Annotated in this window: 54 protein-coding genes (2 of these 54 only partly in view); 37 read left to right on the top strand and 17 right to left on the bottom strand. The window is 68.9% G+C overall.

Going from position 1 to position 55,500, the window contains the following annotated elements:
- Positions 1–107: the start of a glycosyltransferase family 2 protein gene (locus tag PGB34_RS15575; RefSeq protein ID WP_271429020.1), read on the bottom strand. Its footprint begins 661 nt before the window's first position; the window shows 107 of its 768 coding nt (coding positions 1–107); the start codon lies at positions 105–107; its stop codon lies beyond the left edge, outside the window.
- 65 nt (positions 108–172) lie between these two features.
- Here PGB34_RS15575 and PGB34_RS15580 point away from each other — a divergent pair, with 65 nt between their 5' ends.
- The 3 genes from PGB34_RS15580 to slmA all read left to right on the top strand — a co-directional run bounded on the left by PGB34_RS15580 (position 173) and on the right by slmA (position 3,181).
- Positions 173–1,270 carry an MraY family glycosyltransferase gene (locus PGB34_RS15580; protein WP_271429021.1) on the top strand — a complete coding sequence of 366 codons (1,098 nt, stop codon included), beginning with the start codon at positions 173–175 and terminating at the stop codon, positions 1,268–1,270.
- A 160-nt stretch (positions 1,271–1,430) separates the two neighbouring features.
- Positions 1,431–2,324: an acetylglutamate kinase gene (gene argB / locus PGB34_RS15585; protein WP_271429022.1), complete on the top strand. Its 894-nt coding sequence runs from the start codon at positions 1,431–1,433 to the stop codon at positions 2,322–2,324.
- A gap of 215 nt (positions 2,325–2,539) precedes the next feature.
- A complete protein-coding gene (gene slmA / locus PGB34_RS15590; RefSeq protein WP_271429023.1) occupies positions 2,540–3,181 on the top strand; it encodes a nucleoid occlusion factor SlmA in 642 nt (213 codons plus the stop codon).
- A 66-nt stretch (positions 3,182–3,247) separates the two neighbouring features.
- On the opposite strand, the gene katG is transcribed toward slmA, so the two are convergent.
- On the bottom strand, positions 3,248–5,428 hold the full coding sequence (gene katG, locus PGB34_RS15595; RefSeq protein WP_271429024.1) for a catalase/peroxidase HPI: 2,181 nt from the start codon (positions 5,426–5,428) through the stop codon (positions 3,248–3,250).
- A 152-nt stretch (positions 5,429–5,580) separates the two neighbouring features.
- Between katG and PGB34_RS15600 the strand changes: the two genes are divergently transcribed.
- The 3 genes from PGB34_RS15600 (at position 5,581) to PGB34_RS15610 (ending at position 8,533) form a co-directional block, all read left to right on the top strand.
- Positions 5,581–6,480, top strand: coding sequence for an NUDIX hydrolase (locus PGB34_RS15600; protein ID WP_271429025.1), 900 nt, complete (start codon positions 5,581–5,583; stop codon positions 6,478–6,480).
- Positions 6,481–6,587: 107 nt separating this feature from the next.
- The gene (gene nadC, locus PGB34_RS15605) at positions 6,588–7,439 is read left to right on the top strand and encodes a carboxylating nicotinate-nucleotide diphosphorylase (protein WP_271429026.1); all 852 of its coding nucleotides are present in this window, start codon (positions 6,588–6,590) and stop codon (positions 7,437–7,439) included.
- A gap of 92 nt (positions 7,440–7,531) precedes the next feature.
- Complete coding sequence (locus tag PGB34_RS15610) at positions 7,532–8,533, top strand: tripartite tricarboxylate transporter substrate binding protein (protein ID WP_271429027.1); 1,002 nt, start codon at positions 7,532–7,534, stop codon at positions 8,531–8,533.
- A 4-nt stretch (positions 8,534–8,537) separates the two neighbouring features.
- On the opposite strand, the gene PGB34_RS15615 is transcribed toward PGB34_RS15610, so the two are convergent.
- The 6 genes from PGB34_RS15615 to PGB34_RS15640 form a co-directional block, all read right to left on the bottom strand.
- On the bottom strand, positions 8,538–9,596 hold the full coding sequence (locus tag PGB34_RS15615; RefSeq protein ID WP_271429028.1) for a malate/lactate/ureidoglycolate dehydrogenase: 1,059 nt from the start codon (positions 9,594–9,596) through the stop codon (positions 8,538–8,540).
- The gene (locus PGB34_RS15620; RefSeq protein WP_271429029.1) at positions 9,593–11,119 is read right to left on the bottom strand and encodes a UxaA family hydrolase; all 1,527 of its coding nucleotides are present in this window, start codon (positions 11,117–11,119) and stop codon (positions 9,593–9,595) included. The genes PGB34_RS15615 and PGB34_RS15620 overlap by 4 nt, the downstream gene beginning before the upstream one ends.
- A 26-nt stretch (positions 11,120–11,145) precedes the next feature.
- Positions 11,146–12,540, bottom strand: a complete 1,395-nt coding sequence (locus tag PGB34_RS15625) for a TRAP transporter large permease (RefSeq protein ID WP_271429030.1) — start codon at positions 12,538–12,540, stop codon at positions 11,146–11,148.
- 12 nt (positions 12,541–12,552) lie between these two features.
- The gene (locus tag PGB34_RS15630; protein ID WP_271429031.1) at positions 12,553–13,110 is read right to left on the bottom strand and encodes a TRAP transporter small permease; all 558 of its coding nucleotides are present in this window, start codon (positions 13,108–13,110) and stop codon (positions 12,553–12,555) included.
- A gap of 70 nt (positions 13,111–13,180) precedes the next feature.
- A complete protein-coding gene (locus PGB34_RS15635; RefSeq protein ID WP_271429032.1) occupies positions 13,181–14,191 on the bottom strand; it encodes a sialic acid TRAP transporter substrate-binding protein SiaP in 1,011 nt (336 codons plus the stop codon).
- Between the two features lie 56 nt (positions 14,192–14,247).
- On the bottom strand, positions 14,248–14,973 hold the full coding sequence (locus PGB34_RS15640) for a FadR/GntR family transcriptional regulator (protein WP_271429033.1): 726 nt from the start codon (positions 14,971–14,973) through the stop codon (positions 14,248–14,250).
- A gap of 142 nt (positions 14,974–15,115) precedes the next feature.
- Here PGB34_RS15640 and PGB34_RS15645 point away from each other — a divergent pair, with 142 nt between their 5' ends.
- The 3 genes from PGB34_RS15645 (at position 15,116) to PGB34_RS15655 (ending at position 17,550) form a co-directional block, all read left to right on the top strand.
- The gene (locus PGB34_RS15645) at positions 15,116–15,871 is read left to right on the top strand and encodes an SDR family oxidoreductase (protein ID WP_271429034.1); all 756 of its coding nucleotides are present in this window, start codon (positions 15,116–15,118) and stop codon (positions 15,869–15,871) included.
- Positions 15,868–16,617: an SDR family NAD(P)-dependent oxidoreductase gene (locus tag PGB34_RS15650; protein WP_271429035.1), complete on the top strand. Its 750-nt coding sequence runs from the start codon at positions 15,868–15,870 to the stop codon at positions 16,615–16,617. The genes PGB34_RS15645 and PGB34_RS15650 overlap by 4 nt, the downstream gene beginning before the upstream one ends.
- An 84-nt stretch (positions 16,618–16,701) precedes the next feature.
- Complete coding sequence (locus PGB34_RS15655) at positions 16,702–17,550, top strand: fumarylacetoacetate hydrolase family protein (protein WP_271429036.1); 849 nt, start codon at positions 16,702–16,704, stop codon at positions 17,548–17,550.
- 66 nt (positions 17,551–17,616) lie between these two features.
- Here the strand turns inward: PGB34_RS15655 and PGB34_RS15660 are convergent, their stop codons facing one another.
- Positions 17,617–18,510, bottom strand: coding sequence for a LysR family transcriptional regulator (locus PGB34_RS15660; protein WP_271429037.1), 894 nt, complete (start codon positions 18,508–18,510; stop codon positions 17,617–17,619).
- Between the two features lie 106 nt (positions 18,511–18,616).
- On the opposite strand from PGB34_RS15660, the gene PGB34_RS15665 reads away from it, so the two are divergent.
- The 4 genes from PGB34_RS15665 (at position 18,617) to PGB34_RS15680 (ending at position 23,340) form a co-directional block, all read left to right on the top strand.
- Positions 18,617–19,852: an NAD(P)/FAD-dependent oxidoreductase gene (locus PGB34_RS15665; RefSeq protein WP_271429038.1), complete on the top strand. Its 1,236-nt coding sequence runs from the start codon at positions 18,617–18,619 to the stop codon at positions 19,850–19,852.
- A 17-nt stretch (positions 19,853–19,869) separates the two neighbouring features.
- Positions 19,870–21,885 (top strand): hydantoinase B/oxoprolinase family protein, encoded by a 2,016-nt coding sequence (locus tag PGB34_RS15670; RefSeq protein ID WP_271429039.1) that lies wholly within the window; start codon positions 19,870–19,872, stop codon positions 21,883–21,885.
- Between the two features lie 65 nt (positions 21,886–21,950).
- Positions 21,951–22,946 carry a Bug family tripartite tricarboxylate transporter substrate binding protein gene (locus tag PGB34_RS15675; RefSeq protein WP_271429040.1) on the top strand — a complete coding sequence of 332 codons (996 nt, stop codon included), beginning with the start codon at positions 21,951–21,953 and terminating at the stop codon, positions 22,944–22,946.
- Positions 22,930–23,340 carry a RidA family protein gene (locus PGB34_RS15680; RefSeq protein WP_271429041.1) on the top strand — a complete coding sequence of 137 codons (411 nt, stop codon included), beginning with the start codon at positions 22,930–22,932 and terminating at the stop codon, positions 23,338–23,340. Before PGB34_RS15675 ends, PGB34_RS15680 begins: the two co-directional genes overlap by 17 nt.
- 16 nt (positions 23,341–23,356) lie before the next feature.
- Here the strand turns inward: PGB34_RS15680 and PGB34_RS15685 are convergent, their stop codons facing one another.
- Positions 23,357–24,088, bottom strand: coding sequence for a GntR family transcriptional regulator (locus tag PGB34_RS15685; RefSeq protein ID WP_271429042.1), 732 nt, complete (start codon positions 24,086–24,088; stop codon positions 23,357–23,359).
- 278 nt (positions 24,089–24,366) lie between these two features.
- Between PGB34_RS15685 and PGB34_RS15690 the strand changes: the two genes are divergently transcribed.
- The 21 genes from PGB34_RS15690 (at position 24,367) to PGB34_RS15790 (ending at position 46,181) form a co-directional block, all read left to right on the top strand.
- Positions 24,367–25,692 carry an aromatic ring-hydroxylating dioxygenase subunit alpha gene (locus tag PGB34_RS15690; protein WP_271429043.1) on the top strand — a complete coding sequence of 442 codons (1,326 nt, stop codon included), beginning with the start codon at positions 24,367–24,369 and terminating at the stop codon, positions 25,690–25,692.
- Positions 25,693–25,703: 11 nt separating this feature from the next.
- Complete coding sequence (locus tag PGB34_RS15695) at positions 25,704–27,149, top strand: glutamine synthetase family protein (protein ID WP_271429044.1); 1,446 nt, start codon at positions 25,704–25,706, stop codon at positions 27,147–27,149.
- A 2-nt stretch (positions 27,150–27,151) separates the two neighbouring features.
- A complete protein-coding gene (locus PGB34_RS15700) occupies positions 27,152–27,475 on the top strand; it encodes a 2Fe-2S iron-sulfur cluster-binding protein (protein ID WP_271429045.1) in 324 nt (107 codons plus the stop codon).
- On the top strand, positions 27,475–28,746 hold the full coding sequence (locus PGB34_RS15705) for an NAD(P)/FAD-dependent oxidoreductase (RefSeq protein WP_271429046.1): 1,272 nt from the start codon (positions 27,475–27,477) through the stop codon (positions 28,744–28,746). Before PGB34_RS15700 ends, PGB34_RS15705 begins: the two co-directional genes overlap by 1 nt.
- A 22-nt stretch (positions 28,747–28,768) precedes the next feature.
- Entirely contained in the window at positions 28,769–29,962 is a 1,194-nt protein-coding gene (locus PGB34_RS15710; protein ID WP_271429047.1) for an ABC transporter substrate-binding protein, read from the top strand.
- Between the two features lie 136 nt (positions 29,963–30,098).
- Positions 30,099–30,959, top strand: coding sequence for a branched-chain amino acid ABC transporter permease (locus PGB34_RS15715; protein ID WP_271429048.1), 861 nt, complete (start codon positions 30,099–30,101; stop codon positions 30,957–30,959).
- The gene (locus PGB34_RS15720) at positions 30,959–31,924 is read left to right on the top strand and encodes a branched-chain amino acid ABC transporter permease (RefSeq protein ID WP_271429049.1); all 966 of its coding nucleotides are present in this window, start codon (positions 30,959–30,961) and stop codon (positions 31,922–31,924) included. Before PGB34_RS15715 ends, PGB34_RS15720 begins: the two co-directional genes overlap by 1 nt.
- Complete coding sequence (locus tag PGB34_RS15725) at positions 31,921–32,694, top strand: ABC transporter ATP-binding protein (RefSeq protein ID WP_271429050.1); 774 nt, start codon at positions 31,921–31,923, stop codon at positions 32,692–32,694. The genes PGB34_RS15720 and PGB34_RS15725 overlap by 4 nt, the downstream gene beginning before the upstream one ends.
- Positions 32,687–33,397: an ABC transporter ATP-binding protein gene (locus tag PGB34_RS15730; RefSeq protein ID WP_271429051.1), complete on the top strand. Its 711-nt coding sequence runs from the start codon at positions 32,687–32,689 to the stop codon at positions 33,395–33,397. The genes PGB34_RS15725 and PGB34_RS15730 overlap by 8 nt, the downstream gene beginning before the upstream one ends.
- A gap of 71 nt (positions 33,398–33,468) precedes the next feature.
- Positions 33,469–35,172: an amidohydrolase gene (locus tag PGB34_RS15735; protein ID WP_271429052.1), complete on the top strand. Its 1,704-nt coding sequence runs from the start codon at positions 33,469–33,471 to the stop codon at positions 35,170–35,172.
- 74 nt (positions 35,173–35,246) lie between these two features.
- Positions 35,247–35,612, top strand: coding sequence for a 5-carboxymethyl-2-hydroxymuconate Delta-isomerase (locus PGB34_RS15740; RefSeq protein ID WP_271429053.1), 366 nt, complete (start codon positions 35,247–35,249; stop codon positions 35,610–35,612).
- A gap of 133 nt (positions 35,613–35,745) precedes the next feature.
- Complete coding sequence (locus PGB34_RS15745; RefSeq protein WP_271429054.1) at positions 35,746–36,438, top strand: TetR/AcrR family transcriptional regulator; 693 nt, start codon at positions 35,746–35,748, stop codon at positions 36,436–36,438.
- A gap of 82 nt (positions 36,439–36,520) precedes the next feature.
- Entirely contained in the window at positions 36,521–38,317 is a 1,797-nt protein-coding gene (locus PGB34_RS15750) for an acyl-CoA dehydrogenase C-terminal domain-containing protein (protein ID WP_271429055.1), read from the top strand.
- Positions 38,318–38,358: 41 nt separating this feature from the next.
- Positions 38,359–38,793, top strand: a complete 435-nt coding sequence (locus PGB34_RS15755) for a DUF2147 domain-containing protein (protein WP_271429056.1) — start codon at positions 38,359–38,361, stop codon at positions 38,791–38,793.
- Between the two features lie 131 nt (positions 38,794–38,924).
- Positions 38,925–41,324 carry a 3-hydroxyacyl-CoA dehydrogenase/enoyl-CoA hydratase family protein gene (locus PGB34_RS15760; protein ID WP_271429057.1) on the top strand — a complete coding sequence of 800 codons (2,400 nt, stop codon included), beginning with the start codon at positions 38,925–38,927 and terminating at the stop codon, positions 41,322–41,324.
- Positions 41,325–41,344: 20 nt separating this feature from the next.
- Complete coding sequence (locus tag PGB34_RS15765; RefSeq protein WP_271429058.1) at positions 41,345–42,544, top strand: acetyl-CoA C-acyltransferase; 1,200 nt, start codon at positions 41,345–41,347, stop codon at positions 42,542–42,544.
- Positions 42,545–42,589: 45 nt separating this feature from the next.
- Complete coding sequence (locus PGB34_RS15770) at positions 42,590–43,426, top strand: acyl-CoA thioesterase (RefSeq protein WP_271429059.1); 837 nt, start codon at positions 42,590–42,592, stop codon at positions 43,424–43,426.
- An 11-nt stretch (positions 43,427–43,437) separates the two neighbouring features.
- Positions 43,438–44,193: an SDR family oxidoreductase gene (locus tag PGB34_RS15775; RefSeq protein WP_271429060.1), complete on the top strand. Its 756-nt coding sequence runs from the start codon at positions 43,438–43,440 to the stop codon at positions 44,191–44,193.
- 75 nt (positions 44,194–44,268) lie between these two features.
- Positions 44,269–44,880: a 2-hydroxychromene-2-carboxylate isomerase gene (locus PGB34_RS15780; protein ID WP_271429061.1), complete on the top strand. Its 612-nt coding sequence runs from the start codon at positions 44,269–44,271 to the stop codon at positions 44,878–44,880.
- 8 nt (positions 44,881–44,888) lie between these two features.
- Positions 44,889–45,656, top strand: coding sequence for an enoyl-CoA hydratase (locus PGB34_RS15785; RefSeq protein WP_271429062.1), 768 nt, complete (start codon positions 44,889–44,891; stop codon positions 45,654–45,656).
- On the top strand, positions 45,657–46,181 hold the full coding sequence (locus PGB34_RS15790; protein ID WP_271429063.1) for a thioesterase family protein: 525 nt from the start codon (positions 45,657–45,659) through the stop codon (positions 46,179–46,181).
- A gap of 25 nt (positions 46,182–46,206) precedes the next feature.
- Here the strand turns inward: PGB34_RS15790 and PGB34_RS15795 are convergent, their stop codons facing one another.
- The 6 genes from PGB34_RS15795 to PGB34_RS15820 all read right to left on the bottom strand — a co-directional run bounded on the left by PGB34_RS15795 (position 46,207) and on the right by PGB34_RS15820 (position 51,672).
- Positions 46,207–46,968, bottom strand: a complete 762-nt coding sequence (locus PGB34_RS15795) for an ABC transporter ATP-binding protein (protein ID WP_271429064.1) — start codon at positions 46,966–46,968, stop codon at positions 46,207–46,209.
- 34 nt (positions 46,969–47,002) lie between these two features.
- Complete coding sequence (locus PGB34_RS15800; protein ID WP_271429065.1) at positions 47,003–48,073, bottom strand: dihydrodipicolinate synthase family protein; 1,071 nt, start codon at positions 48,071–48,073, stop codon at positions 47,003–47,005.
- A gap of 35 nt (positions 48,074–48,108) precedes the next feature.
- On the bottom strand, positions 48,109–48,963 hold the full coding sequence (locus tag PGB34_RS15805; RefSeq protein WP_271429066.1) for a GNAT family N-acetyltransferase: 855 nt from the start codon (positions 48,961–48,963) through the stop codon (positions 48,109–48,111).
- On the bottom strand, positions 48,950–50,017 hold the full coding sequence (locus PGB34_RS15810; protein ID WP_271429067.1) for an NAD-dependent epimerase/dehydratase family protein: 1,068 nt from the start codon (positions 50,015–50,017) through the stop codon (positions 48,950–48,952). Before PGB34_RS15810 ends, PGB34_RS15805 begins: the two co-directional genes overlap by 14 nt.
- A complete protein-coding gene (locus PGB34_RS15815) occupies positions 50,014–50,892 on the bottom strand; it encodes an ABC transporter permease (protein ID WP_271429068.1) in 879 nt (292 codons plus the stop codon). The genes PGB34_RS15810 and PGB34_RS15815 overlap by 4 nt, the downstream gene beginning before the upstream one ends.
- Positions 50,893–51,000: 108 nt before the next feature.
- Positions 51,001–51,672 (bottom strand): TetR/AcrR family transcriptional regulator, encoded by a 672-nt coding sequence (locus PGB34_RS15820; protein WP_271429069.1) that lies wholly within the window; start codon positions 51,670–51,672, stop codon positions 51,001–51,003.
- Between the two features lie 107 nt (positions 51,673–51,779).
- On the opposite strand from PGB34_RS15820, the gene PGB34_RS15825 reads away from it, so the two are divergent.
- Positions 51,780–52,787 carry an ABC transporter substrate-binding protein gene (locus tag PGB34_RS15825; RefSeq protein ID WP_271429070.1) on the top strand — a complete coding sequence of 336 codons (1,008 nt, stop codon included), beginning with the start codon at positions 51,780–51,782 and terminating at the stop codon, positions 52,785–52,787.
- Between the two features lie 43 nt (positions 52,788–52,830).
- Here the strand turns inward: PGB34_RS15825 and PGB34_RS15830 are convergent, their stop codons facing one another.
- Complete coding sequence (locus PGB34_RS15830) at positions 52,831–53,250, bottom strand: acyl-CoA thioesterase (RefSeq protein WP_271429071.1); 420 nt, start codon at positions 53,248–53,250, stop codon at positions 52,831–52,833.
- Positions 53,251–53,311: 61 nt separating this feature from the next.
- On the opposite strand from PGB34_RS15830, the gene PGB34_RS15835 reads away from it, so the two are divergent.
- On the top strand, positions 53,312–55,186 hold the full coding sequence (locus tag PGB34_RS15835; RefSeq protein WP_271429072.1) for an ABCB family ABC transporter ATP-binding protein/permease: 1,875 nt from the start codon (positions 53,312–53,314) through the stop codon (positions 55,184–55,186).
- Between the two features lie 47 nt (positions 55,187–55,233).
- Positions 55,234–55,500, top strand: partial view of a 2-hydroxyacid dehydrogenase gene (locus tag PGB34_RS15840; RefSeq protein WP_271429073.1) — the beginning only. 672 nt of this gene lie beyond the right edge of the window; the window shows 267 of its 939 coding nt (coding positions 1–267); the start codon lies at positions 55,234–55,236; its stop codon lies beyond the right edge, outside the window.

The following is a 55,500-nucleotide window of genomic DNA, read 5'->3' on the forward strand; positions in this document are numbered from 1 at the left end:
GCGCAGTGCAGCGCCAGTTGCTCCAGCAGCGGCAGGATCAGCGCCAACTGCCCATGGCTCACGATGGAGACGGTGATAAGCGGGCGGGGTGCGGATGGAGCAGGCATGGTCTAATTTCGGTCGGGAATTCTAGGTGGCTGCCACGCACCGGCCCTGGCGCCCCGCCCTCCTCATGATCGCCCTCATCGTCATCAGCTTCCTTGCCTCGGCCATCGCCGTGCTGTACTTCATGCGGCGCGCGCGCCGGCATGCGCGCCGCTACGGCCTGGACATGCCGCAGCGCTTCCACGCCGGCCATGTGCCCCGCCTGGGCGGCGCCGGCATCCTGCTGGGGACGGGCATCGGCTGGCTTGCCGCCGGCATCACGGGCAACGACCCTTTCAACGTGCAGTGGCCGGTCACCAGCGCGCTCTTGCTGCTGGCCTGCATCCTGCCGGCCGTGCTCGGCGGCGTGTCCGAAGACGTGACGCAGAAGGTGCCCGTGCGCGTGCGCCTGGGCCTGACCACGGCCTCGGCGGTGCTGCTGTGCTGGCTGCTGGAGCTGGGCGTGGACCGGCTGGGCTACTACCCGGTGGACCGCTGGCTGCAGGCCACGCCGCTGGTGGCGGCCTTCATCGCCGTGCTGGCCCTCAGCGGCCTGCCCCATGCCTTCAACCTCATCGACGGCTACAACGGCCTGGCCGGCACGGTGGCTGTGCAGGTCTGCCTGGCCATCACCCATGTGGCGCTGCAACTGGGCGACCGCCAGCTCGCGGCCATGGTGGTCTGCCTGATGGGCGCCACCGTGGGCTTCCTGCTGTGGAACTACCCGCGCGGCAAGATCTTCGCGGGCGACGGCGGCGCCTACATCTGGGGCATGGTCATCGCGGTGGCCTGCGTGCAACTGGTGCAGCGGCACCCGCTGGTCTCGCCCTGGTTCCCGATGCTGCTGCTCATCTACCCGGTGTGCGAAACGCTGTTCTCCATCTACCGCAAGGCCGCCCGCGGACAGTCGCCCGGCACGGCCGATGCGCTGCACCTGCACCAGCTCATCTTCCGGCGCATCGTGCGCCCGGCCGTGGAAGACAGCGAGGCGCGGCAACTGCTGTCTCGCAACAACCGCACCTCGCCCTACCTGTGGATGTTCGCGGCCCTGTCCATCGTGCCGGCCGTGCTGTTCTGGAACCGCACGCTGATCCTGGCGCTGTTCTGCCTGCTCTTCGTGGTGACCTATGTGAGTGCGTACCTGATGATCGTGCGCTTCAAGGTGCCGCGCTGGGTCAGGGACTGAAATCAACCCCCAGGCCGAAGGACCGGAATCAACCCCCAGGCCGCTTCGCGGCTCCCCCTTCTGGTTCCCGAAGGGGGCGCACCCGGTGGCCGGGCGAAGCCCGTTCCACGGGTGCCCTGAAACAATCCAACCCGCTCATCCCCTCAACCACGAGCCTCGCATGACCGACCCCGTCCTGAACATCCCTCCGCGCGACAAGGCCGAGATCCTGGCCCAGGCGCTGCCCTACATCCGCAAGTTCCATGGCAAGACCATGGTCATCAAGTACGGCGGCAATGCGATGACCGACCCGGCCCTGCAGCAGGACTTCGCCGAAGACGTGGTGCTGCTCAAGCTGGTGGGCATCAACCCCGTGGTGGTGCATGGCGGGGGCCCGCAGATCGAGACCGCGCTCAAGCGCCTGGGCAAGACCGGCACCTTCATCCAGGGCATGCGCGTGACCGACGCCGAAACCATGGAAGTGGTGGAGTGGGTGCTGGCCGGCGAGGTGCAGCAGGACATCGTGGGCCTGATCAACCAGGCCGGCGGCAAGGCCGTGGGGCTGACGGGCCGCGACGGCGGGCTGATCCGCGCGCGCAAGCTGCGCATGATGGATCAGGCCGATCCGAGCAAGGAGCACGACGTCGGCCAGGTCGGCGACATCGACAGCATCGACCCCTCGGTGGTCAAGGCGCTGCAGGACGACCAGTTCATCCCCGTGGTCAGCCCCATCGGCTTCGGCGAGCAGAACGAGAGCTACAACATCAACGCCGACGTGGTGGCGGCCAAGCTGGCGACCGTGCTGCAGGCCGAGAAGCTGCTGATGCTGACCAACATCCCGGGCGTGCTCGACAAGGACAAGAACCTGCTGACCGAGCTGACGATGAAGGAGATCGACGCCCTGATCGCCGACGGCACCATCTCGGGCGGCATGATCCCCAAGATCGCCGGCGCCATCGACGCGGCCAAGAGCGGCGTCAACGCGGTCCACATCATCGATGGCCGCGTGCCGCACGCCATGCTGCTGGAAATCCTCAGCGACCAGGCCTACGGCACCATGATCCGGGCGCGCTGAGCCCCCTTGGGCGCGCGCGGGCCGGCGCTTCCGGCCCGCAGGCGGCCAGGGCAGCGAGCAGGGGAATGCGCCGCCATACCAAATTTCGTGAAATAGTTCACGAAATTCTGCATACCAGGGCGCTGAATTCAGGGGGTGTCGCGAATTTTGCAACGTTGGCGCCCACTCACCGTGCAGCCCGTGACAGAATCATTTTTTTACAAATGGTTAGCTCGATGTCTGCAGACGAGTCTGTCTCTACGACCCACGCAGCGCCGGAGACGGCGCCGCCCCCCGTGCGCAAGCGCCCCAAGCCCGGCGAACGTCGGGTGCAGATCCTGCAGGCGCTGGCCGCCATGCTGGAGCAGCCCGGCGCCGAGCGCGTGACCACGGCCGCACTGGCCGCGCGCCTGAGCGTCAGCGAGGCCGCGCTGTACCGCCACTTCGCCAGCAAGGCCCAGATGTTCGAGGGCCTGATCGACTTCATCGAGCAGAGCGTGTTCACCCTGGTCAACCAGATCACCGAACGCGAGCTGCAGGCCCATGAGAAGGCCGCCCAGGTGCTGCGCGTGCTGATCCAGTTCGCCGAAAAAAACCCCGGCATGACGCGCGTGATGGTGGGCGATGCGCTGGTGTACGAGAACGAGCGGCTGCAGCAGCGCATGAACCTGTTCTTCGACAAGCTCGAGGCCGCGCTCAAGCAGGTGCTGCGCGACGGGGCCGTGGCGCAGGGCAGCGAGGCCCCCACCGCAGACGCCCAGGCCCGCGCCGCGGCGCTGACGGCGCTGGCCATGGGCCAGCTGCAGCGCTTTGCCCGCTCGGGCTTCAGGCGCGCGCCCTCGGAGCACCTGGACGCGAGCCTGGCCCTGCTGCTCTGAAGCTGTTCAACCAACAAAAAAAGCCGCGCCACCTTCCAAGGGTGGCGCGGCTTTCTTTTTGGAGGCTCAAGCCAGGTCGAAGCGGTCCAGCTCCATCACCTTGGTCCAGGCGCGGCCGAAGTCCTCGATGAACCTGGGCTGCGCGTCGGCGCTGGCATAGACCTCGGCCAGTGCGCGCAGCACGGCGTTCGAGCCGAACACCAGGTCGGCGCGCGTGGCGCTGTACTTCAGCGCGCCGCCGTTGCGCTCGCGCCCCTCGTACACGCCGCTCTGGTCGGCCGCGGGCTTCCACACCGTGCCCATGTCCAGCAGGTTGACGAAGAAGTCGGTGCTCAGGCTGCCCGGCTTGTCCGTCAGCACGCCCAGCGGGCTGCCTCCGGTGTTGATGCCGATCACGCGCAGGCCGCCGACCAGCACCGTCAGCTCGGGCGCTGTCAGGGTCAGCAACTGGGCGCGGTCGATCAGCGCCACTTCGGCCGGGGTGCTGGCGTCGGTCGCGGCATGGTTGCGGAAGCCGTCGGCCGTGGGTTCCATCACTTCGAAGGAAGCCACGTCGGTCTGGGCCTGCGTGGCATCGGTGCGGCCGGGGTTGAAGGGCAGCTCCAGCCGGTGGCCGGCCGCCTGCGCGGCCTGCTCCACGCCCGCATTGCCCGCCAGCACGATCAGGTCGGCCAGCGAGATCTTCTTGCCGCCCTTGGCTTGTGCATTGAAGCGCGCCTGGATGGCCTTGAGCTGCGTCAGCACCCTGGCCAGCTGCGCCGGATCGTTGACGGCCCAGTCCTTCTGAGGTGCCAGGCGCACGCGCGCGCCGTTGGCGCCGCCGCGCTTGTCGCCGCCGCGGAAGGTGGAGGCCGAAGCCCAGGCGGTCGCCACCAGCTCGGCCGGCGTGAGGCCCGAGGCCAGCACCTGCGCCTTGAGCGCCGCCTGGTCATGCGGGTCGACCAGCGCGTGGTCCACCGCGGGCACCGGGTCCTGCCAGATCAGTTCTTCCTTCGGCACTTCGGGGCCCAGGTAGCGGGCGCGCGGGCCCATGTCGCGGTGGGTCAGCTTGAACCAGGCGCGCGCAAAGGCTTCGTTGAAGGCCTGCGGGTCATTGAGGAAGCGGCGCGAGATCTTCTCGAACTCGGGGTCGAAGCGCAGCGTCAGGTCGGTCACCAGCATGGTGGGCTTGCGCTTCCTGCCCGGCTCGAAGGGGTCTGGAATGATCTCGGGCGCATCCTTGGCTTCGAACTGGATCGCGCCGGCCGGGCTGCGCGTCTGCACCCATTCGTACTTGAACAGGTTCTCGAAGAAGTGGTTGCTCCACTGCGTGGGGGTCTGGCTCCAGACCACTTCCAGGCCCGAGGTGATGGCATGCGCGCCCACGCCGCTTTCGTGCGTGCTGTTCCAGCCCAGGCCCATGTCCTCGATCAGGCCGCCTTCGGGGTCCTGGCCCACATGCGTGGTGGCGCCTGCGCCGTGGGTCTTGCCCAGCGTGTGGCCGCCTGCGATGAGGGCCACGATCTCCTCGTCGTCCATGGCCATGTTGCCGAAGGTGGCGCGGATGGCGGGCGCGGCCGAGGCCGGGTCGCCGCTGGCGTTGGGGCCTTCGGGGTTGACGTAGATCAGGCCCATCTCGGTGGCCGACAGCGGGCTCTTGGCCAGCGATGCCGGTTCGCGGTGCGTCAGCCAGGCCGTCTCGCCGCCCCAGTTCACGTCGTGGTCGGGTTCCCACACGTCCTCGCGTCCGGCGCCGAAACCGAAGGTGCGAAAGCCGCTGTTCTCCAGCGCCACGTTGCCGGCCAGGATCATCAGGTCGGCCCACGAGATCTTCTGGCCGTACTTCTTCTTCACGGGCCACAACAGGCGCCGCGCCTTGTCCAGGCTCACGTTGTCGGGCCAGCTGTTGAGCGGCGCAAAGCGCTGCTGCCCGCGGCCGCCGCCGCCGCGCCCGTCGGCCATGCGGTAGGTGCCCGCGCTGTGCCAGGCCATGCGGATGAACAGGCCCGCGTAGCTGCCCCAGTCGGCGGGCCACCAGTCCTGCGAATCGCTGAGCACGGCCTTGAGGTCGGCCTTGAGCGCCGCGTAGTCCAGCTTCTTGAACTCGGCCCGGTAGTCGAACTTCTCGCCCAGCGGGTTGCTGCGCTCCGAATGCTGGTTCAGCAGATCCACGCGCAACTGCTGGGGCCACCAGTCACGGTTGCTGCGGCCGGCGCCGGCCGTGCGGTGGAAGGGGCATTGGGCTGCGGCCTGCGTGTCTTGGCTCATGGGGCATTTCTCCTTGGGCGCCTGTTGTCGGGGCCTTCGATTCTTGACGCAAAGGGTGACGCGGCGCATTGCCATTTCCGATGCCGGCCATAGCCAGGACCGGCCGTGATTCCTGACGGCACAATGCGGCTCATTTTTTCGACGGCTCATCCGTGTCGCCCGCGCCTTCATCGTCCATCACCGCCGAACTCGTGGCCGTGCTCGTCGCCGTCACGGGCGGGCAGGCGCGCGTGCTCACCACGCAGGAGGGCCGGGCCCTGCCCAGCGGGCCGCTGGAGCAGGCGCACCGCTCGCTGCAATCGGGCATGCGGGCCTGGATCGAGCGCAGCACGCAGCAGCCCATCGGCTACATCGAGCAGCTCTACACCTTCGCCGACCGCGACCGTGCGAGCGCCCAGGGCCGCGTGGTCTCGGTCAGCTACCTGGGCCTGACGCGCGAAGCCGCGGCGCTGGGCAGCGGCTGGCGCGACTGGTACCACTACTTCCCCTGGGAAGACCGCCGCGCAGGCGCCGCCGAAGCCGTGCTGGCGCCGCTGCTGCCGGCCCTGCTGGCCTGGCGCGACGCCGCGCCCGATGCGCCCCAGGCCCAGCGCCGCCGCATGCGCGTGGACACGGCCTTCGGCCTGCAGGGCGCGCCCTGGAACGAGGACTTCGTGCTGCAGCGCTACGAGCTGCTGTACGAAGCGGGCCTGGTGGCCGAAGCCGGCGGGCGCCACGGCGGCACCGGCGCGCCCATGGCGCTGGACCATCGCCGCATCCTGGCCACCGGCATCGCGCGGCTGCGCGCCAAGATCAAGTACCGGCCCGTGGTGTTCGAGCTCATGCCGCCGTCCTTCACCCTGCTGCAACTGCAGCAGACCGTGGAGGCGCTGGCCGGCCACGCGCTGCACAAGCAGAACTTCCGCCGCCTGGTCGAGCAGCAGGCGCTGGTGGAAGAGACCGGCGCGCAGACCCAGGGCGGCTCGGGCCGTCCGGCCATGCTGTTCCGCTTCCGCGACGACGTGCTGCTGGAGCGCGCGATCTCGGGCAGCAAGCTGCCGCTCTCGCGCTGACCGCACTGCCGACCCGGGTACCGGCCTCAGGCTGAACTTATGCTCGATTCAAGTATAAAAACTAGCCTTCTTGTAATACTCAAAATGAGCAATACGGAGGTGAACCCATGACCACGACCGTGCCACCGCTGCCCTTGTTGATGCTGGAGGCGCCGGTGCGCGCCGCGCTGCTGGAAGACCTGGGCCGGGCCGGCGACCTGACCAGCTTTGCCGTGGTGCCCGAGGCGGCGCGCAGCCGGCTCACGCTGGTGGCGCGCCAGGCCGGCGTGCTGGCCGGGCTGGACCTGGCCCGCCTGGCCTTCACTTTTTGCGATGCGGCCATCGACTTCCAGCCGCTGCTGGCCGACGGTGCGCGGCTGCAGCCGGGCAGCGCCATCGCGCACATCGAAGGCTCGGCCCGCGCGATCCTGATGGCCGAGCGCACGGCGCTGAACTTCCTCGGGCATCTCTCTGGCGTGGCCAGCGCCACCGCCTGCATTGCCGATGCGATTGCCCACACCCGCGCGCGCGTGACCTGCACGCGCAAGACCCTGCCGGGCCTGCGCGCGCTGCAGAAGTACGCGGTGCGCGTGGGCGGCGGCAGCAACCACCGCTTCGGGCTGGACGATGCGGTGCTGATCAAGGACAACCACATCGCCATCGCCGGCAGCCTGCGCACCGCCGTCGAACGCGCGCGCGCCGCCATGGGCCACATGGTGCAGATGGAGGTGGAGGTGGACACGCTGGCGCAGCTGCGCGAGGCGCTTGCGCTGCAGGTGCCCATCGTGCTGCTGGACAACATGGACCTGCCCACCTTGCGCGAGGCCGTGCGCCTGAACGAGGGCCGCGCGGTGCTCGAAGCCTCGGGCCGCGTGAGCGCCGAAACCGCGCCAGCCATTGCCGAGACCGGCGTGGACCAGATCGCCGTGGGCTGGATCACGCACAGCGCGGCCGTGCTCGACATCGGCCTGGATGCTTGAGATGAAACGACCCCCACGCTTCCCCGCTTCGCGAGGTCCGCTGCCCCCCGAGGGGTTGCCTCAGTGCCTTCGGGCGGCCGGGCGCCACTGAGATGAAGCAGTTGCGCAGCACAGCGGCACGCGCGCTGGTCGTCGGCGCCTGCGTTCTTGCCAGCATCACGCCGGTCCAGGCCACCGAGCCAGCACCGTTCCCCAACCGCCCCATCACCCTCGTCGTGACCTTCGCGCCGGGCGGCGGCACCGACCTGCTCGCGCGCAAGCTCGCGCCCGTGCTGCACCAGGCCCTGGGCCAGAGCGTGGTGGTGGAAAACCGGCCCGGCGCCAGCGGCAACATCGGCGCCAGCCATGTGGCCCGGGCGCAGGCCGACGGGCACACGCTGCTGATGGTCAACAGCTCCTTTGCGATCAACCCCGGCGTCTTCGGCCCGCTGGACTTCTCGCCCTCGCGCGACTTCACGCCCGTGTTCAACGTGGGCTTCGTGCCCTCCGTGCTGGTGGTGCCGCCGGGATCACCGCTGCGCCACATGGGCGATCTGCTGCAGGCCGCCAAGGCACCCGCGGCGCCCATGCTGTTCGCCTCCTGCGGCGCCGGCACGCCGCAGCACCTGGCCGGCGAGATGCTGCAGATGGCCGCGCCGCTGCGCATGGCGCAGGTGCCCTACAAGGGCTGCGGGCCGGCGCTGGCCGATGTGATGTCGGGGCAGGTCGGGCTGGGCATCGTCACCGCCAGCAGCGCGGCGCCGCTGCTGGCGACTGCGAAGCTGCGCGCGCTGGCCGTCACCTCGCCGCAGCGCACGGCGCAGTTGCCCGATGTGCCCACGGTGGCCGAGCAGGGCCTCCCCGGCTATGAGCTGGACCAGTGGCACGGCCTGCTGGCGCCGGCCGGCACGCCCGAGGCCGTGGTGCAGAAGCTCAACCAGGCATTGGCGCAGGGACTGGCCGATCCGGCGCTGCAGGCGCAACTGCGCGGCCTGGGCTACACGCTCACGCGGGGCGCGGACATGGCGCCGCAGGCTTTCGGCAGCCTGCTCGCGCGCGACCTGCGGCGCTTCGGCATGGTCACGGCCAAGCTTGGCCTGCGTGTGGAGCAGTAGGCCCTCAGCCGACGCTGCAACCCACCTTGCGGCCCGCTTCGACGATCTCGGCCCAGGTCTGGTCGTCCATCGTGATGCCCTGCTGCATGCGTGCGGCGCGCGCCGCGCGCTCGGGCTCGCCGGCGATCAGCACGCGCTCGTGGCCTTCGCCGGGCGGCCCCTGGCGCAGCCAGTCCACGAAGGCGCGCGCCTCCTGCTCGAACACCTGCTGCGTGCCCAGCCGGGCCGGGTCGATCAGCACCGTGAGCATGCCGTTGAGCACGGTGCGTGCCTGGTCGGCCTCGCGGTGCCAGGTGCCGCCGCCCGAGAGCGCGCCGCCCAGCAGCTCGCACGCCACGGCCATGCCATAGCCCTTGTGCTCGCCGAAGGTCATGAGTGCGCCGAACAGGCCGTTGCTCTGCGGCACCACCACAACGCCGGGGTCGGTGGTGGGGCGGCCGTGCTCGTCGATCAAGGTGCCGGGTGCCACGCGCTCGCCCTTGTTGTGGGCCACGCGCATCTTGCCCTGTGCCACGCGGCTGGTGGCGAAATCGAGCACGAAGGGTTCTTCGCCCGCCAGCGGCACGCCGATGCAGCAGGGGTTGGTGCCGAAGCGCCCGTCGCCGCCGCCAAAGGGCGCCACCACGGGGCGCGACAGCACGTTCACGAAGTGCAGCGAGACCAGCCCGGCCTGCACCGCCATCTCGGCGAAGTGGCCGATGCGGCCCAGGTGGTGGCTGTTGCCCACCGTCATGATGCAGTTGCCATGCTGCTTTGCCCGCGCGATGCCCATCTGCATGGCCTGCTCGCCCACCACCTGGCCGTAGCCACGCTGGCCGTCCAGGGCCAGCAGGGTGCCGATGTCCAGGGTCGCCGTGGCGCAGGTATTGGGCTTGAGGCCGCCTTCGAGCACGGCGTCCACATAGCGCGGCACCATGCCCACGCCATGCGAGTCATGGCCCGAGAGGTTGGCCAGCACCAGGTTCGCCGCGACGGTCTGCGCCTCGGCCGCGCTGCTGCCCGCAGCCGCGATGATCTGCGCGACCTGCGCGGTGAGTTGATTTGGAAGAATGGTCTTGCTCACATCACTGCTCCGACTTGCCACGGCACGAACTCGCTTTGGCCGTAGCCGTGCTTCTCGCTCTTGCTCTGCTGGCCCGAGGCCGTGGCCAGCACCAGATCGAAGATGCGCTGGCCCATCTCCTGGATGCTGGCGCGGCCGTCGACGATCTCGCCGCAGTTGATGTCCATGTCCTCCTCCTGCCGCTGCCACAGCGCGCTGTTGGTGGCCAGCTTCAGCGAAGGCGAGGGCGCGCAGCCATAGGCCGAACCGCGACCCGTGGTGAAGCAGATCATGTTGGCACCGCCGGCCACCTGGCCCGTGGCGCTCACGGGGTCGTAGCCGGGCGTGTCCATGTAGACGAAGCCATGCGCCGTGACGGGCTCGGCGTACTCGTACACGGCTTCCAGGTTGCTGGTGCCGCCCTTGGCCACTGCGCCCAGGGACTTTTCAAGAATGGTCGTGAGCCCCCCCGCCTTGTTGCCCGGCGAGGGGTTGTTGTTCATCTCGCCTTCGTTGAGCGCCGTGTAGCGCTCCCACCAGTGGATGCGCTCGACCAGCTTTTCGCCCACCTCGCGGCGCACGGCGCGGCGCGTGAGCAGGTGCTCGGCGCCATAGACCTCGGGAGTTTCGGAAAGGATGGCGGTGCCGCCATGGGCCACCAGCAGGTCCACCGCGGCGCCCAGCGCCGGGTTGGCGCTGATGCCCGAATAGCCATCGGAGCCGCCGCACTGCAGGCCGATGGTGATGTGCGCCGCGCTGCAGGGCTGGCGCTGCACGGCGTTGGCGCGCGGCAGCATGGCGTTGATCAGCGCAATGCCCTTTTCCACCGTCTTGCGCGTGCCACCGGTGTCCTGGATGTTGAAGGTCTGCAGGTTGTCGCCTTCCACCAGGTGCCCGGTGGCCAGCCAGGCGTTGATCTGGTTGGCCTCGCAGCCCAGGCCCACCACCAGCACGCCCGCGAAGTTCGCATGCGTGGCATAGCCCGTCAGCGTGCGCGCCAGGATCTGCATGCCCAGGCCCTGGGTGTCCATGCCGCAGCCCGTGCCGTGCGTGAGCGCGACCACACCGTCCACGTTGGGGAAGGCCGCGAGTGCGGCCGGGTTGGTCTGGCGCGAGAAATGGTCGGCGATCGCGCGTGCGGCCGTGGCCGAGCAGTTCACGCTGGTCAGCACGCCGATGTAGTTGCGCGTGGCCACGCGGCCATCGGCGCGCCGGATGCCCATGAAGCTGGCCTCGCGCCTGGGCGGCGCGGGCTTCACGTCGGCGCCGAAGGCGTAGTCGCGCGCAAAGTCGCCCTTGTCCGGCCCCATGTCCAGGTTGTGCGTGTGCACGTGCTCGCCCTGGGCGATGGGCCGACTCGCGAAGCCGATGATCTGGTTGTAGCGGCGCACCGGCGCGCCGGCCGCGATGTCGCGCGCCGCCACCTTGTGGCCGGCCGGCACCAGGCCGCGCACCGTGAAGTGCTCGACGCTGGCGCCGCCGACCAGTTGGCCGCGCGCGATCACCACGTCGTCGGCGGGGTGCAGGCGGATGAAGGGGGTCATCGTGGGCTCTCTCTCTCTCTTTTCTTCTAGAAGAACTGCCTGGGCAGCCACAGCACCAGCGAGGGCACATAGGTGATCACCGCCAGGCTCAGCAGCAGCGGCGCCAGCCAGGGCAGGATGGCCATGGTCGTGCGCTCGAAGGACAGGCCGGCCACGCGCGCCAGCACGAACAGCACCAGGCCCATGGGCGGATGCAGCAGGCCGATCATGAGGTTCAGCACCATGACCAGGCCGAAGTGCACGGGGTCGATGCCCAGCTGCAGCGCAATGGGCAGCAGGATGGGCACCAGGATCGTGATGGCGGCCGTGGGCTCCAGGAAGCAGCCCACGAAGAGCATCAGCAGGTTGGCCAGCAGCAGAAAGACCCATGCTTCCTGCGTGAAGCCCAGCACCCAGTTGGCGATGCCGGTGGTGACCCCGGTGGCCGTCAGCATCCAGCCGAAGATGGACGCGGCGGCCACGATGAACAGCACGGTGGAGGTGGTCTCGATGGTCTCGAGGCAGACCTTGAGGAACATCTTCCACTTGAGCGTGCGGTACCACACGAAGCCCAGGATCATGGCCCACACGCAGGCCGCGATGGCGCCCTCGGTGGGCGTGAACAGCCCCGTGCTCATGCCGCCGATCAGCAGCACGGGCGTCATGATGGGCAGCAGTGCCTCGAACTTGAAGATCCTGTCGAGCACGAACAGCGAGGCCAGGCCCACGAAGACGGCGGGCTGAGCGGGCACCTGCAGCTTGTCCACCACCAGCCACAGGCCCAGCGGCCAGCCCACCACCACGGCCAGCTCGCCCAGGGCCTTGGCCAGGCGCGAGCCGCTGAACTTCATGTCGCGGCCCCAGCCGTTCTTGTGCGCGAACCAGGCCACGGTGAGCATCATGAGGATGGTCATCAGAAGGCCCGGCATCAGCCCCGCGAGGAACAGCGCGCCGATGGACACATTGCCCATCATTCCGTAAATCACAAAAGGCAGGCTGGGCGGAATGATGGGCCCGAGCGTGGCCGAGGCCGCCGTCACGCCCACGGCGAATTCCGTGCTGTAGCCGTGTTCCTTCATGGCCTTGATCTCGATGGTGCCCAGGCCCGCCGCGTCGGCGATGGCCGTGCCGCTCATGCCCGCAAACACCACCGATCCGACGATGTTCACGTGCCCCAGGCCGCCCTTGAGCCAGCCCACCAGCGCCAGCGCGAAGTTGTAGATGCGCGTGGTGATGCCGGCGTTGTTCATCAGATTGCCGGCCAGGATGAAGAAGGGCACCGCCAGCAGCGGAAAGCTGTCGATGCCGCTGACCATGCGGTGCACCACCACGAAGGGCGGCAGGTTGCCCGAGAACAGGATGTAGACCAGCGAGGCGCCGGCCATCGCAATGGCCACCGGAATGCCGCCGGCCATGAAGAAGAGAAAGAGGATCTTGAGCATGCTTTTCTTTTTCTAGTTGTCTTCCATCGTGGATTCAGGCCGCTCCAGCACGCTGTAGCCGCGCCGCCAGTGGATGCGCGCGACCTGCAGCGAACGCCAGGCCATGGCGATGAAGCCCAGCAGGCACACGCCGTAGACGATGTTCATCGGGGCGTCGATGATGGTCATGCGCGTGTTGCCGCCGATCTTGAGCATCATCTGCACCGTCATCACGGCGCAGGCGATGAAGAAGGCGGTGCGCAGCACATCGACCGCGCGCGCGAGCCAGCGAGCCAGCGCGGCCGGCATGTGCCTGAAGAAGAAGTCGACCTGGATGTGGTTGTTCTTGCGCACGCCGATGGCCGCGCCCACGAAGACCACGCCGATGAGCATGTAGCGCGCCACTTCCTCGGTCCAGGCGGCCGAGTCGTTGAACACATAGCGGGTGACGAACTGGTAGAGCACCGTGGCGCCCAGAAGCCAGAACAGCAGCAGCGCGGCCCAGCCCTCGGCAATGGTGCCCGACAGGTCCACCTTTTCATCCTGGGCGTGGAAGTGCCCTTCATCGTCGATGATTTTTTGTTCCGACATGGGGATAGCTCCGCAAAGGGCAGACCCCCTCTCCCCACTGGGGAGAGGGCTGGGGTGAGAGGTAGCGCGCCTACTTGATCGCGGTGATCCGGTCGTAGTCCTGCTGGCGGTAGCCGTGTTCCGTGGGCTTGGTGTTCTTGAGCACCGCTTCACGGAAGGCGTTCTTGTCCACCGTGATCACGTTCAGGCCCTTCTTCTTGAACTCCTCGACCAGCCGCGTTTCGGAGGCGATGATTTCGCGCCCGGTCTTCTCGGCCGCTTCCTGCATCACCTCCGTGAAGATCTTCTTCTCGTCGGCGCTGAGCCGGTTCCACAGGTTGCCCGAGACCACCGTCAGCAGCGAATCCACGATGTGCCCGGTCAGCGAGATGTTCTTCTGCACTTCGAAGAACTTCTTGGCCTCGATGGTGGGCAGCGGGTTCTCCTGCGCGTCCACGGTGTTGTTCTGCAGCGCGAGGTAGACCTCGGCAAAGGCGATCGGCGTGGCGTTGGCGCCCAGCGAGCGCGGGAAGGCCAGGTAGGCCGGCGCATCGGGCACGCGGATCTTCAGGCCCTTCATGTCTTCGGGCTTGGCCACGGGCCGGGCGGCGCTGCTGGTCACATGGCGCGCGCCGTAGTAGCTCAGCGCCGTGATGTGGTTGCCGGTCTTGTCGTCGTAGCCCTTGGCCAGTTCCTTGAACACGTCGCTCTTCGCATAGGCCAGCTGGTGCTCGGCGTCGCGGAAGATGAAGGGGAAGTAGCTGATCGACAGCGGCGTGTAGCTGCGGCCCGCGAAGCTGGCGCCGGTCAGCACGATGTCCACTGTGCCCAGGGTCAGGCCCTGGTTGATGTCGGCCTCCTTGCCCAGGGTGGAAGCCGGGAACACCGTGATCTCGTACTTGCCATTGGTGCGTTTCTTGATCTCCTCGCCGGCCCACACGGAGTACTTGTGGAAGGGCTCGGAGGTCTCGTACACGTGGGCCCACTTGAGCTTGGTCTGGGCCTGCGCCAGGCCCAGGGTGCCGAAGGCGCCCGTGGCACCCACGGCAAAGGCGATGGCGGCGAGCGTGCGCCGGGTCAAGGGCTTGCGGAAGTTCGTCATGGCTCGGTTGTCTCCGTCGGTTTGTCTGTCTGTCCGTCTGTTGTGGATGCTGGCGGTCAGGTGTTTTGCTGCGCGCGCCGCCAGCTCGCGCTGAATCGCTGGTGGGATCGGTCCATGTGGGTGTGCATGGCGCTGCGCGCGCCGTCCGCGTCGCGCTCGGCGATGGCGTCGCGGATGGCCTCGTGCTCGGCGATGGCCTTGCGCCACGAGGCCACGGTTTCGAAGTAGCCGCCCAGGCGCGTGAAGATGGGGCGCCGGCGCGAGTCCCAGAAGCCCTGCACGGTGTCGAGCAGCACGCCGTTGTCGCAGGCCTGCGCAATGGCCAGGTGAAAGGCGCGGTCGCCCTCCAGCGGCATCACCTGGCGCGCCGCCATCTCGCCCATCTGCTCGATGGCGCGGCTCATGGCCTCCACATGCACGCGCTTGCGCTGCAGGGCCGCCAGGGCGGCGGTCTCGCCCTCGACCACGCGCCGCGCGCGGATCAGCTCCAGCGGCCCCCACTCGGGCTCCGCGGCCGGCGCAGGCGAGGGCACCGCTGCGCGCACAGTCTTGCGCTCGAGCACATACACGCCCGAGCCCGTGCGCACCTCCACCCAGCCCTCGACCTCCAGCGCGATCAGCGCCTCGCGCACCGAAGGGCGGCTCACGCCGAGCTGGCGCGCGAGGTCGCGCTCGGCCGGCAGGCGCGCACCCGGGGCGAACTCGCCCTGGCGAATGAGCGCGCGCAGCTGGTCGGCGATCTGCCGGTAGAGGCGCTGGGGTTCGACGGTCTGCAGGGGCACGGGAAAAGTCGCGGGGTTCGGGTTGTCCTGAGTGGCCAAGTGGTCAGGCCAATTTCAGAATACGTGGCATGAAACCGGTCTCAAATCCGGCCAAACCCGAATCGGGCGCGCCTTGCGCCCCTCAGCAGGAGACAAAGAAGCCATGCGATTGAAGGGAAAGACCGTGCTGGTCACGGCCGCGGGGCAGGGCATCGGGCGCGCCAGCGTCCTGGCCATGGCGGCCGAGGGTGCCGAGGTCTGGGCCACCGATGTGAACGAGGCCCTGCTGGCGCGCTATGCCGGCGTGGAGCGGGTGCGCACCCGGCGGCTCGACGTGCTGGACAAGGCCGACATCGCGCGCACGATGGCCGAGCTGCCGGCGCTGGACGTGCTGTTCAACTGCGCGGGCGTGGTGCACAACGGCACGGCGCTGCAGGCCAGCGACGAGGACCTGGACTTCGCCTTCCGGCTCAATGTGCGGGCGCAGATGTGGACCATCCAGGCCGCGCTGCCGCGCATGCTGGTCAACAGCAACGGCCAGGGCGGCCAGGGCCGCGGCAGCATCATCAACATGGCCAGCGTGTGCTCCAGCATGAAGGGCCTGCCCAACCGCTTCGTCTACGGCACCACCAAGGCCGCGGTGCTGGGCCTGACGAAAAGCGTGGCGGCCGACTACGTGGGCCAGGGCATCCGCTGCAATGCCGTGTGCCCCGGCACCGTGGACACGCCTTCGCTGGGCGAGCGCATCAACGCCAATACCGACCCCGAGGCCGCGCGCCGCGCCTTCATCGCGCGCCAGCCCATGGGCCGGCTGGCGCAGGCCGAAGAGATCGCGCCCGTGGTGGTGTTCCTGGCCAGCGACGAATCGGTGTTCGCCACCGGCCAGGCCTTCACCGTGGACGGCGGCATCACGATATGAACCAGCTCGACTTCCGCGGCCGCCATGCGGTGGTGACCGGCGGCGCCACGGGGCTGGGGCTGGGCATCGCGCAACGGCTGATCGCCTCGGGCGGCAGCGTGAGCCTGTGGGACCGCGACGAAGCCGCCGTACAGGCCGCCGCGCGGCAACTGGGCCCGGCGCATGCGCGCGCCGTGACGGTGGACGTGACCCAGGCCGAGGCCGTGCAGGCCGCGCTGGCACAGACGCTGGCGCATGCGCCGCGCGTGGACGCGCTGGTCAACAGCGCCGGCATCACGGGCCCCAACGTCCGGCTGTGGGACTACCCCGTCGACGCCTGGCGCGCCGTGATGGACGTGAACGTCAATGGCGTCTTCCTCTGCTGTCGCGCATTGAGCGCGCACATGCGCGAGCACGGCTACGGCCGCATCGTCAACATTGCCTCGGTGGCCGGCAAGGACGGCAACCCCAACGCCAGCGCCTACAGCGCCAGCAAGGCGGCCGTCATCGGCCTGACCAAGTCGCTGGGCAAGGAACTGGCCGACACCGGCATCCGCGTGAACTGCGTGACGCCGGCTGCCGTGAAGACCGCCATCTTCGAGCAGATGACGCCCGAGCACATCGCCTTCATGCTCTCGAAGATCCCCATGGGCCGCTTCGGTACAGTCGAAGAAGTGGCCGCGATGATCGGCTGGCTGTGTTCCGAGGACTGCTCCTTCTCGACCGGCGCGGTCTTCGACCTCTCCGGTGGCCGCTCCACCTACTGATCACCCCCCCGTCTGGATGGCGCATTGCGTGTGCCATCCCATCCGCTCACTGTGCAACCCAACCTGCAATAGGAAAACAACGACATGAAACTCGTCCGCTACGGCAAGCCCGGCAAGGAAAAGCCCGGCCTCATCGACGCCAACGGCCAGTTGCGCGACCTCTCCTCGGTGGTGCCCGACATCGGCCCGGAACAGCTGGGCGATGCGGCGCTGGCCAAGCTGCGCAAGCTCAAGACCGAGAAGCTGCCGCTGGTGCGCGGCAAGCCGCGCTACGGCAGCCCGGTGGCCAACGTGGGCAAGTTCATCGCCATCGGCCTGAACTACGCCGACCATGCGGCCGAATCGGGCATGCCCATTCCTTCGGAGCCCGTGGTCTTCACCAAGGCCAACAGCTGCATCCAGGGTCCCAACGACCCGGTGATGCTGCCCAAGGCTTCGGTCAAGACCGACTGGGAAGTGGAGCTGGGCGTGGTCATCGGCACGCGCGCGCGCCATGTGTCGCAGAAGGACGCGCTGAACTACGTGGCCGGTTTTTGCGTGGTCAATGACGTGAGCGAACGCGCCTGGCAGCTCGAGCACGGCCTGACCTGGGACAAGGGCAAAGGCTTCGACACCTTCGGCCCGCTCGGCCCCTGGCTGGTCACGCGCGACGAGATCGACAACGTGCAGAAGCTGGGCATGTGGCTGGACGTGAACGGCCAGCGCATGCAGACTGGCAACACCAAGACCATGATCTTCAACGTGGCCAAGCTCGTGAGCTACGTGAGCCAGCTCAACACGCTGATGCCCGGCGACGTGATCACCACCGGCACGCCCCCGGGCGTGGGCATGGGCATGAAGCCGCCCGTGTTCCTCAAGAAGGGCGACGTGATCACCCTGGGCATCGAGGGCCTGGGCGAGCAGCGCCAGGAAGTGGTGCCGTTCAAGCTCTGAGCCTGAGCCGAGACGGCTTGCAGGCAAGGGGCGCGCGGCGCCCCTTTTTCATCGCCGGGTCGCGCCTCAGGGCTTGCCAGGCTTTTGCTGCAGCATGCGCGCAAAGGCCTCTGCGGCGGGCGACAGGGCCAGTGCGCGCCGCTGGTAGATGAAGAACTCGCGCTGCAGCGCGGGGTTGCGCAGCGGCAGCAGGCGCACGCCGAAGTTCGTCTCGAAGGTGCGCGCGTAGTCCGGCACCATGGCCACGCCCGAGCCCTTGCCCACCATGGCCATGGCTGTGGTGAGGTACTCGACCTCGACCACGGTCTGCATGGACAGCGAGGCGTCCTGCTCATGCAGCCGCTGCTCCAGGTAGCGGCTGAAGTCGCTGCGGTACAGCACCCAGCGCTGGTCGCGCAGATCGCTCCAGCCCACGGTCTTGCGCGCTGCCAGCGGATGGTTGGCCGCGCAGGCCAGGCGCATGGGCACATGCATGAGGAAGCTGCGGCCGACGTCGTCGCCGGTGCTGCGCTCGGGGCCGATGCCCAGCTCGGCATCGCCCCGCCGGACGGTGCCCACGATGTCGTCGGCCTTGGCGTCGGTGATGTGCAGGCCGATGGTGGGATAGGCCTGCTCGAAGCGGGCCAGCACATCGGCCACCCAGGTGCAGGCCAGCAGCTGCGGCGCCACCACGCGCAGCACGCCGCTTCGCAGCGTGCGCAGGTCGGTGGCGCCCTGTTCGATCTGGCGCAGGTCCTCGAGCATGCGCCGCGCCAGCGGCAGCAGCTGATGGCCGGCCTCGGTCAGCGTCACGGCGTGGCGGGCGCGGTCGAACAGCTTCAGGCCCAGTTCGTCCTCGGCCTGCTGCACCAGCATGCTCACGGCCGATTGCGTCAGGTGAAGCTGGCGCGCCGCCAGCGTGAAGCTGCCCGTGCGCGCCACCATCGAGAACGCGCGGATCTGGCGTAGCGAGAGGTTCATGGCCGCACCATTGTGGCCGCAACTGCCTGCATGAATCAGGAAATCTGATTCCCGTATCAAATGAACTTTCTTGTCTGATGCCGGCGCCCTCGCAAGAATTCGCCCCATGCACATTGCAGTCATCGGGACGGGAATCGTCGGCACCTGCACCGCCGCCTGGCTTCAGCGCGACGGCCATCAGGTCACCTTCTTCGATCCGCAGGAGCCGGGCGAAGCCTGCTCCTTCGGCAACGCGGGCTCGCTTTCGCCCAGCGCCTGCCTGCCGGTGGGCATGCCGGGCATGTGGAAGCGCGTGCCGAACTGGCTGCTGGACCCGCTGGGGCCGCTGACGGTGCGCTGGCGCTACGCGCCGGTGGTGCTGCCCTGGCTGCTGCGCATGCTGCGCCACTCCTCGCGCGAAGAGGTCACGCGCATCGCCACCGCGCTGCGCAGCCTGCTGGCGCCGATCTTCGAGTGCTACGACCCGCTGCTGCAGGACGCGCAGGCCACGCAGCTGGTGCGGCGCTCGGGCTGCCTGTACGTGTATTCGTCGCGCGAGCGGGCCGACCAGTGGCGCTGGGGCATGCAGCTGCGCCGCTCGCTGGGCGTGGAGATGATCGACGTGCAGCAGGACGAACTCGAATCGCTGGAGCCGGACCTCAAGGGGCGCTTTCGCTTCGGCATCCTGGCGCCGCAGAACGGCTCCACGCTCGATCCCTGCGCGCTCGTGAAGGCCCTGCACGCCCATTGCATGGCGCGCGGCGCGGCCTTCGTGCGCCAGCGCGTCACCGGCTTCGAGCGCCAGGGGCGCTCGGTGCAGGCCGTGCGCCTGGCCGACGGCCAGGCCGTTCCCGTGGACGGCGTGGTGGTGGCGGCGGGCGCCTGGTCGGGCCGGCTCGCGGCGCAACTGGGCTCGCGCGTGCCGCTGGAAACGCAGCGCGGCTACCACGTCACCGTGCGCAGCTCCAACCTGCAGCTGCGCCACACGGTGATGGCGGTGGAGAACAACCTGATGGTCAACCCGATGTCCATGGGTCTGCGGCTGGCAGGCACGGTGGAGTTCGCGGGCCTGCAGGCGCCGCCGCGCTACGAGCGCGCGCAGGCGCTGCTGCGCCTGGGACAGCAGTTGTTCCCGCACCTGGACACCTCCGAGACCACCGAGTGGATGGGCCACCGCCCCTGCATGCCCGACAGCCTGCCCGTGATCGGCCCCACGCGCGATGCGCACAACGCCTGGCTGGCCTTCGGCCACGGCCACATGGGCATGTGCATGGGCGCAAGCACCGGCCGTGAAGTGGCCCACCTGGTGGCCGGCCGCAGCCCGCAGGTGGATCTGCGGCCCTTCCGGCCCAACCGCTTCTGAACCCATCGCACATCGCCATGAGCAGCCAGGATGTGGTGCTGATCTGCACCGAGGGTTTTTCAGACGTCATGACCCTGGCGCGCCAGCACCGCGCCGACCCCTACATGCTGCATGTGCCGGCCTCGCCCTGGCCGCAGCTGCTGCCCGCCGACTGGCGCATCGAGGCGAGCGGGCGCATGGACGCCAGCGGCACCGAGGTCCAGCCGCTGGCGCCCGAAGCCGTGCTGCAGGCGATGGCCGCGCTGCCGCGGCCGCCGCGCGCGGTGGCCATCAGCCTGCTGTTCGCGCATCGCAATCCGACGCACGAGCTGGCCCTGGCGCACGAGCTGCGCACGCGCTGGCCCGATCTGCCCGTGGTCTGCTCGCATGAGCACCCGGTGCCCGAGGGCGGTGAATACGAGCGCACGCGCGCCACGCTGGCGGCCGTGGGCCTGACGGCGCCTGCGCCGCAGCAGCAGCAGGCCGCCCCGGCCCTGGCGGGCGATGCGCTTCCTCTGCAGCTCGAAGCGCTGGCCAACCGCATGCAGCAGCGGCTGGTGCGCGAAGCCGTCTCCAGCGTGGTGCGCGAGGCCATGGACTGCGCCACCGCCATCTTCCTGCCCGACGGCCGCCTGGTGGCGCAGGCGCGCACGCTGCCGCTGCTGCTGGGCAGCCTGTCGCCGGCCGTCAAGGGGCTGCTGGCCGCCTTCGCCTGCGAAGACATGCGCGAAGGCGATGGCTATCTGCTCAACGACCCCTGGCACGGCGGCACCCACCTGCCCGACCTGACGCTGATGCGGCCGGTCTTCGTGGACGGCCGCGTGGTGGCGCTGGTGGCCTGCATGCTGCACCACCAGGACGTGGGCGGCATCGCACCGGGGTCGGTGCCCACGCACGCCACCTCGATCCAGCAGGAAGGGCTGCGCGTGCCGCCCATGCAGCTGTATGCGGGCGGGCAGGTGGACGCGGCGCTGCTGCGCCTGCTGTGCGCCAACAGCCGCATGCCCGACAACCTGAGCGGCGATCTGCACGCGCAATGGCTGGGCCTGAGCCAGGGCGCCGATGAACTGGCTGCGCTGTGGCGGGCCGAGCCCGCAATGGCGCAGCGCTGCGGGCAGGCGCTGCAGGCGGCGCAGGACGCAGCCCGCGCCGCCTTGCGCGCGGCGCCCGACGGCGACTACGTCTTCGAAGACGCACTCGATGGCGACGGCCTGAGCCCGCAGCCCGTGCGCGTGGCGGTGCGCATCCTCAAGCGGGGCGAACAAGCCATGCTGGACTTCACGGGCTGCGCCGACCAGACGCCCGGGCCGGTCAACGCATCGCGTGCAGCGGTGCAGGCGGCCGTGGCCTACTTTGCCCACATGCTCGCGCCGCAGGCACCGTGCAACGATGGCAGCACTGCGGTGCTGACCCTTCGCACGCGCCCGGGCAGCATCGTCGATCCGCTGCCGCCCGCGGCGGTGAACGCCCGCACCAACCTGGTCAAGCTGCTGGCCAACGCGCTGCTGGGCGCGTGGTCGCAGGCGCTGCCGGCGCAGATGCCGGCACCCAACGCGGCCGAGGTGGTGGTGCTCTCGCTGGGCGGCACGCGGCCCGACGGCAAGCCCTGGCTGCTGACCGAGATCATTGCTTCTGCAGCCGGCGGCGCGCCCTGGGGCGCGGGCGGCTCGGGCGTGTCCACCGATGTGGGCAACGCGCGCAATACGCCGGCCGAGGCGATCGAGGCCCAGGCCCCGCTGCGCGTGGAGCGCGTGGCCGTGCGCGCGGGCTCCGGCGGCAGCGGCACCCACCGCGGCGGCGACGGCGTGCTGCGCATCTACCGGCTGCTGCACGGCAGCGGCAGCATTTCCTACCGCGGCGAACGCCACCAGATCGCGCCGCAGGGCGCGGCCGGGGGCGCCCCGGGCGCCTGTGCGGCGGCGCGCATCTTGCGAGCCAGCGGCGAGGTCGAGCACCTGGGCGCCAAGGCGCGCGCGCACTGGCAGGCGGGCGACCGCCTGGTCATCGAGACCGCAGGCGGCGGTGGCTGGGGGTCGGCGCAAGCCCAGGCCTGAAGGCTGCGCGCGCCGGTCTTTTTTCTTCCTCTTCTTTGATGTCTCTTGGTTCCCTGGAGGGCCCTATGAAGTTCTCGATTTCCCGGCGCCGTTCGTTGCGCCAACTCGCGGCGGGGGCGCTGGCGGTGAAGGCCGGCGCGGCCCTGGTCCCGCTGGCGGCGCAGGCCCAGAGCCCCATCACGCGCATCGTCGTGCCCTTCCCGCCGGGCGGCAGCACTGATCTGCTGGGGCGCCGCCTCGCCGAGTACCTGGCCACGGCGCTGGGCCACCCGGTGATCGTGGAAAACCGCGCGGGCGCGGGCGGCACCGTGGGCGCGGACTACGTGGCCAAGGCCGCACCCGACGGCCACACGCTGCTGTTGGGCGTGACGGGCAGCAACGCCATCGCGCAGTCGCTGTATCCCAATCTGCCCTACCACGTGCTCAAGGACTTCGCGCCCGTCTCGATGGTGGTGAGCGCGCCGCTGGTGGTGAGCGTGCATCCTTCCGTCAAGGCGCAGACGCTGGCCGAGTTCGTCGCGCTGGCCAAGGCCAGGCCCGATGCGATCAGCTTTGGTTCGGCCGGCAACGGCACCTCCATGCACCTGACCGGCGAGATGTTCAAGATCGCCACCGGCGCGGGCATGGTGCATGTGCCCTACCGCGGCAACGGGGGCGTGATGTCCGACCTGATGGGCGGCCAGATCGAGGCCACCTTCGGCGACCTGCTGGTGCTGCAGCCGCACCTGGAAGCCGGGAAGATGCGGGCGCTGGCCGTGACCTCGCTGCAGCGCAACCCGTTGCTGCCCCACGTGCCCACGGTGGCTGAAAGCGGCTATCCGGGCTTCGAGGCCCTGTCGTGGCAGGGCGTGTTCGCGCCGGCCGGCACGCCCCCGGCCGTGGTCCAGAAGCTCAGTGCCGAGATCGCGCGTGGCCTGAAGTCGCCCGCCATCCAGGACTACTTCGCGCCACGCGGCTTCAAGGTCGAAGGCACGACGCCGCAGGCCTTCAAGGCCTTCGTGGAAGCCGAGACCGCCAAGTGGTCGCGCATCGTCAAGGCCTCCGGTGCGCAACCCGGCTGAGCCCGTGCCCGCGCAGATCGAGCGCCTCGGCCCGCCCGTGGCGCGCGGTGGGCAGGTGCAGCCCATCTCGCCGGCCGTGGCCTGGGACCGGCTGGTGTTCGTGTCGGGCCAGGTGCCCATGGCGCAGGGCCGGCCCTGCGCGAGCGACATCACAGGTCAGACCGAGGCCACGCTGGACATGATCGAGGCCATCCTGGCGCGCGCGGGCTGCACGCTGGCCGACGTGGTCAAGACCACGGTGTGGCTCACCGATGCGGCGGACTACCCGGCCTTCAACGCGGCCTATGCGCGGCGTTTCGCGCCCGAGGCGGCACCCGCGCGCTCCACCGTCATCGCGGGGCTCATCGCGCCGGTGAAGGTCGAGATCGAGGCGGTGGCGGTGCGGCCGGGCTGAGCCCGGCCCGGCGCCCTCAGCGCCCGCGGCTGGCCACCAGCTTCATGCCGGGCATCAGCTCGGCGGCCAGCTCGGGCCGTTCGAGCGCGTAGTCGAGGTTCATGCGGGCGATCTCCACATGTTCCTCGCCCAGCGCCTGGGCGCGGTAGCCCTGGCCCTTCTCGATGGCCTGCACCATCGCGTGGTGCGTGCGGTGCGCCTGCTGCATCCACTGCTGGCCTTCCACCATCGACGACTGCATCGGCAGCATGGCGCTGGGCGCGGCGAAGGGCTGGCTGTCCAGCATGTCCATGATGCGGCGCACGGCCGAGTTGCCGCAGCCTTCGACCACCAGGCGGTGGAAGCGGTCATTCATCTCCACATAGGCGGCGTAGTCGTCCAGCTCCATGGTGGGCTTGTTCACGGCCTGGTCGCCGGCGTCCAGGCAGTCGTGCAGGTCGCGCAGCAACTGGCGCGGCGCGCCGTCTTCGGCCAGCAGGCGCAGCGCCAGGCCTTCGATCACACCGCGCACGCGGATCGAGTCGGCGATCTCCTGCGAAGTGAAGCGCCGCATCTGGTAGCCGCCGGCGGGAGAGGGCTCGATCAGCCCTTCATGTTCCAGGCTGGCCAGCGCAAGGCGCACCGGCGTGCGCGAGGCGCCGAGCTTCTCCGCCAGCGGGATCTCGGCCAGCCGCTCGCCCGGGCCGAATTCACCCTTGAGGATCAGGTCGCGCAGTTGCACGAGCACGCGGGATTGTTGGGAGTCCATGGAGGCCTTGAATGCATGCAGAAATCGGGCCGGATTGTAGAAGTCGGCCGATCTGCACGCATCGATTCCGTCATGGCCCGATTTCTGCATGCAACTAGGGAAAACACATAGAACAAAGCGCCTCTGCACTGCTTTGATGCGCGCGGAAAGCGTCATTTATGTGCATTATTCCGAGTGTTTCAGTGCGGCATTTCACTGTTCCCAAGATGATGCCGCAGAGAATGAATTCCATTGCATGCAATTGCATTCATGAAACACGCTAGCCCTGGAGCCCTTCGATGATCAGCGCCGAACAGAACGACCTCATCACCCGCGTCGGACGCGGCACGCCCGCGGGCACGCTGCTGCGCAAGTACTGGCAGCCCGTGGCCCTGGCCGAAGAGCTGCGCGGCCCGCGGCCGCTCAAGCCCGTGCAGCTCATGGGCCAGCATTTCGTGCTCTTCCGCGACGAGACCGGCCGCCTGGGCCTGCTGGACCGCGACTGCCCGCACCGCGGCGCCGACCTGGCCTACGGCCGGCTGGAAAACGGCGGCCTGCGCTGCGCGTTCCACGGCTGGCTGTTCGACGCCAGCGGCCAGTGCAGGGAAACGCCGGCCGAGCCGGCCGGCAGCAAGCTGTGCACGCGCATCCGGCAGGGCGCCTATCCGGTGCTGGAAAAGAGCGGCATCGTGTTTGCATACATCGGCGAAGGCGAGCCGCCGGCCTTCCCCGACTTCGACTGCTTCGTCGCGCCCGAGAGCCACACCTTCGCCTTCAAGGGCCTGTGGGAGTGCAACTGGCTGCAGGCGCTGGAAGTGGGCATGGACCCGGCCCATGCCTCCTTCCTGCACCGCTTCTACGAAGACGAAGACACCTCCGAAAGCTACGGCAAGCAGTTCCGCGGCGCCTCGGCCGATTCGGACCTGGCCATCACCCAGGTGCTGCGCGAGTACGACCGGCCCGAGATCCGCGCGGAGGCCGCGCCCTACGGCATGCGCCTGACCACGCTGCGCACGCTTTCGCCCGAGCAGACCCACGTTCGCGTGACCAACGTGGTGTTCCCGCAGGCCTTCGTCATTCCGATGAGCACCGAGATGACCATCTCGCAGTGGCATGTGCCCGTCGACGACCACCACTGCTACTGGTACGCCATCTTCACCAGCTTCACCGGCCCAGTCGACAAGCAGCAGATGCGCGAGCAGCGCCTGAAGACCATCGACCTGCCCGACTACACCTCGCGCAAGAACAAGCGCAACGCATACGGCTACAGCGTGCAGGAGCAACTGACCCGCACCTACACCGGCATGGGCGAGGACATCAACGTGCACGACCAGTGGGCCTGCGAATCGATGGGCAGCATCCAGGACCGCACGCGGGAGCACCTGGGCACCACCGACAAGGGGATCATCATGTACCGCCGCCAGCTGGTGAAGGCCATCGAGGCGGCCCAGGCCGGCGAGCCCGTGCCCATGCAGCCCACGCCCGAGGAGGCCGGCGCGCTGACCGGCCCGCCCTCCATCGACGGCGTGGCCGCCGCCGACAAGGCCGACACCTACTGCATGGACGCCGACCGCGTGCGCCGCCAGGGCTCGGACTGGGCCCGCGAGCGGCTGGCCGCGGCCTGAGGGAGCGCACGGTGAGCACCTCTTTCGCCGAACGCTTCGGCCTCTGGAGCGCGCAACAGAAGGCCGAGGCCGCCGAGATCGTCGGGCGCATCGACGCCGGCGAGATCGACGTGCTGCGCTTCGCCTGGCCCGACCAGCACGGCGTGCTGCGCGGCAAGACGCTGGTGGCCGAGGCTGCGCGTGGCGCGCTGGCGCGCGGCATCAACCTCACGACCACCTTGCTGGCCAAGGACACCTCGCACCGCTCCGTCTTTCCGGTGTTCTCGGCCGGCGGCGGCTTTGCGCTCGAGGGGCTGCAGGGCGGGGCCGACTTCGTGGTCCTGCCCGATCCATCGACCTTCCGCATGCTGCCCTGGGCGCCGCGCACCGCCTGGGTGCTGTGCGACGCCTACATGAAGGACGGCCAGCCCTGCCCCTTCGCCACGCGTCGCATCCTGCAGCGTGCGCTGACGCAACTGGGCGCGCAGGGCCTGGAGTTCGTGGCCGGCCTGGAGGTGGAGTTCCACGTCTTCAAGCTCGACCAGGAGGCGATGGCGCTGGCCGACGCGGGCCAGCCCGGCACGCCGCCCTCGGTCTCGCTGCTCACGCATGGCCACCAGTACCTGACCGAGCTGCGCTATGACCGCGTGGACGGCCTGATGGAGCTGTTGCGGCGCGAGCTGCAGGCCCTGTCGATGCCGCTGCATTCGCTGGAGATCGAGTTCGGTCCGAGCCAGTTCGAGCTGGTCTTCGGCCCCACGGCGGGCCTGGCGCCTGCCGACACCATGATCCTGCTGCGCAGCGCGATCAAGCAGATCTGCCAGCGCCACGGCTACCACGCCACCTTCATGTGCCGCCCGCGCATCCCCAGCGTGATGTCCAGCGGGTGGCACCTGCACCAGTCGCTGCGCCATGCGGAAGGCGGCGACAACGCCTTCATGCCTGCGGCCGGCAGCGCCGACCCGCTGAGCCCGCTGGGCATGCAGTACCTGGCCGGCTTGCAGGCCCATGCCTGCGGCGCAGCTGCGCTGGCCAGCCCCACGCTCAACGGCTATCGCCGCTACCGTCCGTTCTCGCTCGCGCCCGACCGTGCGATCTGGGCCCAGGACAATCGCGGCGCCATGCTGCGCGTCCTGGGTGCGCCGGGCGACAGCGCCTCGCGCATCGAGAACCGCGTGGGCGAGCCCACGGCCAACCCTTATCTGTATCTGGCCTCGCAGATCTTCTCGGGGCTGCACGGCATCGCGCAGGGCATGGACCCGGGCCCCTCGGCCGACGCCCCCTATGAGACGCCGGCCCGGCAACTGCCGCGCTCGCTCGACGCCGCGCTCGATGCGCTGCAGGCCGATGCGGTGCTCGTCGAGGGCCTGGGCCAGGCCTTCGTGGACTACTACTGCCACATCAAGCGCGCCGAGATCGCGCGCTTCAACCTCGAGGTGACCGAATGGGAACACCGCGAGTACTTCGACATGTTCTGACCATGCCCACGATCCACTACATCCTCAAGGACGGCAGCACGCGCAGCGTCGAGGCCAAGCCCGGCGCCAGCGTGATGGAGACGGCCATCCACCACAACATCCGCGGCATCGATGCCGAATGCGGCGGCAGCTGTTCGTGCGCCACCTGCCATGTCTATGTGGCTGAAGCGTTCCTGCCGCGCCTGGACCCGCCCGACGAGATGGAGGACGAGCTGCTGGACGGCACGGCCAGCGCGCGCGAGCCCGGCAGCCGCCTGAGCTGCCAGATCACCGTCACGGCCGAACTGGACGGCCTGACGGTGCGCGTGCCGCCGACGCAGGTCTGATGGCGATGGCCGAAACACTGGTCATCGTCGGCGCCTCCTATGCGGGCGTGCAGCTCGCGGCCTCGGCGCGCGAACTGGGCTTCTCGGCCCCCATCGTGCTGCTGGGCGACGAAGTGCATGCGCCCTACCAGCGCCCGCCGCTGTCCAAGGGCCTGCTCAGCGGCAAGACCACCGCCGACCAGCTTGCGCTGCGCGGCCCCGATTTCTATGCCGAGCAAGGCATCGAACTGCGCCTGGGCGTGCGCGCCACCGCCATCGACGTGGCGGCGCAGCGCGTGCAACTGGCCGATGGCGGCACGCTGGACTACGGCTGGCTGGCGCTGGCCACGGGCGCGCGCTGCAGGCCATTGCCCGTGCCCGGCGCGCAGCTGCGCGGCGTGCATGCGCTGCGCACGCTGGACGATGCGCTGGCCGTGCAGGCGGCCGTCACGGCTTGCGGCCCCGGGCGCCGTGCGTGCGTCATCGGCGGCGGCTTCATCGGCCTGGAAGTGGCCGCCGCGCTCAAGGCCGCGGGGGCCGAGGTCACGGTCATCGAAGGCCAGCCGCGCCTGCTGGCGCGCAGCTTCCCGCCGGCCATGTCCGACTACGTGGCCGACGCACACAGGCAGCGCGGCCTCACCCTGGAGCTGGGCTGCGGCGTGCAGGCACTGCAGGGCGATGCCAGCGGCCAGGTGCAGGCGGTCCAGCTGGCCGACGGGCGCCTGCTGCCTTGCGACATGGTGGTGCTGGGCATCGGCGTGCTGCCCAACACCGAGCTGGCCGAGGCGGCCGGCATCGCCTGCGCGGGCGGCATCCTGGTCGACGGCCTGAGCCGCACCAGCGCGCCGCAGGTGCTGGCCATGGGCGACGTGGCCAACATGGCGCTGCCCGCCGTGGCGGCCCTGCCCGGCGGCCCCGAGCGAATGCGGCTCGAATCCATCCAGGCCGCCAACGACGGCGCGCGCGCCGCGGCTTCGCTGATCGCGGGCCGGCCGCAGCCGCTGTCGGCCGTGCCCTGGTTCTGGAGCGAGCAGCACGAGCTGAAGTTCCAGATGGCGGGCCTGCCCGCGCCGGGCGACCAGTGCGTGCTGCGCGGCGACATGGCCAGCGACCGCTTCACGCTGTTCTACCTGCGCGATGGCGCGGTGGCCGCCGCCCATTCGGTCAACCGGCCGGCCGAACACATGCTCGCGCGCAAGCTGATCGCCGGCCGCGCGCAGATCCCGCCCGAGGTGCTGGCCGATGCGGCCAGCGATCTCAAAGCCTTTTCAACCCTCCGGCCTGCGGGCTGACCCTTTCTCACGGAGTTCCACGATGAAGATGACCAAACGCTCCCTCCTCGCCACCGCCACGGCGGCGGCCCTGGCCTGCATCGCCGGCGCTGCGCAGGCCCAGGACGCGCTCAAGATCGGCCTGATCGGCACCTACTCCGGCCCCTATGCCGACTATGGCCGCCAGTTCGACGCGGGCGTGGCGCTGTACCTGAAGGAGCACGGCGGCAAGATCGCCGGACGCAGCGTGGAAATCGTCAAGAAGGACACTGCCGGCCCGAACCCCGATGCCTCCAAGCGCATCGCGCAGGAACTGATCGTGCGCGACAAGGTGCAGATCCTCACCGGCCTGGACTTCAGCCCCAACGCCTATGCCGTGGGCGCCGTGGCCACGCAGGCCAAGATCCCCACGGTGGTGATGAATGCCTCTTCGTCCGCCATCACCACCAGCTCGCCCTATGTGGCGCGGCTGTCCTTCACGGTGCAGCAGGTCTCGGACCCGATGGCCCGCTGGATGCTCAAGAACGGCACCAAGGAAGCCTATGTGGTGGTGGCCGACTATGCGTCGGGCACCGATTCGCTCACGGCCTTCAAGAAGGCCTTCGAGCAGGGTGGCGGCAAGGTGGTGGGCGAGCTGCGCACGCCCATGAACAACCCCGATTTCTCGGCCTACGTGCAGCGCATCAAGGACGCCAAGCCGCAATCGGTGTTCTTCTTCTTCCCCTCGGGCGTGATGCCCCCCGCCTTCCTCAAGGTGTGGAAGGAGCGCGGTATGGAAGAGGCCGGCATCAAGCTCTATGCCACCGGCGAAGCCACCGACGACAGCTACCTGGAGGCCACCGGCGACGTGGCGCTGGGGCTGGTCACCAGCCACCACTACTCCTATGGCCACCCGTCGGCCAAGAACCAGAAGTTCGTGAAGGACTTCGAGGCTCAGTTCGGCACCAGCATGCGGCCCAGCTACTTTGCCGTGACGGCCTATGACGCCATGGCCGCCATCGACCTGGCGCTCAAGAAGACCGGCGGCAACGTCAGCGGCGACAAGGTGATGGAGGCGCTCAAGGGCCTCGCGTTCGAAAGCCCGCGCGGCCCGATCGAGATCGACGCGGCCACGCGCGACATCGTGCAGACCGTCTACATCCGCAAGGTGGAAAAAGTGGGCGGCAAGCTGGTGAACGTGGAGTTCGACAAGTTCGACCGCGTGAAGGACCCGGCCAAGGAAGCCGCCGCCAAGTAAGGGCGCGCCGCAACGAGGCCGCGCGCGCACGCCGCGCGCCGGCCCGGCGGCCCCGCCTGCCCACCGCGCCGCACCGGCGCACCCCGCACGCGCGGCCACCGGCCGGCTTCTCGTGCGCGCAGCATTGGAATTCCCCATGGGTGTTGTCCTTTTTGATGGAGTGGCCTACGGCATGCTCCTGTTTCTCATGGCGGTGGGTCTGTCCATCACCATGGGGTTGATGAATTTCGTCAACCTCGCGCACGGCAGCTTCGCGGTGGTGGGCGGCTATGCGGCCGCCGTGCTCATGAACCAGCTGGGGCTGTCCTACTGGCTGGCGCTGGTGGCGGCCTTCGCGGCGGCCTCGCTGCTGGGTGCGGTGCTGGAGTTCGTCTTCTACCGGCGGCTGTACCGCGCGCACCCGCTGGACCAGGTGCTGCTGTCCATCGGCATGGTGTTCGTGTCCATCGCGGCGCTCACCTATTTCTTCGGGCCGTCGATGCTGCCTTTCAACCTGCCGCCCGCACTGCAGGGGCAGTTCTCGGTGGCGGGGCTGGAGCTGAGCCGCTACCGCGCCTTCCTGATCGTGGCTGGCGTGCTGGTGCTGGCGCTGCTGCTGCTGGCCATGGGCCGCACGCGCTATGGCGCGATGGTGCGCGCCGCGGTGGACAACCAGCGCGTGGCCGGTGGCACGGGCATCCACGTGCAGCGCCTGTTCTTCCTGACCTTCTCGCTGGGCTGCGGCCTCGCGGGCCTGGGCGGCGCACTGAGCCTGGGCATGCTGGGGCTGGAGCCTTCGTTCCCGCTCAAGTACCTCGTGTACTTCCTGATCGTGGTCTGCGTGGGCGGGGCCGGCACCATCACCGGGCCCTTCATCGCGGCGCTGCTGGTGGGCATCGTGGACGTGGCAGGCAAGTACTACCTGCCCGAGGCCGGCGCCTTCCTGATCTATGTGTTCATGATCGCCATGCTGCTGCTGCGGCCCAACGGCATCGTTCCCAAGAAGGGCATCGCCTGATGAAAGCCATCACCCTGAGCCCGGGCCAGCTGCGCGCGGCCGAAATCGCCTTCTGGCTGCTGCTGGCGTCGAGCTTCTTCCTCACGCCCGACCATCTCACGCTGCTCTCGCAGATCCTGATCTTCGGCCTCTTCGCCGTGGCGCTGGACATGGCGCTGGGCTACGCCGGCATCCTCACGGTGGGCCATGCGGCCTTCTTCGGGGCCGGCGCCTACACCGCCGGCCTGCTGGCCAGACACGGCTGGGGCGAGCCCTTCAGCGGCCTGCTGGCCGCGCTGGTGGTGGCGGGCCTGCTGGGCTATGCGCTGAGCTACCTGATCGTGCGCGGCGCCGACCTCACGCGGCTGATGATCACCATCGGCGTGTGCGTGCTGCTGTACGAACTGGCCAACCGGCTCTCGGGCATCACGGGCGGCACCGACGGCCTGCAGGGCATGCAGGTCTCGCCGGTGTTCGGCGTGTTCGAGTTCGACCTCTTCGGCAAGACGGCCTTTTGCTACGCGCTGGGTGTGGTGCTGCTGATGTTCCTGCTCGTGCGGCTGGTGCTGCGCTCGCCCTTCGGGCTGTCGCTGCGCGGCATTCACGACAACCGCAAGCGCATGCTGGCCATCGGCACGCCGGTGGAGTCGCGCCTGCGCATGGCCTACGGCTTTTCCGCCGCGGTGGCGGGCGTGGCTGGCGCGCTGATGGCGCAGACCACGCAGTTCGTGGGCATCGAATCCATCGGCTTCAACCGCTCGGCCGAGATCCTCATCATCCTGGTGCTGGGCGGCACGGGCCGGCTCTATGGCGGGCTCATCGGCGCCATCGTCTACATGGTGGTGCACGACTGGTTCGCCGACATGAACCCGCAGTACTGGATGTTCTGGCTGGGCATCTTCCTGATCGCAGCCGTGATGCTGGGCCGCGGCGGCATCATGGGCGCGCTGTCGCGCCGCTTTCGCGTGAAGGAGCAAACGCGATGAGCGCGCTGCAGACAACGGGCCTGGGGATCAGCTTCGGCGCCTTCCATGCCGTGGCCGATGTGAACCTGTCGCTGGAGCCGGGCGCCCGCCAGGCCCTGATCGGTCCCAACGGCGCGGGCAAGACCACGCTGATCAACCTGCTCACGGGCATCTACCGGCCCAGTGCCGGCAGCATCCGGATGAACGGACAGGACATCACGGCCTGGCCGGCCGACCGGCGCGCGCGCAGCGGGCTGGCGCGCACCTTCCAGATCAACACGCTGTTCCCGGGCCTCACGCCGCTGCTGTCGGTGGTGCTGGCCATCCATGAGCGCGAAGGGCAGGGCGCGACCTGGTGGCGCCCGTACATCAGAAGCACCGCGGCCTTCGACGAGGCCCATGCGCTGCTCAGGCGCCTGCGCCTGGACGCGCTGGCCAACGTGCCCGTGGCCGAGCTGGCCTACGGCAAGCAGCGGCTGCTGGAGATCGCGCTGGCCCTGGCCGCGCGCCCGCGCATCCTGCTGCTGGACGAGCCCGCCGCGGGCGTGCCCGAGGACGAGAGCGGCGAACTCTTCGACGTGATCGCCGAGCTGCCCGAGGACATCAGCGTGCTGTTCATCGAGCACGACATGAAGCTGGTGTTCCGCTTCGCGCGCCGCATCTCGGTGCTGGTGGCCGGCCGCATCCTGACCGAAGGCTCGCCGGCCGAGATCGGCCACGACCCGCGCGTGCGCGAGGTCTACCTCGGCAAGACCCACATCAGCCTGCAAAAGGAGCCGGCCCATGTCTGAGCTGCTGGCCTTCGAGGCCGTGACTGCCGGCTATGGCAATGCCGTGGTGCTGGACCGGCTGGGCTTTTCGATCCGCGCAGGCGAGAGCCTGGCCATCCTGGGGCGCAACGGCGTGGGCAAGACCACCACGCTCGAAACGCTGATGGGCAACACCCGCGTGAGCGGCGGCAGCATCCGCTGGCGCGGGCAGGACATCACGCGCGCCGCGGCCCACCAGCGCGCGCGCGCCGGCCTGGGCTGGGTGCCGCAGGAGCGCGAGGTCTTTCCCTCGCTCACCGTCGAAGAGAACCTCGGCGTGGTGGCGCGCCCGGGCGCCTGGAACCTTGCACGCGTGTACACGCTGTTCCCGCGGCTGCGCGAGCGGCGCGGCAACTACGGCAACCAGCTCTCGGGTGGGGAGCAGCAGATGCTGGCCATCGGCCGCGCGCTGATGACCAACCCGCAACTGCTGCTGCTGGACGAGCCCATGGAGGGCCTGGCGCCCATCATCGTGGAGGAGCTGGCCGACGCGATCCGCCGCCTGTGCGAGCAGGAAGGGCTGGCCTCCATCGTCGTCGAGCAGCACCCGGTGCTGGCGCTGGAGATGACGCACCAGGCCATCGTGCTCGAACGCGGCACCGTGGTGCATGCCGGGCCCAGCGCCGCGCTGGCCGCCGACTCTGCGCGCCTGGACGCGCTGCTGGGCGTGGGCATGCCCGCCTGACGACGGAATCCATCGGCCCGCACGGGCCACTTCAGGGCAGGACCACTCCACCAACAAGAGACCCAACCGACATGACTGCACCTTCACTCTCTCGCGCCGCGGGCGCGGTACTGGCTGCCCTGCTGGCCACGGGCTGCGCACACCAGACGGCCGGCACGCCGCCTGACGTGGCCTATGTCAACGGCAAGATCATCACGGCCGACAAGGCTTTCTCCATCGCGCAGGCCGTCGCCATCAAGGACGGCAGCTTCGTGGCCGTGGGCAGCAACGAGCGCATCCGGGCGCTCGTCGCGCCGCAGACCCGCGTGGTCGATCTGCAGGGCCGCACCGTCGTGCCGGGCCTGATGGACGCGCACACCCACATGGACGGGGCGGGCACGGTCGAAACCACCGCGCAGGTGATCAAGGCGCGCACGGTGGCCGAGGCGCAAACCATCATTGCCGACTTCATCCGCGCCAGGAACGTGCCGCGCGGGCAGTGGGTGCAGACCAGCCGCTGGCACCCGCCCTCGCAACTCAAGGAACAGCGCTACCTCACGCGCCAGGAGCTGGACGCCGTGGCGCCCGACCATCCGGTCTACGTGCAGACCGTGGGCCATTTCGCGATGGCCAACAGCAAGGCGCTGGCCGCGGCGGGCATCACGCGCAACACGCCGGACCCGGTGGGCGGCAGGATCCATCGCGACGCCAACGGCGAACCCAGCGGCGTGGTCGAATCCGCCGCGCTGCAGCTGGTCGAGAAGGTCATTCCGCCGCCCACCTTCGAGCAGCGCGTGGCGCAGAACATCGCGGGCCAGCGCGTCTACAACCGCTCGGGCATCACCAGCACCGTGGTGGCGGGGCTGAGCGAAGACCAGATCAAGGCCTACTACGAAGTCGCGCAGCGCGGCCAGTCCACGGTGCGCGCGGGCATGTTCTGGCGCTTTCCGGCCGACAGCGCCCAGGCCTTCGAAGCGCAGCTCAAGGCGGCGCCTTTCAAGGACGGCCAGGGCGACGACTGGGCGCGGCTGGCCGGCATCAAGCTGGTCTCGGACGGCGGCATGACGCTCAAGTCGGCCTACATCCGCGGCAGCTATGCCAATGAGCCCAGGAACCACGGCATGGTGGCGGTGGACCCCGACACCTACATGCAGCAGGTGCAGCTGGCCAACCGCAACGGCTGGCGCGTGCACACCCACGCGGTGGGCGATGCGGCCGTCGACCTCACGCTCAAGGCCTATGCCGCAGCCGATGCGCAGCGCTCCATCAAGGGCCGCCGCTTCAGCGTCGTGCACGGCAGCCTGGTGGCGCCGGACCAGATCGACACGGCGCGCGCGCTGGACGTGCGCATCGATGCCCAGAACGCCTTCATGTGGGACAAGGCCGGCACGGTGGAGCGCTACATGGGCCCGCTGCTGGCCAACCGCGCCGTGCCCACGCGCCGCCTGATCGACGTGCTGGGCATCGAGCGCACCTCGGCCGGCACCGACAACGAGGTCAACCTGCTCAACCCCTTCGTTGGCATGTACCTGATGGTCACGCGCAAGGACCCGCGCGGCGTGGTCTACGGCGCCGACCAGAAGATCTCGCGCGAGGAGGCGCTGCGCCTGTACACCAACGCCGGTCCCTACCTGACCTTCGAGGAAGAGCGCAAGGGCGCCATCGAGGCCGGCAAGCTGGCCGACATGGTCGTGCTCTCGGCCGACTACCTCAGCGTGCCCGAGGCGCAGATCAAGGACATCGTCACGCTTGAAACCATCGTGGGCGGCAGGTCGGTGTACCGCGCCGCGCCTTGAATTGGAAGCTGCGCTGATGGCGCACAGGGCCGGCCGTGGCGGCCGGTCCTTTTTCCTGTTTTTTTGGAAGCCGCATGCCGCACATCGTCATTGAACACACCACCAATCTGCCGCCGCTGCCCTGGGACGACATGCTGGCGGCCGTGACCAGCGAACTGGCGGGCAGCGCGCAGGTCGAGGACGAGGCCGACCTCAAGGCGCGCGTGCTGCACACCGATGCGTTCCGCGTGGGGCTGGCCGGACAGGGGCGTGCCTTCATCCACGTCACGGTGCGCATCCTCGCGGGCCGCAGCGCCGCGCAAAAGCGCGACTTCAGCGACCGCGTGACCCGGGGCATGCTGGCCCGCATGCCGCCGTTGCCCGCTGGCCTGGCCGCCCACCTGAGCGTGGAGGTGGTGGACATGGACCGAGAAAGCTACCGCAAGGTGCGGCTGGGCTGAGGCCGCGCGAACCGGCACCGGCCGCAGGCACCCACCCCTCAAAGACCCGCGCCCGCCGCGGGTCTTTGCCTTTTGCGCTTTGGAGGAACTCGCACAAAATAGAACGACCGTTCGTTTTATTTGCAGGCACCCCATGTCCGCACCGCTTGTCCCCGTGAAGTCCGCCCGCGTTGCGCCCAAGGGCCAGCAGACCAAGGCCGTCATCGTCGACGCGGCCCTGGCGCTGGCGGCGCAGATCGGGCTGGAAGGGCTGTCCATCGGCGCCGTGGCCGAGCTCACGAAGATGAGCAAGTCGGGCGTGTTCGCGCATTTCGGCTCGCGCGAGGAACTGCAGATCTCGGTGGTGCGCGAATACCACCATCGCTTCGAGCACGAGGTGTTCTTTCCCGCGCTGAAGGAGCCGCGCGGCCTGCCGCGCCTGCGCGCCATGTTCGGCAACTGGATGAAGCGCACCTCCACCGAGATCGATTCGGGCTGCATCTACATCAGCGGCGCGTCGGAGTTCGACGACCGGCCGGGCCCGGTGCGCGATGCCCTGGTGGAGTCGGTGAGCATCTGGCAGGCCGCGGTGCTGCGCGCCATCGAGCAGGCGCAGGCCGAAGGCCACCTGCGCGCCGACGAAGACGCGCGCCAGCTTGCTTTTGAGATCCACGGCCTGATCCTCGCCCTGCATTACGAAGCGCGCTTCCTGCGCGTGCCCGGCTCCATCGCCCGCGCCAACACGGGCTTTGCCAACATCCTCGCGCGTGCCGCCACCGCTGCCGCTGCTGCCGCGCCTGCGGCAACGGCCAGGGCTGGCGGCCGCCGCCTCAAGCCCGTGGGCTGAGGCGCCGACGGCCTGCCTGTCTTTGTTTTCGTTTTTCTTCTTCCAGTTCAACCGCTCATTCATCTTCCCAGGAGATCGCCGCATGCCCACCTACAACCCGCCGCTGCGCGACATGCAGTTCGTGCTGCACGAAGTCCTTCAGGTTTCCGAAGAACTCAAGGCCATGCCGGCCCATGCCGAGACGGATGCCGACACGCTCAACGCGGTGCTGGAAGAGGCCGGCAAGTTCGCGGCCGAAGTGACCTTCCCGCTCAACATCAGCGGCGACACCGAAGGCTGCGTGCTGGACAAGAAGACGCACGAAGTCACCACGCCGGCGGGTTTCAAGGACGCCTATGCCAAGTACGTCGAAGGCGGCTGGGCGGCGCTGTCCTGCGACCCGCAGTACGGCGGCCAGGGCCTGCCCTTCGTGGTGAACCAGTGCGTCTACGAGATGCTCAACAGCGCCAACCAGGCCTGGACCATGTACCCGGGCCTGTCGCACGGCGCCTATGAAGCCCTGGTGGCGCACGGCACCGACGCGCAGAAGAAGACCTACCTGCCCAAGCTGACCAGCGGCGAGTGGACCGGCACCATGTGCCTGACGGAGCCGCACTGCGGCACCGACCTGGGCCTGCTGCGCACCAAGGCCGAACCGCAGGCCGACGGCACGTACAAGCTCACGGGCAGCAAGATCTTCATCTCGGCCGGCGAGCATGACCTGACCGAGAACATCATCCACCTGGTGCTGGCCCGCCTGCCCGACGCGCCCAAGGGCAGCAAGGGCATCAGCCTGTTCGTGGTGCCCAAGTTCATGGTCAACGAAGACGGTTCGCTGGGCGCGCGCAACCCGATCTTCTGCACGGGCCTGGAGCACAAGATGGGCATCCACGGCAACGCGACGGCGCAGATCAGCCTGGACGGCGCCGTGGGCACGCTGGTGGGCGAGCCCAACAAGGGCCTGGCCGCCATGTTCGTGATGATGAACGCCGCGCGCCTGGGCGTGGGCAACCAGTCGCTGGGCCTGACGGAGGTGGCCTTCCAGAACGCGCTGGCCTATGCCAAGGACCGCATCCAGATGCGCTCGCTCTCGGGCCCGAAGGCCAAGGACAAGGACGCCGACCCGATCATCGTGCACCCCGACGTGCGCAAGATGCTGCTCACGGCCAAGGCCTATGCCGAGGGCGGACGCGCGCTGCAGATCTTCTGCACGCTGCTGCTGGACAAGGAACACAACCACCCCGACGAGAAGGTGCGCAAGGACTCTGGCGAGCTGGTTGCGCTGCTCACGCCCATCGTCAAGGCCTTCATCACCGACAACGGCCACATCAGCACCAACGCCTGCATGCAGGTCTTCGGCGGCCACGGCTTCATCAAGGAATGGGGCATGGAGCAGTTCGTGCGGGACAACCGCATCAACATGATCTACGAGGGCACCAACACCATCCAGTCGCTGGACCTGCTGGGCCGCAAGGTGCTGGGCAACAACGGCGCCTCGCTCAAGAAGTTCGGCAAGCTCGTCGCCAGGCTGGTGGAAGAAGAGGGCGTGAACGAGAAGATGGCCGAGTTCATCAACCCGATCGCGGGCCTGGGCGACCAGCTCACCAAGTTCACGACCGAGATCGGCTTCAAGGGCTTCCAGAACCCCGACGAGGTGGGCGCGGCCGCGGTGGACTACCTGCGCGTGGCGGGCCACTTCGTGTTCGGCTACCTGTTCGCACGCATGGCCCAGGTGGCGCTGCGCGAGATTGCCGCGGGCAACACCGATCCGTTCTACGTCGCCAAGCTGCAGACCGCGCGCTTCTACTTCGCCAAGCTGTTCCCGGAAACGGCTACCTTGATGCGCACGGCCCGCGCCGGCAGCAAGGTGCTGATGGACACGGACGCAGCGCTGGCCTGACCGCCTTCTTCCTTCTTGTTTTCCACCTACGGGAGACGCCCATGAAGTTCATTCCAGCTGCCATCCTGCTTGCTGCCTTGTCCGGCCCGGCCCTGGCTCAGATGACCCCCGTGGGCACCTGGCAGAGCATCGACGACAAGACCCATGAGGCCAAGTCGCAGATCCGCATCAGCGAATCGGGTGGCGTGCTCAGCGGCCGCATCGAAAAGCTGCTGCGCAAGGAAGCCAAACAGGACGCGGTGTGCGAGGAGTGCACCGACGACCGCAAGGGCCAGCCGCTGATCGGGCTGGAAATCATCCGCGGCGCCAAGAAGGCCGAAGGCAAGGACGTGTGGGAGGAGGGCAAGATCCTCGACCCCGAGAACGGCAAGAGCTACACGCTGCGCCTCACGCCCGTCGAGGGTGGCAAGAAGCTTGAAGTGCGCGGCTCTGTGCTGGGCATTGGACGCACGCAAACGTGGGTTCGCGTGCAGTGATGCCCACCCCCGTTTGGTTTTCTCACTGCGTGTAGAAAACCCATACCCCCTCAAGGGGGCAACACCAGTGGCCCGGCAAAGCCGGTTCCACGGTGTTCCCTGAACAAGTCAGAACCCCAACAAGTTCAACCATGTCCAGATTTCAAGTGAAAAAGGTCGCCGTGCTCGGCGCCGGCGTGATGGGCGCGCAGATCGCGGCCCACCTCGTCAATGTGCGGGTGCCCGTGGTGCTGTTCGACCTGGCCGCCAAGGAAGGCCCGAAGAACGGCATCGTCACCAAGGCCATCGACAACCTCAAGAAGCTCAAGCCCGCGCCGCTGGGCGTGGCCGAGGACGCCGAGCTGATCCAGGCCGCCAACTACGAGGAGCACCTGGCGCTTTTGGGCGAATGCGACCTCGTGATCGAGGCCATCGCCGAGCGCATGGACTGGAAGCTCGACCTGTACAGGAAGATCGCGCCGCATGTGGCCTCGCACGCCATCCTGGCGTCGAACACCTCGGGCCTGTCGATCACGAAGCTGGCCGAGGCGGTGCCCGAGAGCATCCGCCCGCGCTTTTGCGGCATTCATTTCTTCAACCCGCCGCGCTACATGACGCTGGTGGAGCTGATCCCCACGCCCACCACCGAGGCCCAGGTGCTCGACGAACTCGAGACCTTCGCCATCAGCGCGCTGGGCAAGGGCGTGGTGCGCGCCAAGGACACCCCCAACTTCATCGCCAACCGCATCGGCATCGCCGGCATGCTGGCCACGCTCAAGGAAGTGGAGAACTTCGGCCTGACCTTCGATGTGGTGGACGACCTGACCGGCAAGCGCCTGGGCCGCGCCAGCAGCGGCACCTTCCGCACCGCCGACGTGGTGGGCCTGGACACCCTGGCCCATGTGGTCAAGACGCTGCAGGACAACCTGGACGAGAAGCGCGACCCGTTCTACCCGAACTTCGCCACGCCGCCGGTGCTGGCCAAGCTGCTGGAACTGGGCCATCTGGGCCAGAAGACCAAGGCAGGCTTCTACAAGAAGGCCGGGCGCGACGTGCTGCGCTTCGACCTGCAAAGCGGCGAGTACGTGAGCGCTGGCGCCAAGGCCGACGAGGTCTATGGCCGCATGCTCAAGAAGCCGGCCGGCGAGCGCCTGAAGCTGCTGCGCAATGCCGAGGGCCCGCAAGGCCGGTTCCTCTGGGCCATCCTGCGCGATGGCTTTCACTACGCGGCCGTGCACCTGGCCGACATTGCCGAAAGCGCGCGCGACGTGGACCTGGCCATGCGCTGGGGCTTCGGCATGCAGCAAGGCCCCTTCGAGCTGTGGCAGGAAGCGGGCTGGCTGCAGGTGGCGCAGTGGATCCAGGAAGACATAGCGGCCGGCAAGGCGCTGTCGAAGGCGCCGCTGCCCGAGTGGGTCTTCAAGGGCCCGGTGGCCGAAGCCGGCGGCGTGCACACGCGCGAAGGCTCGTGGAGCGCGTCGGAACAACGCTTCGTGCCCGAGCGCCGCCTGCCCGTGCATGCACGCCAGCTCTTCCCCGAGCGCGTGCTGGGTGCCCAGGCGCCGCGCGCCGAGGAAGCCGGCACCACGATCAGCGACGAAGGCGACGTGCGCGTCTGGACGCTCGATGGCGAGGTGCTGATCGCCAGCATCCATTCGAAGATGAACGCCATCAGCCCCGACGTGGCCGAGGCGCTGGCCGAGGCCGTGGCCCTGGCCGAGCGCGAGTACCGGGGCCTGGTGATCTGGTCGAGCGACGACAAGTTCTCCGTCGGCGCCGACCTGCAGGCGATGCTGCCGGCCTTCGTGGTTGCGGGCATCGACGCGGTGGAAGGCGCCGAACAGGCCTTGCAGGACGTGATGCTGCGCATCCGCTATGCCAATGTGCCGGTGGTGGCCGCCGTGCGCGGCCTGGCGCTGGGCGGCGGCTGCGAGCTGGCCGTCTACAGCGCGCGCCGCGTGGCCGCCATGGAAAGCTACATCGGCCTGGTCGAAGTGGGCGTGGGCCTGGTGCCTGGCGCGGGCGGCCTGACCTACATCGCGCGCCGCGCGGCCGAGAACGCGGCCACATCCACCGGCAGCGACCTGCTGCCCTTCCTCACCGAAGGCTTCACTGCCGCCGCCATGGCCAAGGTGGGCACCAGCGCGCTGGAATCGCGCAAGCTGGGCTACCTGGTGGAAGGCGACATCGTCGTGCCCAACAAGGACGAGCTGCTCTATGTGGCCCTGCAGCAGGCCAGGGCCATGGCGGATGCCGGCTGGCGCCCGCCCATGAAGCGCAGCTTCCGCGTGGCCGGCCGAAGCGGCGCCGCCACCATCACCGGGCAACTGGTGAACATGCGCGACGGCGGCTTCATCAGCGCGCACGACTTCCACATCGCCAGCCTGATCGCCCATGTGGTGACTGGCGGCGACGTCGACCCCGGCACGCTGGTGACCGAGGAGTACCTGATGGCGCTGGAGCGCAAGGCCTTCTGTTCGCTGGTGGTTCACCCCAAGACGCAGGAGCGGATCATGGGGATGCTGTCCACGGGCAAGCCCCTGCGCAACTGAACGACGACAAGGACACGACCATGAGCAAACAAGTGCAAGACGCCTACATCGTCGCCGCCACCCGCACCCCCATCGGCAAGTCGCACCGCGGCTACTTCCGCAACACGCGGCCCGATGACCTGCTGGCCACCACCTTGCGCGCCGCGCTGGCGCAGGTGCCGCGGCTGGACCCGGCCACCATCGAGGACATCGTCTGCGGCTGCGCGATCCCCGAGGCGCAGCAGGGCCTGAACGTGGCGCGCATCGGTGCCGTGCTGGCGGGGCTGCCCACCAGCGTGGGCGGCATCACGGTCAACCGCTTCTGCGCCTCGGGCCTGTCGGCCGTGCAGATGGCGGCCGACCGCATCCGCGTCGGCGAGGCCGAGGTGATGATCGCCGCCGGCGTCGAGAGCATGAGCATGGTGCCGATGATGGGCAATGCGCCTTCGCTGTCGCCTTCCATCTTCGAACGCGATGGCGACGTGGGCATCGCCTACGGCATGGGCCTGACGGCCGAGAAGGTGGCGCAGCAGTGGAAGGTCAGCCGCGAGGCGCAGGACGCCTTCGCGCTGCAGTCGCACCAGCGCGCCATCGCGGCCCAGCAGGCCGGCGAGTTCGCCGACGAGATCACGCCCGTCGAGGTGACCGACCGCGGCTTCGATGCCGCGACCGGCGAGACCACGTCGAAGACCCGCACGGTGAGCCTGGACGAAGGCCCGCGCCCCGACACCAGCCTCGAAGGCCTGGCGAAGCTGCGCACCGTCTTCGCCGCGCGCGGCAGCGTCACGGCCGGCAACAGCTCGCAGACCTCCGACGGCGCGGGCGCGCTGATCCTGGCCAGCGAAGCGGCCTGCCAGAAGTACGACCTCCAGCCGCTGGCGCGCTTCGTGAGCTTTGCCAGCAAGGGCGTTCCGCCCGCCATCATGGGCATCGGCCCCATCGAGGCGATTCCGGCCGCGCTGCGCTACGCGGGCCTGAAGCACCATGATCTCGACTGGATCGAACTCAACGAAGCCTTCGCGGCACAGTCGCTGGCCGTGCTCAACACGCTCAAGCTGGACCCGGCCAAGGTCAACCCCATGGGCGGCGCCATCGCGCTGGGCCACCCGCTGGGCGCCACCGGCGCTATCCGATCGGCGACAGTGGTTCATGCCCTTCGCCGCAAGAATCTGAAGTACGGCATGGTCACGATGTGCGTGGGCATGGGCCAAGGCGCAGCCGGCATCTTCGAGCGCGTCTAGGGTCCCATCGAGCCCGGTCCGTGCCCCCATGGAGACTTCACACACATGACGCAAGAGGTGCACATCTTCGACCGGGCGCTGGCGCTGGAGCACAGCGACACGCAGTCCGGCCTGTTCGCCGGTGCCGCCAGCCAGGACTACTGGAACATGGTGGGGCCCTTCGGGGGCACCACCGCGGCGCTGGCGCTGCGCGCCGTGCTGCAGCACCCGGACCTGCTGGGCACGCCCATCGCGCTCACGGTCAACTACGCCAGCGCCATCGGGCCGGGGCCGCTGGAGGTGCTGGCCATTCCCGTGCGCACCAATCGCTCCACGCAGCACTGGCGCATGGAAGTGCGCCAGAGCGGCGAAGACGGCCGCATGCAGGTGAACACCACGGCCACGGCCGTGACGGCCGCGCGGCGCGAAACCTGGAGCGGGCACGATCTGCCCATGCCGCAGGTGCCGCCGCCCGCGCAGGTGGAGCGCTTCGACATGGGCCCCAAGGGCGTGGCCTGGTTCAACAAGTACGAGATGCGGCCCGTGCGCGGTGCCATTCCCGCCAGCTGGGACGGCGCCGAAGCGCCGAGCGAAAGCATGCTGTGGCTGCGTGACGCACAGCCGCGCGCGCTGGACTTCTGCTCGCTGGCGGCCATGAGCGACCTGTTCTACCCGCGCGTGTGGCTGCGCCGCGCCAAGCCCGTGCCAGCCGGCACGGTGTCCATCACCACCTACTTCCACGCCGATGCGGCGCAGCTGCAGGAGGCCGGCACCGGCTACCTGCTCGGACGCGCGCAGGGCCAGCAGTTCTTCAACGGCTTCTTCGACCAGGCCGCGCAGCTGTGGAGCGAAGCCGGGCGCCTGCTGGCCACCAGCAACCAGATCGTCTACTTCAAGGAATAGGGCGCAGCCTCATGAACACCACGGCGCCTCGCAAGGCCGCTTTGATCGTCGGCGCCGGTGACGCCACCGGCGGCGCCATCGCGCGTGCCTTTGCGCGCGAAGGCTATGCGGCGTGCGTCACGCGGCGCAGCGCAGACAAGCTGCAGCCGCTGGTCGCGCAGATCGAGGCCGAGGGCGGCGTGGCCCATGCCTTTGGCAGCGACGCGCGCAAGGAAGAGGAAGTGGCTGCGCTGATTGAGCAGATCGAAAGCACGGTGGGGCCCATCGAGGTGATGGTGTTCAACATCGGCGCCAACGTGCCCGAGAGCATCCTCACCGAAAGCGCGCGCAAGTATTTCAAGGTCTGGGAAATGGCCTGCTTCTCGGGCTTTCTCAACGGCCGCGAAGTGGCCCGGCGCATGGTGGCGCGCGAGATGCCGGCCAGCGGCCACCGCGGCACCCTCATCTTCACGGGCGCCACGGCCTCGCTGCGCGGCGGCGCGAACTTCGGCGCCTTCTCGGGCGCCAAGATGGCGCTGCGCGCGCTGGCCCAGAGCATGGCGCGCGAGCTGGGCCCGCAGGGCGTGCACGTGGCCCACACCATCATCGATGGCGCCATCGACACCGAGTTCATCCGCAGCAATTTCCCCGAGCGCTACGCGCTCAAGGCGCAGGACGGCATCCTCAACCCCGACCACATCGCGCACAGCTATGTGATGCTGCACCGCCAGCCGCGCGACGCCTGGACGCATGAGCTGGATCTGCGGCCCTGGATGGAAAAGTTCTGAGCCACCCACCGTGCGTGGCCTTTGCGGCAGGCCGGCATCCGGGTCGCGCCCTCACCCCAAGAACCAGGAGACACCATGACCCAGACCGTCGAATTCTTCTTTGATGTGGGCAGCTCTGCGGCCTACCTGGCCTGGACGCAGCTGCCCCGGCTGCGCGCGGAAACCGGCGCGCAGATCGTCTACAAGCCGATGCTGCTGGGGGCGGTGTTCCAGGCCATCGGCAATCGCTCGCCGGCCGAGGTCAAGGCCAAGGGCGCGTACATGCTCCAGGACTTCGACCGCCATGCGAAGCGCTATGGCGTGCCTTTTGCATTCAACCCGCATTTCCCGGTCAACACCATGGCCCTGATGCGCGGCGCCACGGCGCTGCTGCACAAGCAGCCCGAGCGCTTCGAAGCCTACTGCGACGCCGTGTTCCAGGCGATGTGGGTGGACGGCCTCAACATGGGCGACGTGGCCCAGGTGGGCGCGGTGCTGCACAAGGCCGGCTTCGACCCGCAGGCGATCCTGGCGATGACCGCCGAGCCCGAAGTCAAGGAGCAGCTCAAGGCCGTGACCACCGAGGCCATCGAGCGCGGGGTGTTTGGCGCGCCCACCTTCTTCGTCCGCGGCCAGATGTTCTGGGGCCAGGACCGGCTCGACTTCGTGCGCGAGACTCTCGCGTCTTCTTCCTCAACACTGACTTGATTGCCACCATGAGCAGCGACATCCTCGTCCACACCGAAGGCGGTGTGTGCACCCTGACCTTCAACCGTCTCGACAAGAAGAATTCCATCACCAGCGCCATGTACGCGGCCATGGCCGACGCGCTGGACGCCGCGCAGGCCGATGCGGCCGTGCGCGTGGTGCTGATCCAGGGCGATGCCACCATCTTCTCGGCCGGCAACGACATCGGCGACTTCTTGAACCAGCCGCCCTCGACGCAGGACTCGCCCGTGTTCCGCTTCCTGCGCAACATCGCCGCTTTTCCCAAGCCCATCGTGGCGGCCGTCTGCGGCCCGGCCGTGGGCATCGGCACCACGCTGCTGTTCCATTGCGACCTGGTCTACGCGGGCGACAACGCGGCCTTCTCCATGCCTTTCGTCAACCTGGGCCTGTGCCCCGAGGCGGCCTCGAGCCTGCTGGTGCCGCAGATGTTCGGCTACCACCGCGCCGCAGAAGCGCTGCTGCTGGGCGAGCCCTTCATGGCCGAAGCGGCACTGGAAGTGGGCCTGGTCAACCGCGTGGTGCCGCCCACCGAGGCCAACAGCATCGCCCAGCAGCAGGCGCGCAAGCTCGCGGCCAAGCCGCTGTCGGCGCTGATCGAAACCAAGCGCCTGATGAAGAAGGGCCAGGGCGCCGTGGTGCTGGAGCGCATGGCCGAGGAAGGTGCGAGCTTCGGCCGCATGCTGCGCGAACCCGCCGCGCGCGAAGCCTTCACGGCCTTCATGGAGAAGCGCAAGCCCGACTTCAGCAAGGTCTGAATGTCTGCGTCCCTGCAAGCTTCCGTGCTCGCCCCCACGGCCTCCGGGCCCGCCGCCGCCGCTGCCGTGGCCTTCGAGCCCGAATTCATCCTGCTGCTGCAGGAGATCATCGAGCAGCACGTGCCCTTCAACCGGGTGCTGGGCCTGCAGGCCACCGAGATCACGCCTGCGGCGGTGGCCGGGCGCATCACCATGCGGCCCGACCTGGTGGGCAGCGTGGCGCATCAGCGCCTGCATGGCGGTGTGATCAGCGCCGCGCTCGATTCGATGGCCGGCCTGGCGATCATGGCCGCCATTGCCGCGCGCCACATGGACGAGCCGCCCGCGCGGCGGCTGCAGCGCTTCACGCGCCTGGGCACCATCGACCTGCGCGTGGACTACCTGCGCCAGGGCGTGGGCACGGAGTTCCGCCTGGGCGCCCGCGTGCTGCGCCTGGGCTCGCGCGTGGCCAGCACCCAGATGGAATGCCTGGGCAGCGACGGCGAACTGATCGCGACGGGCGCGGCGGCCTACATCGTGTCCTGAACGGCGGCCGGGAGCCGCCCGCGCCCTACTCCACCCCCAGCAAGTCGTAGATGCGGCTCACGTGCTGCCCGAAGGCCGGGCTGGTCTTGAGGTGCAGCTTGCGCGGCGCGGGCAGGTCGATGGCGAAATGGTCGGCCATGCGGGCCGGGCCGGCCGTGAGCACGGCGCAGTGCGTGCCCAGGAACACGGCCTCCTGGATGCTGTGGGTCACGACGACGAAGGTCTTGCCCGTCTCTTCCCAGATGCGCAGCATCTCCAGGTTCATCTTCTCGCGCGTCAGGGCGTCGAGTGCGCCGAAGGGCTCGTCCATCAGCACCAGTTTGGGGTCGTGCACCAGTGCGCGCGCAATGGCCGCGCGCTGCTGCATGCCGCCCGAGAGTTCATAAGGCAGCTTGTCGGCAAAGCCCGAGAGGCCCACCATGTCCAGCAGCGCCAGCGCGCGCGCTCGCGCGGCCTTTTTGTCCAGCCCCAGGATGTCGGCCGGCAGCAGCACGTTGTCGAGGATGGTGCGCCACTTCAGCAGCAGCGGCTGCTGGAACACCATTCCCACGTCGCGACCGGGCTGGAAGGTGCTGCCGCCGCCGATCTCCAGCGTGCCGCCATCGTGGCCATGCAACCCGGCCAGGATCTTCAGCAAGGTGGACTTGCCGCAGCCCGAAGGCCCCACCAGCGACACCATGTCGCCCGCGTGGATGTCCATGGACACGTCCGAGACCGCGAGGAACTCCTCGTTCCTCTTGCGGTAGACCTTGCGCAGCTGGCGCATGCGGATCAGGGGTTCGCTCATGCTGTTGCTCATGTGCCTGTGGGGTCGGGCCGGCTCAGGCCAGCCAGCGGCCCAGGTTCTCGCGCACGAAGGCGTCGTCCGAAAGCTGCTCGCCGTGCGCGCGGTAGACGCGGTCGATCTCCTGCGCCTGGCCTGCGCCCAACCCTTCGGCCGGGTCCAGGCACCAGATGCCTTCGAGCAGGCCCTGGCGGCGCAGCACCTCATGGCAGCCCGCGATGCAGCCGTGGAAGTTGTTGCGCACGTCGAAGAAGGCCGAGTTGCAGTCGGTCACGCGCGCGTCCAGCGCCAGCAGCTCGGGCGGCAGCGCGCCGCCCTGCGTGGCGAGCGTGCGCTTGATCTGCGCCAGCTGCTCCACGGCCCGGGCCGTCCACACCGACCAGTGGCCCAGCAGGCCGCCGCGAAAGCGCACGTCCACCGGCTGGCCGTCGCGCATGGCGCGCAGGGGCAGGGCGAGGTCCAGCACGATGTGGTCGTCGTTGCCGGTGTAGAGGAACACGCGCTCCTCGGCCCGCGCCTCCACCACGCCGCGCACCACGTCCAGGGTGCGGTAGCGGTTGAAGGGCGCGACCTTGATGGCCAGCACGTTGGGAATGCTGGCAAAGCGACGCCAGAAATCGCTGGAGAGCACGGGCCCGCCCACGACGGCCTGCAGGTAGAAGCCCACCAGCGGGATTTCCTGCGCGACGGCTTCGCAGTGCGCGATGAGTTCGTCTTCCGGGGCGGATGCGAGCGCCGCCAGGCTCAGCAGGCCCGCGTGGTAGCCCAGGCCCACGGCGGTCTGCGCCTCGGCCCGCGCCTGCGCCGTGGGGCCGCACAGGCCCGCGACCATGGCCATGGGCCGCCCGGTCCAGGCGGCGCGGTCTTCGGCGGCGGCGCGCAGCACGGTCTCGTACAGGCCGCGCTCGCGGATCGCGAACTGCGTGGTGTGCACGCCCACGGCCAGGCCGCCCGCGCCAGCGTCCACGTAATAGCGCGTGAGCGCGCGCTGGCGGCGCCGGTCCAACTGGCGCTGCGCGTCCAGGGCCAGCGGGTGGGCGGGGATCACCGTGCCCTGCGCCAGCAGGTTCAGCACGTCGGCGGGAAGGTCGTCTCGGAGCAGGGCCATGGGAGTTCCTGGATGAGGGATGGGCGGCTTTGTCTTCAGCCGTATTCGGGGCCGGCGACGGCGTGGATGAAGCTGCTGTGGCCGCGCACGGGGCCGCCACCGCGGCGCATGCGCGCGAAGGGGCGCTGCTGGCTGAAGCCGGCCTGGGCCAGGCGCTCGCGCAGCGCAGCGCGCGCGTCCGGCACGTCGATGAAGAGCTGGCCGTCCAGCGCACCGCAGGCCTGTTCGAGCAGGCGCAGCGCCGCGGCATCGTCGCTCGCGATCAGCGGGCCGATGTGGTGCGCGACGCGGCCGCGCCGCACGATGGCAAAGCCCTGCGCATCGCGCAGCAGCTGGCTGCCTTCGCGCAGCGCCAGGTCTTGCAGCACCGCGGGGCGAGGCTGGCCCAGGGCCTGCGCATCCAGCGCGGCCAGGGCCTCGAGTGCGTCGCTGCTGGCACGGCCCTGCGGCAGCGGCGCGCCGGTGGCCGGCCTGGGCTCGCGCTGCCAGCGCGCGAGGCGCCACAGCGGCTCGAAGCCGTACTGCACATACAGCGCCTCGCCGGCGGGCGTGGCGTCCAGCCAGGCGCTGCGGCCCTGGCGTTCCAGGTCCTGCAGGCAGGCTTCGAACACGGTGCGGCCCAGGCCGCGGCCACGGCTGGCCGGATCGACCAGGATCATGCTGATCCACGCATCGTGCGCGCCCATGGGCAGCACGGCGCCGCTGGCGACGATGCGCTGCTGTGCGGCATCGCGCACCACATGGATGCGGCCTTCGCGCGCGAACAGGGCCCAGTCCTCATCGGTCTGGTTCCACTGGCTCTGCAGCACCAGCTCGCCCAGCATGGCGAGCGTGGCGGCGTCCAGGGCGGCCAGCGCTTCGGCGCGCGCGGCAGGCTCAGTACTTGCCATCCCGCTTCTCGAACTTGGTCGGCTTGCCGTACAGGCGCTGCTCGCGCGAGATCCAGTCGGCCACCCAGGCGATCTGCTGCGACAGCGGCACGCGCGGATAGCCGAACAGGCGCTCGGCCGCGCCGGTGTTCATCAGCCAGGCGGTGGGCGCTTCCTCGCCGGTGATCTGCACGCGCTTGCCGAAGCGGCGGCCGAACTCCTCGGCCAGCCAGCGGATGGAGGTGGTCTCGGGGCCGGTCACGTTCAGCGGCGAGGTGGGCACCGTGGCGGCCGCCAGGCAGCGCAGGGCCTGCGCGTTGGCATCGCCCTGCCAGATCACGTTCACGTGGCCCATGGTCACGTCCACGCTTTCGCCGCGCCACACCTTCTGTGCCACGTCGGCCAGCACGCCGTAGCGCAGGTCGATGGCGTAGCTCAGCCGGTACAGCCGGCCGGGCGTGCCGTGCTGCTGCGAGAAGTACTCGAACATGCGCTCGCGGCCCACGCAGGAGTTGGCGTATTCGCCGGGCGGATCGGGCGGCAGCGCTTCGCTGGCGCCCTGGCCGGTCACGGGCACGAAGGGGTACACGCAGGCGGTGGAGAAAGCCACGATGCGCGAGCGGCGGAAGGTCTGCGCCACCAGCGCAGGCACATGCACGTTCATGGCCCAGGTCAGCGGGTTGTTGCCTTCGCCGCCGAACTTTCGCCCGGCCATGAAGATCACGTTGGGGCACTGCGGCAGCTCGGCCAGTGCGGCGGCATCGAGCAGGTCGCAGGCGATGGTCTCGACGCCGTGGCCGGCCAGCATCTCGCGCACGCCGGCTTCGCTGAAGCGGGCGACGGCGATCACGCGGTGCTGCGGCGCCATGGCGTTGCGCGCCAGGCGGGCCAGGGTGGGGCCCATCTTGCCGCCTGCACCCAGGATCAGCAGGTCGCCGCTCACGCGGGCCAGGTCGTCGATCAGCGCCTGCGTGGGCAGGGCCAGGAAGTCTTCCAGCGCTTCCTCGCTGTCGAAGCGGTCGGGCCACGCGCTGTTGTCGAGCGTGCGGGGCAGGGCGGTGGGGGTTGTGCTCATTGGATGCGGGCGTCCTGGGTGATGAAACGGCGCTCCAGCAGCAGTACCAGCAGGTACAGCAGCACGCCGATGCCGGTGATCAGCAGCACGGCCATGAAGACCGCGGCCGTGTCGAGCGAGGCCTGCACCTGGATCATCAGGTAGCCCAGGCCCTTGTCGGAAGCGATGAATTCGCCGACCACCGCGCCGGCCACGGCCAGCACGGTGGCGACCTTCATGCCCGAGAACACATAGGGCAGCGAGCCCGGCAGCTGGATGTAGCGAAAGAGCTGCCAGCGCGAGCCCTTGAGCGCGTGCACGAGGTTGAGCAGGTCGGGCTCGGTCTCATTGAGGCCGCGGATGGTGGTCAGCAGGATCGGGAAGAAGCATAGGCTGAAGGTGATCAGGATGTTGGGCCCGATGCCATAGCTGAACCACACGATGATCAGCGGCCCCAGCGCCACCTTGGGGATCATGTTGAGCGTGACCAGCAGTGGAAAGAACAGCAGGCTGAGCCAGCGGCTGGTGACGAAGACCAGCGCGCCCAGGATGCCCAGCACCAGCCCCAGCGCATAGCCGCCGAACACCTCGAGCGCCGTGACAGCCGTGTTGGCCAGCCAGCGGTGGTTCTCGTTGGACAGCGTGGCCAGCACGGCCGAAGGCGCGGGCAGCACAAAAGGCTGGATGGCGAACAGGCGCACCACCGCTTCCCACAACAGCACGCAGCCGACGTGCACGGCCGCGATCACGGCCCAGCGGCGCCAGGGGCCGGGTTCGCCGGCACTGGCGCTGGCGGGCACCGGGTCGGTGTGGCGGGCCGCAGACGCCGGCGTCGTCGAGGGCGAGGTGCCCGGTACTGGCGCGTGGTCAGCCGGGGCGGTGGCAGGGGCCGTCATGGGCGCTTTCCTTCCTGGAAGCCGTGTTGCACGGAATCATAGAAGTCGCCCCAGTACTAGTCAACCAACTGGTTGATAAAAACTCGGCTTGGCTGCGCCGGTCCTTTGTCAGGGTCTCAGTGCATTGAGCGCGAACTCGATCACATGCCGCCGCCGCTGCACCAGCGCGCCCTTGGAGCCCAGCGACTTGCCGAAGATGGCCGACAGCGTGTGGTTGTTGGAGAAGAAGAAGTACGAGATGCCGGCGATGGAGATGTAGAGGTGGACGGCGTCCATGTCGCGCCGGAACACGCCCTGCGCCGCGCCGCGCTCCAGCGTGCGCTCCAGCATCTCGATGAAGGGCGAATGCATGCGCTTGAGCCGCTCGGAGGCCAGGATGTGCTGGCCCTGGTTGCGGTTCTCGTCGGCCAGCAGTGCGATGAATTCAGGGTGCTCGGCCAGGTAGTCGAAGGAGAAGCCGATGAGCTGGGTCATGGCGTCCACCGGCTCCAGCGCGCCCAGCGACAGTGCCTGTTCCTTCTCGCGGATCTGCGCATAGACCGATTCGAGCGCCACCAGGTACAGGCCCTGCTTGCTCTCGAAGTAGTGGTAGACGAGCTGCTTGTTCACGCCGGCCACGCGCGCGATCTCGTCCACCCGCGCGCCGGCGAAACCGCTGCGCGAGAACTCGTCCACGGCCGCCTGCACCAGGGCTTCGCGGGTGGCCGCGGCGTCGCGCCGGGCCGTTGCCTTCTTGGGCGCAGAAGCAGCTGCGGCCCGTGTGGGTGTGAGGGTGGCCATGGAACTCCTTGAATGCTTGTTCTGGATGGAAGCGATTGCTAGTCAACCAAACAGTTGGTAGCATGAATTTTAGTCCTGCGAATCAGCCTTCATTCTGGAGTGATCCCATGCGCCTTCCCGCGTCGAGCCGTCTTCTTCTTCCTCTCCTGTGTGCCGCTGGCCTGTCGATGGCCGCGGGGCTCGCGCAGGCGGCGGACACCGTCAACCTGATGCTGAACTGGACGCCGACGGCGGACCATTCGCCGCTGTATTTCGCCCGCGCCAAGGGTTGGTACAAGGAGGCGGGCATCGATCTGAACATCGAGGCGGGCAAGGGCTCGGCGCTGTCGGCCCAGCGCGTGGGCGTGGGCGGCGCGAACATCGGGATCGCCGACCTGCCCACGGCCATGCAGGCGGTGGGCAAGGGTGCCGATCTCAAGGCCGTGATGGTGATCTACGCCAACAGCCCGCAGGGCTTCTACTGGCTCAAGTCCTCGGGCATCCAGGGGCCCAAGGACTTCGCCGGCCGCAAGATCGGCAACCCGCCCGGCGACGCGGCGCGCCTGATGTGGCCCGCCTTTGCCAAGAAAAACGGCATCGATGCCGGCGGCGTGAACTTCGTGAACGTGAGCCCGCCGGCCAAGGTGGGGGCGCTCAAGAGCAAGTCGGTGGACATCATCAGCGACTTCTACAACGAGCACGACCTGAAGGTGCGCGAGTTCGGCGAGGACCTGGGCTTCGTCTCGTGGCGCAGCGTGGGCGTGAACGTGTACGGCAACTCGCTGGTGGTCAACGGCGCCTTCCTCAAGTCCAAGCCCGAGGTGGTGCGCAAGTTCATGGCCGTCACGCAGCGCGCGTATGGCGCCTGCGTGAAGGACTTCAACCCCTGCCTGGAGGCGCTGACGGCCTCGGTCAGCGGGCTCTCGCCCGACAACCAGCGCGACCAGTGGGAGCGCATCAAGCAGCTGATGCGCGACGAGACCACCACCAAGGTGGCGCTGGGCGCTTTCGACGCAGCGCGCGTGAAGGCCGACTACGAACTGGTGCGCGAGCTGATCGGCATCGAGAAGGCATTTGACCCGGCGGCGCTGACGACCAACGAGTACCTGGACAAGGGTGTGCGCATGGCGCCTTGAGTGCCATGCCGACCCGGACCGGGCCGGCCGCGCCCAGCGCGCGCTATTCCTGCGCCGGCAAGGCCCGTGGCCGGCCGTTGTCGTCGATGGCCACGTAGGTCAGGGTGGCCTCGGTGACCTTCACGTACTCGCCCTGCTGGCGGATGCGTTCGGCGAAGACCTCGACCTTCACGGTGATGGAGGTGCGCCCCACGCGCGTGACGGCAGCGTAGAAGGACAGGATGTCGCCCACCTTCACGGGCTGCTTGAAGATGAATTCGTTCACCGCCACCGTGGCCATGCGGCCCGCGGTGTAGCGCGCCGGCAGCACGGAGCCGGCCAGGTCCACCTGGGCCATCACCCAGCCGCCGAAGATGTCGCCGTTGCTGTTGGTGTCGGCCGGCATCGGGATCACCTTGAGCACCAGTTCCATGTCGGCGGGCAGGCTCTTGAGCGGCGCATGCGTGATGGTGGAAGTGGTCATCGGCACAATCTCGGAAAACAACAGGGCCGCGATTGTCATGCAGGCGACGCAGCCCCCCGCCATGTCACGCGCCTACGCCTCCTCGACCGCCGACGTCCCCGCTGCTGCCACCGGCCCTTCGGCCGGGCGTTCCGATGCAGCCACCCTGCGGCGGCTCTTTCCCTACCTGTGGCGCTACAAATGGCGGGTGCTGGCGGCGCTGGCTTTCATGGTGGGCGCCAAGCTGGCCAACGTGGGCGTGCCGGTGCTGCTCAAGCACCTGGTGGACGCGATGGACATCCGGCCCGGCGACGCCCAGGCGCTGCTGGCCGTGCCCGCGGCGCTGCTGCTGGGCTACGGCCTGCTGCGCTTTTCCACCTCGCTGTTCACCGAGCTGCGCGAACTGGTCTTTGCCAAGGCCACCGAGGGTGCCTCGCGCTCCATCGCGCTGGAGGTTTTCGGCCACCTGCACAGCCTGAGCCTGCGCTTTCACCTGGAGCGCCAGACCGGCGGCATGACGCGCGACATCGAGCGCGGCACGCAGGCCGTGCATTCGCTGATCTCGTACTCGCTCTACAGCATCGTGCCCACGCTGATCGAGCTGACGCTGGTGCTGGGCATCCTCGCGGTGCGCTTCGACGCCTTCTTCGCCGTCATCACGGCGGCGGCGCTGGTGCTGTACATCGCTTTCACCGTCTTCGTGACCGAATGGCGCACGCAGTTCCGCAAGGCCATGAACGAGCTGGGCGCGCGGGCGCAGAGCCGGGCCGTCGATTCGCTGCTGAACTACGAGACCGTCAAGTACTTCGGCAACGAGGGCTTCGAGGCCCGCCGCTACGACGAGCAGCTCGAACGCTACCGGCGCGCCGCCGTGAAGAGCCAGACCACGCTGTCGCTGCTCAACACGGGCCAGCAGCTGCTGATCGCCATCAGCCTGGTGGCGATGCTGTGGCGCGCCACGCAGGGCGTGGTCGACGGCCGCATGACGCTGGGCGACCTGGTGATGGTCAATGCCTTCATGATCCAGCTGTACATCCCGCTCAACTTCCTGGGTGTGCTGTACCGGGAGATCAAACAGAACCTGGTGGACCTGGAGAAGATGTTCACGCTGCTCTCGCGCGAGCGCGAGGTGGCCGACGCCCCCGGCGCGCAGCCGCTGCGCATCGGCGCAAACAGCAGCGTGCGCTTCGAGGACGTGCATTTCGCCTACGACGCCGCGCGGCCCATCCTGCGCGGGCTGAGCTTCGAGATCCCGGCCGGCCAGACGGTGGCGGTGGTGGGGCCTTCGGGCTCGGGCAAGTCCACGCTGGCGCGCCTGCTCTATCGCTTCTATGACGTGTCGCCAGAAGGCGGCGGCCACATCAGCATCGGCGGCCAGGACATCCGCAGCGTCACGCAGGCCAGCCTGCGCGCGGCCATCGGCATCGTGCCGCAGGACACCGTGCTGTTCAACGACAGCATTGGCTACAACATCGCCTACGGCCGCCCGGGCGCCACGCAGGATGAGATCGAGGCCGTGGCGCGTGCCGCGCGCATCCACGACTTCATCGCGGGCCTGCCGCAGGGCTACCAGACGCAGGTCGGCGAGCGCGGGCTCAAGCTCTCGGGCGGCGAGAAGCAGCGCGTGGCCATTGCGCGCACCTTGCTGAAGAACCCGCCGATCCTGATCTTCGATGAGGCCACTTCGGCGCTCGATTCGGCCAACGAGCGCGCCATCCAGGCCGAGCTGGAAAGCGCGGCCCAGGGCAAGACCACGCTGCTGATCGCGCACCGGCTGTCGACGGTGGTGCATGCGCAGCAGATCCTGGTGCTCGAGGCGGGCCAGGTGGTCGAGCGCGGCACCCATGCCCAGCTGCTGGCCGCGAACGGGCGCTACGCCCGGATGTGGGCCCTGCAACGCAGCGAGCCTTCCTCTTCATCGCCTGCGCCCGCACCGGCCCACCCCATGCCGGCCTGAAATCCGTCAGCGCCTTCCGCCTTTCACCGTTCGCCAGGAGCCCTCCCGTGTCCGACAAGATTCCGCTGCTCGTGATCAACACCCTGCTGCCGCAGCATCAGGCGCAGATCGGCGCGCTGTATGAGCTGCACCACGCGCCCGACGACAAGGATCGCGCGGCCGTCATCGCGGCCCATGGCGCGCGCATCCGCGCCGTGCTGACCATCGGCGTGACGGGCATCAGCGAAGCCGAAGTGGCGCAGTTGCCCAACCTGGAACTGGTCTGCTGCCTGGGCGCGGGCTTCGAGCGCCTGCCCATGGCGGCGCTGCGCGCG

It is taken from the genome of Xenophilus arseniciresistens, from assembly GCF_028023875.1.
GTDB classification, from domain to species: domain Bacteria; phylum Pseudomonadota; class Gammaproteobacteria; order Burkholderiales; family Burkholderiaceae_C; genus Xenophilus; species Xenophilus arseniciresistens.

Coding starts and splice junctions, on each gene's coding strand:
- PGB34_RS15830 (WP_271429071.1), bottom strand. CDS start 53,250: ATGACCACTTCCACCATCACGCATGCGCCGCTCAAGAGCCTGCCCGCC.
- nadC (WP_271429026.1), top strand. CDS start 6,588: ATGACCACGACCGTGCCACCGCTGCCCTTGTTGATGCTGGAGGCGCCG.
- PGB34_RS15620 (WP_271429029.1), bottom strand. CDS start 11,119: ATGACCCCCTTCATCCGCCTGCACCCCGCCGACGACGTGGTGATCGCG.
- PGB34_RS15630 (WP_271429031.1), bottom strand. CDS start 13,110: ATGTCGGAACAAAAAATCATCGACGATGAAGGGCACTTCCACGCCCAG.
- PGB34_RS15730 (WP_271429051.1), top strand. CDS start 32,687: ATGTCTGAGCTGCTGGCCTTCGAGGCCGTGACTGCCGGCTATGGCAAT.
- PGB34_RS15720 (WP_271429049.1), top strand. CDS start 30,959: ATGAAAGCCATCACCCTGAGCCCGGGCCAGCTGCGCGCGGCCGAAATC.
- PGB34_RS15645 (WP_271429034.1), top strand. CDS start 15,116: ATGCGATTGAAGGGAAAGACCGTGCTGGTCACGGCCGCGGGGCAGGGC.
- PGB34_RS15665 (WP_271429038.1), top strand. CDS start 18,617: ATGCACATTGCAGTCATCGGGACGGGAATCGTCGGCACCTGCACCGCC.
- PGB34_RS15655 (WP_271429036.1), top strand. CDS start 16,702: ATGAAACTCGTCCGCTACGGCAAGCCCGGCAAGGAAAAGCCCGGCCTC.
- PGB34_RS15670 (WP_271429039.1), top strand. CDS start 19,870: ATGAGCAGCCAGGATGTGGTGCTGATCTGCACCGAGGGTTTTTCAGAC.
- PGB34_RS15740 (WP_271429053.1), top strand. CDS start 35,247: ATGCCGCACATCGTCATTGAACACACCACCAATCTGCCGCCGCTGCCC.
- PGB34_RS15770 (WP_271429059.1), top strand. CDS start 42,590: ATGACGCAAGAGGTGCACATCTTCGACCGGGCGCTGGCGCTGGAGCAC.
- argB (WP_271429022.1), top strand. CDS start 1,431: ATGACCGACCCCGTCCTGAACATCCCTCCGCGCGACAAGGCCGAGATC.
- PGB34_RS15580 (WP_271429021.1), top strand. CDS start 173: ATGATCGCCCTCATCGTCATCAGCTTCCTTGCCTCGGCCATCGCCGTG.
- PGB34_RS15780 (WP_271429061.1), top strand. CDS start 44,269: ATGACCCAGACCGTCGAATTCTTCTTTGATGTGGGCAGCTCTGCGGCC.
- PGB34_RS15610 (WP_271429027.1), top strand. CDS start 7,532: ATGAAGCAGTTGCGCAGCACAGCGGCACGCGCGCTGGTCGTCGGCGCC.
- PGB34_RS15785 (WP_271429062.1), top strand. CDS start 44,889: ATGAGCAGCGACATCCTCGTCCACACCGAAGGCGGTGTGTGCACCCTG.
- PGB34_RS15765 (WP_271429058.1), top strand. CDS start 41,345: ATGAGCAAACAAGTGCAAGACGCCTACATCGTCGCCGCCACCCGCACC.
- PGB34_RS15745 (WP_271429054.1), top strand. CDS start 35,746: ATGTCCGCACCGCTTGTCCCCGTGAAGTCCGCCCGCGTTGCGCCCAAG.
- PGB34_RS15760 (WP_271429057.1), top strand. CDS start 38,925: ATGTCCAGATTTCAAGTGAAAAAGGTCGCCGTGCTCGGCGCCGGCGTG.
- PGB34_RS15625 (WP_271429030.1), bottom strand. CDS start 12,540: ATGCTCAAGATCCTCTTTCTCTTCTTCATGGCCGGCGGCATTCCGGTG.
- PGB34_RS15635 (WP_271429032.1), bottom strand. CDS start 14,191: ATGACGAACTTCCGCAAGCCCTTGACCCGGCGCACGCTCGCCGCCATC.
- PGB34_RS15660 (WP_271429037.1), bottom strand. CDS start 18,510: ATGAACCTCTCGCTACGCCAGATCCGCGCGTTCTCGATGGTGGCGCGC.
- PGB34_RS15795 (WP_271429064.1), bottom strand. CDS start 46,968: ATGAGCGAACCCCTGATCCGCATGCGCCAGCTGCGCAAGGTCTACCGC.
- PGB34_RS15835 (WP_271429072.1), top strand. CDS start 53,312: ATGTCACGCGCCTACGCCTCCTCGACCGCCGACGTCCCCGCTGCTGCC.
- katG (WP_271429024.1), bottom strand. CDS start 5,428: ATGAGCCAAGACACGCAGGCCGCAGCCCAATGCCCCTTCCACCGCACG.
- PGB34_RS15710 (WP_271429047.1), top strand. CDS start 28,769: ATGAAGATGACCAAACGCTCCCTCCTCGCCACCGCCACGGCGGCGGCC.
- PGB34_RS15775 (WP_271429060.1), top strand. CDS start 43,438: ATGAACACCACGGCGCCTCGCAAGGCCGCTTTGATCGTCGGCGCCGGT.
- PGB34_RS15685 (WP_271429042.1), bottom strand. CDS start 24,088: ATGGACTCCCAACAATCCCGCGTGCTCGTGCAACTGCGCGACCTGATC.
- PGB34_RS15700 (WP_271429045.1), top strand. CDS start 27,152: ATGCCCACGATCCACTACATCCTCAAGGACGGCAGCACGCGCAGCGTC.
- PGB34_RS15750 (WP_271429055.1), top strand. CDS start 36,521: ATGCCCACCTACAACCCGCCGCTGCGCGACATGCAGTTCGTGCTGCAC.
- PGB34_RS15815 (WP_271429068.1), bottom strand. CDS start 50,892: ATGACGGCCCCTGCCACCGCCCCGGCTGACCACGCGCCAGTACCGGGC.
- PGB34_RS15810 (WP_271429067.1), bottom strand. CDS start 50,017: ATGAGCACAACCCCCACCGCCCTGCCCCGCACGCTCGACAACAGCGCG.
- PGB34_RS15820 (WP_271429069.1), bottom strand. CDS start 51,672: ATGGCCACCCTCACACCCACACGGGCCGCAGCTGCTTCTGCGCCCAAG.
- PGB34_RS15705 (WP_271429046.1), top strand. CDS start 27,475: ATGGCGATGGCCGAAACACTGGTCATCGTCGGCGCCTCCTATGCGGGC.
- PGB34_RS15755 (WP_271429056.1), top strand. CDS start 38,359: ATGAAGTTCATTCCAGCTGCCATCCTGCTTGCTGCCTTGTCCGGCCCG.
- PGB34_RS15805 (WP_271429066.1), bottom strand. CDS start 48,963: ATGGCAAGTACTGAGCCTGCCGCGCGCGCCGAAGCGCTGGCCGCCCTG.
- PGB34_RS15650 (WP_271429035.1), top strand. CDS start 15,868: ATGAACCAGCTCGACTTCCGCGGCCGCCATGCGGTGGTGACCGGCGGC.
- PGB34_RS15825 (WP_271429070.1), top strand. CDS start 51,780: ATGCGCCTTCCCGCGTCGAGCCGTCTTCTTCTTCCTCTCCTGTGTGCC.
- PGB34_RS15690 (WP_271429043.1), top strand. CDS start 24,367: ATGATCAGCGCCGAACAGAACGACCTCATCACCCGCGTCGGACGCGGC.
- PGB34_RS15735 (WP_271429052.1), top strand. CDS start 33,469: ATGACTGCACCTTCACTCTCTCGCGCCGCGGGCGCGGTACTGGCTGCC.
- PGB34_RS15800 (WP_271429065.1), bottom strand. CDS start 48,073: ATGGCCCTGCTCCGAGACGACCTTCCCGCCGACGTGCTGAACCTGCTG.
- slmA (WP_271429023.1), top strand. CDS start 2,540: ATGTCTGCAGACGAGTCTGTCTCTACGACCCACGCAGCGCCGGAGACG.
- PGB34_RS15675 (WP_271429040.1), top strand. CDS start 21,951: ATGAAGTTCTCGATTTCCCGGCGCCGTTCGTTGCGCCAACTCGCGGCG.
- PGB34_RS15725 (WP_271429050.1), top strand. CDS start 31,921: ATGAGCGCGCTGCAGACAACGGGCCTGGGGATCAGCTTCGGCGCCTTC.
- PGB34_RS15715 (WP_271429048.1), top strand. CDS start 30,099: ATGGGTGTTGTCCTTTTTGATGGAGTGGCCTACGGCATGCTCCTGTTT.
- PGB34_RS15790 (WP_271429063.1), top strand. CDS start 45,657: ATGTCTGCGTCCCTGCAAGCTTCCGTGCTCGCCCCCACGGCCTCCGGG.